Source organism: Gordonia sp. GN26, assembly GCF_054823965.1.
The window spans coordinates 114,971-165,881 of record NZ_JSYC01000017.1 but is presented as its reverse complement, the minus strand read 5'-3'; the positions used below and the strand labels follow the sequence as shown (position 1 = coordinate 165,881).

45 protein-coding genes (1 of these 45 only partly in view) are annotated in these 50,911 nt (G+C 68.7%); 18 read left to right on the top strand and 27 right to left on the bottom strand.

Annotated elements, in window-relative coordinates:
• Window positions 1-57: 57 nt before the first annotated feature.
• Window positions 58-1,221, bottom strand: coding sequence for an acyl-CoA dehydrogenase family protein (locus tag OK17_RS06850; protein WP_232715559.1), 1,164 nt, complete (start codon window positions 1,219-1,221; stop codon window positions 58-60).
• Window positions 1,222-1,293: 72 nt separating this feature from the next.
• On the opposite strand from OK17_RS06850, the gene OK17_RS06845 reads away from it, so the two are divergent.
• The gene (locus OK17_RS06845) at window positions 1,294-1,866 is read left to right on the top strand and encodes a TetR/AcrR family transcriptional regulator (protein ID WP_232715560.1); all 573 of its coding nucleotides are present in this window, start codon (window positions 1,294-1,296) and stop codon (window positions 1,864-1,866) included.
• Window positions 1,867-1,869: 3 nt separating this feature from the next.
• Here the strand turns inward: OK17_RS06845 and coaA are convergent, their stop codons facing one another.
• Window positions 1,870-2,811: a type I pantothenate kinase gene (coaA, locus tag OK17_RS06840; protein ID WP_006866043.1), complete on the bottom strand. Its 942-nt coding sequence runs from the start codon at window positions 2,809-2,811 to the stop codon at window positions 1,870-1,872.
• Between the two features lie 126 nt (window positions 2,812-2,937).
• On the opposite strand from coaA, the gene OK17_RS06835 reads away from it, so the two are divergent.
• The 5 genes from OK17_RS06835 to OK17_RS06815 all read left to right on the top strand — a co-directional run bounded on the left by OK17_RS06835 (window position 2,938) and on the right by OK17_RS06815 (window position 9,671).
• Entirely contained in the window at window positions 2,938-4,158 is a 1,221-nt protein-coding gene (locus OK17_RS06835) for a DUF2268 domain-containing protein (RefSeq protein ID WP_232715561.1), read from the top strand.
• 33 nt (window positions 4,159-4,191) lie between these two features.
• Window positions 4,192-5,499, top strand: a complete 1,308-nt coding sequence (gene glyA, locus OK17_RS06830) for a serine hydroxymethyltransferase (protein ID WP_035750511.1) — start codon at window positions 4,192-4,194, stop codon at window positions 5,497-5,499.
• Between the two features lie 68 nt (window positions 5,500-5,567).
• Window positions 5,568-6,440, top strand: coding sequence for an acyl-ACP desaturase (locus tag OK17_RS06825; RefSeq protein WP_232715562.1), 873 nt, complete (start codon window positions 5,568-5,570; stop codon window positions 6,438-6,440).
• Between the two features lie 344 nt (window positions 6,441-6,784).
• A complete protein-coding gene (locus OK17_RS06820; protein ID WP_005195763.1) occupies window positions 6,785-8,092 on the top strand; it encodes a PhoH family protein in 1,308 nt (435 codons plus the stop codon).
• A gap of 616 nt (window positions 8,093-8,708) precedes the next feature.
• Entirely contained in the window at window positions 8,709-9,671 is a 963-nt protein-coding gene (locus OK17_RS06815) for a L,D-transpeptidase family protein (RefSeq protein WP_461417004.1), read from the top strand.
• On the opposite strand, the gene OK17_RS06810 is transcribed toward OK17_RS06815, so the two are convergent.
• The 3 genes from OK17_RS06810 to OK17_RS06800 all read right to left on the bottom strand — a co-directional run bounded on the left by OK17_RS06810 (window position 9,658) and on the right by OK17_RS06800 (window position 11,716).
• A complete protein-coding gene (locus OK17_RS06810) occupies window positions 9,658-9,864 on the bottom strand; it encodes a hypothetical protein (protein WP_232715564.1) in 207 nt (68 codons plus the stop codon). The two genes, OK17_RS06815 and OK17_RS06810, sit on opposite strands and share 14 nt — an antisense overlap.
• A 144-nt stretch (window positions 9,865-10,008) precedes the next feature.
• Entirely contained in the window at window positions 10,009-10,884 is an 876-nt protein-coding gene (locus OK17_RS06805) for a universal stress protein (RefSeq protein WP_232715565.1), read from the bottom strand.
• A gap of 184 nt (window positions 10,885-11,068) precedes the next feature.
• Window positions 11,069-11,716, bottom strand: coding sequence for a response regulator (locus OK17_RS06800; protein WP_006357724.1), 648 nt, complete (start codon window positions 11,714-11,716; stop codon window positions 11,069-11,071).
• Between the two features lie 246 nt (window positions 11,717-11,962).
• Here OK17_RS06800 and OK17_RS06795 point away from each other — a divergent pair, with 246 nt between their 5' ends.
• A complete protein-coding gene (locus OK17_RS06795) occupies window positions 11,963-13,690 on the top strand; it encodes a GAF domain-containing sensor histidine kinase (protein ID WP_461417003.1) in 1,728 nt (575 codons plus the stop codon).
• Window positions 13,691-14,051: 361 nt separating this feature from the next.
• Here OK17_RS06795 and OK17_RS06790 read toward each other — a convergent pair whose 3' ends face one another.
• The 4 genes from OK17_RS06790 to glpX form a co-directional block, all read right to left on the bottom strand.
• Window positions 14,052-14,747, bottom strand: a complete 696-nt coding sequence (locus tag OK17_RS06790) for a PIG-L deacetylase family protein (protein WP_232715567.1) — start codon at window positions 14,745-14,747, stop codon at window positions 14,052-14,054.
• A 13-nt stretch (window positions 14,748-14,760) separates the two neighbouring features.
• The gene (locus OK17_RS06785; protein WP_232715568.1) at window positions 14,761-16,173 is read right to left on the bottom strand and encodes a class II fumarate hydratase; all 1,413 of its coding nucleotides are present in this window, start codon (window positions 16,171-16,173) and stop codon (window positions 14,761-14,763) included.
• A gap of 7 nt (window positions 16,174-16,180) precedes the next feature.
• The gene (locus tag OK17_RS06780) at window positions 16,181-17,878 is read right to left on the bottom strand and encodes a fumarate hydratase (protein WP_461417002.1); all 1,698 of its coding nucleotides are present in this window, start codon (window positions 17,876-17,878) and stop codon (window positions 16,181-16,183) included.
• Between the two features lie 108 nt (window positions 17,879-17,986).
• A complete protein-coding gene (gene glpX, locus OK17_RS06775) occupies window positions 17,987-18,982 on the bottom strand; it encodes a class II fructose-bisphosphatase (protein WP_232715570.1) in 996 nt (331 codons plus the stop codon).
• A 144-nt stretch (window positions 18,983-19,126) separates the two neighbouring features.
• Between glpX and OK17_RS06770 the strand changes: the two genes are divergently transcribed.
• The gene (locus OK17_RS06770) at window positions 19,127-19,702 is read left to right on the top strand and encodes a DUF4245 domain-containing protein (protein ID WP_461417001.1); all 576 of its coding nucleotides are present in this window, start codon (window positions 19,127-19,129) and stop codon (window positions 19,700-19,702) included.
• A gap of 27 nt (window positions 19,703-19,729) precedes the next feature.
• Here OK17_RS06770 and OK17_RS06765 read toward each other — a convergent pair whose 3' ends face one another.
• The 3 genes from OK17_RS06765 to OK17_RS06755 are packed head-to-tail and all read right to left on the bottom strand — an operon-like array spanning window position 19,730 to window position 22,046.
• Window positions 19,730-19,984 (bottom strand): exodeoxyribonuclease VII small subunit, encoded by a 255-nt coding sequence (locus tag OK17_RS06765; RefSeq protein ID WP_006866030.1) that lies wholly within the window; start codon window positions 19,982-19,984, stop codon window positions 19,730-19,732.
• Window positions 19,981-21,246 carry an exodeoxyribonuclease VII large subunit gene (gene xseA / locus OK17_RS06760; protein ID WP_461417000.1) on the bottom strand — a complete coding sequence of 422 codons (1,266 nt, stop codon included), beginning with the start codon at window positions 21,244-21,246 and terminating at the stop codon, window positions 19,981-19,983. The genes OK17_RS06765 and xseA overlap by 4 nt, the downstream gene beginning before the upstream one ends.
• Window positions 21,243-22,046 (bottom strand): lipid droplet-associated protein, encoded by an 804-nt coding sequence (locus OK17_RS06755; protein WP_461416999.1) that lies wholly within the window; start codon window positions 22,044-22,046, stop codon window positions 21,243-21,245. The genes xseA and OK17_RS06755 overlap by 4 nt, the downstream gene beginning before the upstream one ends.
• 53 nt (window positions 22,047-22,099) lie before the next feature.
• On the opposite strand from OK17_RS06755, the gene OK17_RS06750 reads away from it, so the two are divergent.
• Entirely contained in the window at window positions 22,100-23,053 is a 954-nt protein-coding gene (locus tag OK17_RS06750) for a 4-hydroxy-3-methylbut-2-enyl diphosphate reductase (RefSeq protein ID WP_461416998.1), read from the top strand.
• 15 nt (window positions 23,054-23,068) lie between these two features.
• On the opposite strand, the gene mycP is transcribed toward OK17_RS06750, so the two are convergent.
• The gene (mycP, locus tag OK17_RS06745) at window positions 23,069-24,466 is read right to left on the bottom strand and encodes a type VII secretion-associated serine protease mycosin (protein WP_461416997.1); all 1,398 of its coding nucleotides are present in this window, start codon (window positions 24,464-24,466) and stop codon (window positions 23,069-23,071) included.
• Window positions 24,466-26,019 carry a type VII secretion integral membrane protein EccD gene (eccD, locus tag OK17_RS06740; RefSeq protein ID WP_461416996.1) on the bottom strand — a complete coding sequence of 518 codons (1,554 nt, stop codon included), beginning with the start codon at window positions 26,017-26,019 and terminating at the stop codon, window positions 24,466-24,468. The genes mycP and eccD overlap by 1 nt, the downstream gene beginning before the upstream one ends.
• A 100-nt stretch (window positions 26,020-26,119) precedes the next feature.
• On the opposite strand from eccD, the gene eccCa reads away from it, so the two are divergent.
• The 6 genes from eccCa to OK17_RS06710 all read left to right on the top strand — a co-directional run bounded on the left by eccCa (window position 26,120) and on the right by OK17_RS06710 (window position 34,748).
• Window positions 26,120-30,214: a type VII secretion protein EccCa gene (gene eccCa, locus OK17_RS06735; protein ID WP_461416995.1), complete on the top strand. Its 4,095-nt coding sequence runs from the start codon at window positions 26,120-26,122 to the stop codon at window positions 30,212-30,214.
• 42 nt (window positions 30,215-30,256) lie between these two features.
• On the top strand, window positions 30,257-31,543 hold the full coding sequence (locus OK17_RS06730; RefSeq protein WP_461417008.1) for a type VII secretion-associated protein: 1,287 nt from the start codon (window positions 30,257-30,259) through the stop codon (window positions 31,541-31,543).
• Between the two features lie 178 nt (window positions 31,544-31,721).
• On the top strand, window positions 31,722-32,165 hold the full coding sequence (gene rplM, locus OK17_RS06725; RefSeq protein WP_005195808.1) for a 50S ribosomal protein L13: 444 nt from the start codon (window positions 31,722-31,724) through the stop codon (window positions 32,163-32,165).
• The gene (rpsI, locus tag OK17_RS06720; RefSeq protein WP_461416994.1) at window positions 32,162-32,683 is read left to right on the top strand and encodes a 30S ribosomal protein S9; all 522 of its coding nucleotides are present in this window, start codon (window positions 32,162-32,164) and stop codon (window positions 32,681-32,683) included. Before rplM ends, rpsI begins: the two co-directional genes overlap by 4 nt.
• Before the next feature lie 2 nt (window positions 32,684-32,685).
• Complete coding sequence (glmM, locus tag OK17_RS06715) at window positions 32,686-34,029, top strand: phosphoglucosamine mutase (protein ID WP_232715578.1); 1,344 nt, start codon at window positions 32,686-32,688, stop codon at window positions 34,027-34,029.
• Window positions 34,026-34,748: an HAD family hydrolase gene (locus OK17_RS06710; RefSeq protein WP_232715579.1), complete on the top strand. Its 723-nt coding sequence runs from the start codon at window positions 34,026-34,028 to the stop codon at window positions 34,746-34,748. Before glmM ends, OK17_RS06710 begins: the two co-directional genes overlap by 4 nt.
• A gap of 7 nt (window positions 34,749-34,755) precedes the next feature.
• Here the strand turns inward: OK17_RS06710 and OK17_RS06705 are convergent, their stop codons facing one another.
• From OK17_RS06705 to OK17_RS06645, 13 genes are all read right to left on the bottom strand, one after another.
• The gene (locus OK17_RS06705; RefSeq protein ID WP_232715580.1) at window positions 34,756-35,508 is read right to left on the bottom strand and encodes an SDR family NAD(P)-dependent oxidoreductase; all 753 of its coding nucleotides are present in this window, start codon (window positions 35,506-35,508) and stop codon (window positions 34,756-34,758) included.
• A gap of 40 nt (window positions 35,509-35,548) precedes the next feature.
• The gene (locus tag OK17_RS06700) at window positions 35,549-36,835 is read right to left on the bottom strand and encodes an acyl-CoA dehydrogenase family protein (RefSeq protein ID WP_232715581.1); all 1,287 of its coding nucleotides are present in this window, start codon (window positions 36,833-36,835) and stop codon (window positions 35,549-35,551) included.
• Window positions 36,836-36,906: 71 nt separating this feature from the next.
• The gene (locus OK17_RS06695) at window positions 36,907-37,995 is read right to left on the bottom strand and encodes a phosphotransferase family protein (protein WP_461416993.1); all 1,089 of its coding nucleotides are present in this window, start codon (window positions 37,993-37,995) and stop codon (window positions 36,907-36,909) included.
• 86 nt (window positions 37,996-38,081) lie between these two features.
• Window positions 38,082-39,938, bottom strand: a complete 1,857-nt coding sequence (locus OK17_RS06690; protein WP_461416992.1) for a GAF domain-containing protein — start codon at window positions 39,936-39,938, stop codon at window positions 38,082-38,084.
• Between the two features lie 64 nt (window positions 39,939-40,002).
• Window positions 40,003-41,343 (bottom strand): bifunctional 3,4-dihydroxy-2-butanone-4-phosphate synthase/GTP cyclohydrolase II, encoded by a 1,341-nt coding sequence (locus tag OK17_RS06685; protein WP_461416991.1) that lies wholly within the window; start codon window positions 41,341-41,343, stop codon window positions 40,003-40,005.
• The gene (locus tag OK17_RS06680; RefSeq protein ID WP_461416990.1) at window positions 41,340-41,840 is read right to left on the bottom strand and encodes a flavin reductase family protein; all 501 of its coding nucleotides are present in this window, start codon (window positions 41,838-41,840) and stop codon (window positions 41,340-41,342) included. Before OK17_RS06680 ends, OK17_RS06685 begins: the two co-directional genes overlap by 4 nt.
• Before the next feature lie 83 nt (window positions 41,841-41,923).
• Window positions 41,924-43,015, bottom strand: a complete 1,092-nt coding sequence (locus OK17_RS06675; protein ID WP_232715585.1) for an LLM class flavin-dependent oxidoreductase — start codon at window positions 43,013-43,015, stop codon at window positions 41,924-41,926.
• 72 nt (window positions 43,016-43,087) lie between these two features.
• A complete protein-coding gene (locus tag OK17_RS06670) occupies window positions 43,088-43,510 on the bottom strand; it encodes a nuclear transport factor 2 family protein (protein WP_006866013.1) in 423 nt (140 codons plus the stop codon).
• Window positions 43,511-43,659: 149 nt separating this feature from the next.
• Entirely contained in the window at window positions 43,660-44,391 is a 732-nt protein-coding gene (locus OK17_RS06665; RefSeq protein WP_232715586.1) for an SDR family oxidoreductase, read from the bottom strand.
• Window positions 44,388-45,188, bottom strand: coding sequence for an alpha/beta fold hydrolase (locus OK17_RS06660; protein ID WP_232715587.1), 801 nt, complete (start codon window positions 45,186-45,188; stop codon window positions 44,388-44,390). Before OK17_RS06660 ends, OK17_RS06665 begins: the two co-directional genes overlap by 4 nt.
• Window positions 45,169-46,344, bottom strand: coding sequence for an LLM class flavin-dependent oxidoreductase (locus OK17_RS06655; RefSeq protein WP_232715588.1), 1,176 nt, complete (start codon window positions 46,342-46,344; stop codon window positions 45,169-45,171). Before OK17_RS06655 ends, OK17_RS06660 begins: the two co-directional genes overlap by 20 nt.
• Before the next feature lie 10 nt (window positions 46,345-46,354).
• Window positions 46,355-48,001: a long-chain fatty acid--CoA ligase gene (locus OK17_RS06650; protein WP_461416989.1), complete on the bottom strand. Its 1,647-nt coding sequence runs from the start codon at window positions 47,999-48,001 to the stop codon at window positions 46,355-46,357.
• Window positions 47,998-49,032 (bottom strand): LLM class flavin-dependent oxidoreductase, encoded by a 1,035-nt coding sequence (locus tag OK17_RS06645; RefSeq protein WP_232715590.1) that lies wholly within the window; start codon window positions 49,030-49,032, stop codon window positions 47,998-48,000. Before OK17_RS06645 ends, OK17_RS06650 begins: the two co-directional genes overlap by 4 nt.
• 260 nt (window positions 49,033-49,292) lie before the next feature.
• Between OK17_RS06645 and OK17_RS06640 the strand changes: the two genes are divergently transcribed.
• The 3 genes in view from OK17_RS06640 to OK17_RS06630 are tightly spaced (each overlapping or abutting the next) and all read left to right on the top strand, a layout consistent with a single transcriptional unit that may run on beyond the window.
• Window positions 49,293-49,655 carry a hypothetical protein gene (locus OK17_RS06640; RefSeq protein ID WP_232715597.1) on the top strand — a complete coding sequence of 121 codons (363 nt, stop codon included), beginning with the start codon at window positions 49,293-49,295 and terminating at the stop codon, window positions 49,653-49,655.
• A complete protein-coding gene (locus OK17_RS06635; protein ID WP_232715591.1) occupies window positions 49,652-50,692 on the top strand; it encodes a hypothetical protein in 1,041 nt (346 codons plus the stop codon). The genes OK17_RS06640 and OK17_RS06635 overlap by 4 nt, the downstream gene beginning before the upstream one ends.
• Window positions 50,689-50,911 carry the 5' portion of a hypothetical protein gene (locus OK17_RS06630; protein ID WP_232715592.1) on the top strand. It continues 38 nt past the right edge of the window, so 223 of the gene's 261 nt are visible here — the first part of the coding sequence; the start codon lies at window positions 50,689-50,691; the stop codon falls past the right edge of the window. The genes OK17_RS06635 and OK17_RS06630 overlap by 4 nt, the downstream gene beginning before the upstream one ends.

Sequence of the window (50,911 nt, the reverse complement as noted above, 5' to 3'; positions counted from 1 at the left end):
CGCTCCTCGCACCTCAGGCAGCAAGGCCGGTAGAGGGGTGCCACGGGCATAGCCGCGCTACACCATGGCGAACGGGGAGATCTCCATGCCGATCTCGAGAGATCCGGCGATTTCCCTGATCTCGTCGTAGTCGAAGACCACGTGGCCGGACAGGACGTCGATGTCGCGGCGCGCACGCTGCACCGGATGGTCGAGGAAGTGCACACTGGCGCCCGACGCCTCGAGCAGCGTGCCGATCACGGCTCTCGACTCGTTCACGATGCGGGCCGCGGCAAGACGTGCCTGGGCCCGCGTACGGACGTCGACCGTCGCGCCGCCAGCCAGGCTCCCCTCGATGGTCGCCGTGGTCTCCGCGAGCAGACCGCGGAGAGCCTGGAGTCGTATTCGGGCGTCGCCCAATCGAATCCGCGCCGCGGGCTTGTCCTTCTGTTTGACCATCTGGTACGCCAGGACGCGTTCGGAGAGCCGTGCCGCGTACAGGTCGGCGACCCGCTCGGCCGTGCCCAGGGCGGGCATGGCGGCCAGCAGGGCAAGGGCGGGGACCATCGGCCAGCGATACGAGTGGTTGTCGTGCAACGCCGCGCCAGGTGTCCTGCCCGCGTAGAGATCTCGAACCCGGACCGTGCGGTGGGCCGGTACGAAGGCGTCCTCGATGACGACATCGTTGGATCCGGTCGCCCGCATGCCGTCGGTGTGCCAGACGTCCTCCACCCGCGCGTCGTCGATCGGCAGGAGCGCCAGGATGGCGTCGGGGCGATCGCCGGTGACGACGGCGCCCACCATCACCCAGTTGGCGGCCATGATGCCGGTCGCCCAGGACCAGCGACCGGACACGGCGAAACCGCCCTCGCGCGGCTCCGCGGTCCCGGTCGGTGCCAGGGGTGCCGGTGCGAGGTACGGACGATCCGCGAACGCTTCTTCCTGCGCCGCCTCGCTGAACAGTGCGGTGATCCAGCCGTGCAGGGTGTAGAAACCCAGCGTCCAGGCGCTCGACGTGCAGCCATGGGCCAGGCGTCGGACATGGTCGAGGATCTCGGGGAAGGGTGCTTCGAGTCCGCCGAACCTGCTGGGGATCAACAGATCCAGAAGACCTGAGTCGGTCGCGTCGCGGATGGTCTCGGCCGGCAGTTGCCGTAGTTCTTCTGCCCGGCCGGCGCGCTCGGCCAGGGCGGCGATGAATTCGTCGGTGATCTGCACCGTTCCGGATGTCGGGGTGTCCACGGATCGGAACGTAACATACAAAAAGGTATGGGATACCCGCTTCGAGCCGGAAAGCGCAGTTAGGGTGAGCGAATGGGGCGAGCGCAGCAGCGAGGTGGCGGCCATCTGTCGGCCGACGACTGGATCGAGCTCGGGTACGCGATCCTGGCCGAGGAGGGGTTCAAGCAGATCAAGATCGACACGGTCTGCAAGCGCATGGGCGTCACCAAGGGCAGTTTCTACTGGCACTTCACCGACATCGCGGCCTACCGCGCGGCGCTGGTCGCACGGTGGGGCGAGTGGAGCGACGAGGAGCACCAGAACTTCGCGGCGCTGGCCGACCTACCCCCACGCGATCGTCTGCTGGGTCTGATCGCCCAGCTCACGAGTCCGCGTCACTGGATGATCGAACGGGCGATGCGGGAATGGGCGCGCTCGGATCCGGATGCCGAGGCGAGCATCCGCACCTCGGATCGTCGTGCGCGAGAAGCGGTGCGCCGGTGTCTCCTCGACCACGGGCTGGATCCGGGGACCGCGTCCGTGCGGGCCAACTGGATCTTCGCGATGGGCATCGGGGCGCTGCACCTGTCCTACTCCGAGGAGGATCGGGCGGCGGCGGGCCGCCACAGCGCGGAACTGGTGGATCTGATGCTCACACCGGCGTGATGTTCAGAGCTTGCGCAGGCGCACCCGGTTGATGGCGTGGTCGACGTCCTTGCGGAGCACCAGCGAGGCGCGCGGGCGGGTGGGCAGGATGTTCTCGATGAGGTTCGGCCGGTTGATCGAGGTCCACAGGTCCCGGGCCGCAGCCGTGGCCTGTTCGTCGGTGAGCGAGGCGTACGCGTGGAAGTGGGAGTCCGGGTTGGCGAACGACGTGGTCCGCATCTGCAGGAAGCGCGAGATGTACCACTCCTCGATGTCCTCGATCTTGGCGTCGACGTAGATCGAGAAGTCGAAGAGATCCGACACCATCAGCGTCGGCCCGGTCTGCAAGACGTTCAAGCCCTCGAGGATGAGGATGTCGGGTTGCCGCACGTAGTGATAGACGTTCGGCACGATGTCGTAGGCGAGGTGTGAATAGACCGGCGCCGCGACCTCACGCGCACCCGACTTCACCTCGGTCACGAAGCGCAGCAGCGCGCGCCGGTCATACGATTCGGGAAAACCCTTGCGGTGCAAGATCCCCCGACGCTGCATCTCTGCTGTCGGCAGCAGGAATCCGTCGGTGGTGATCAGGTCGACCTTCGGGTGCGATTCCCACCGGGCGAGCAACGCCGCGAGCACGCGCGCCGTCGTCGACTTACCGACGGCCACACTGCCCGCGATGCCGATGACGAACGGGACCTGCCGATTGATCTGACGCTCGCCGAGGAAGGTCGAGGTGGCCGCGAACAGTCGTTGGCGCGCAGCGACTTGCAGATGGATCAGACGCGACAGGGGCAGGTAGACGTCGGCGACCTCCTCGAGGTCGATCTGCTCACCGAGGCCCACGAGCTCGGAGAGCTCGGACTCGTTCAGCACGAGGGGCATGGACTCACGCAGTTCACGCCACTGCCGGCGGTCGAGCTCCAGGTACAGACTGGGGTCCCGATCACTGGCATTGCGAGCCATCAGCGCAGCTCCGGGGTAGTGGTGAGCGCGGCTGCCCGGGTCATCATGCGTAACAGCTTAGGGCCCATCGCTCGCCGCGACGCGGTGGGCCCACGCGGCGCCTCCGCTCGCGGTAACGTGCCCGGTATGCCGGCCGACCACGCGACCCCCGACCTCGTCACCGACTACCTGCGGTTGGGGCTGGCGTTCGATCGGCTCGAAGAAGGATTCGTCGACGCGTTCACAGGCGACCCGGCACTGCGTGCCGAGATCGCAAACGGGCCCGCGCCCGATCCGGCGCAGCTGGCCGCACAGGCCCGGGCGTTGCGCGCCGACCTCCCCGGAGATCTGCCCGCCGACCGCGCGGAGTTCATCGGCTCCCATCTGCGGGCGCTCGAGTGCTCGGCCCGCAAATTCGCCGGCGACGAGATCTCCTTCGTCGACGAGGTCAGCGCCTACTTCGACGTCGACATCGCCCTCGCCGACGCCGACCGCTACCGGCAGGCCCACACCGACCTCGCGGAGGCGCTCGGCATCGCCGACGCCACCAGCGACGAACTGCGCGACGCGTACTCCGCACATCGTCGGGCCGACGAGATCCCCGCCGACAAGGTCGACGAGTGCGTTCGGGCGTTCAGCGGTGCCCTCCGCGAACGCGTCCGGGCGCAGTACCCGTTGCCGGACAACGAGATCGTCGACTTCGAGGTCGTCACCGACAAACCGTGGTCGGGGTTCAACTACTACCTCGGCGACTACCGGTCACGGGTCGCGATCAACGCCGACCTCACGCAGTACATGTCGTCGCTCCCGCACCTGATCGCCCACGAGGCCTACCCCGGCCACCACACCGAGCACTGCCGCAAGGAACAACTGCTCGTCGGCGCCGGCCAGCACGAGCAGTCGATCTTCCTCGTCAACACCCCGCAGTGCCTGATGGCCGAGGGGCTCGCCGACCACGCCCTGACCGCGATCATGGGCAAGGAGTGGGGCGTCTGGGCGCAGGAGGTCTACGCCGACCTCGGCCTGCGCTTCGACGCCGACCGGGCGATGCGCATCGGACGCGCGACCTCCGGACTGTTGACCGTCCGCCAGGACGCGGCCCTGATGCTGCACGACCAGCACGCCGATGCCGACACCGTCGCCGACTTCCTCCAGACCTGGTTGCTCGCGCCGCCCGAGCGTGCCCGGCAGATGCTGCGCTTCCTCACCTCACCGCTGTGGCGGGCCTACATCAGCACCTACGTCGAGGGTTACCAACTGCTCGAGAGGTGGCTCGATGCCGCCGACGACCGCGCCGCGGCCTTCGGACGGCTGCTCGACGAACCGCTCATCCCGGCGAGCCTGCGCCGTGAGCTGGTAGCGGGTTAGGGGATCGCGGCGCAGGTCCCTAGACTTGTCGCCATGACCGCGAACTCGTCATCCGTGAACTCGATGTCCCTGGCGGAGCTCGACCCCGACGTCGCCGCCGCCATGAACGGCGAACTCAGCCGTCAGCGGGACACTCTCGAGATGATCGCCTCGGAGAACTTCGTGCCGCGTGCGGTCCTGCAGGCGCAGGGCAGCGTGCTCACCAACAAGTACGCCGAGGGTTACCCGGGACGTCGTTACTACGGCGGCTGCGAATACGTCGACGTGGTCGAGGACATCGCCCGCAACCGCGCCAAGGAACTGTTCGGCGCCGACTTCGCCAACGTCCAGCCGCATTCGGGCGCGCAGGCCAACGCGGCCGTGCTGCAGGCCCTGATGGAGCCGGGGGAGACCATGCTCGGTCTCGACCTCGCCCACGGCGGTCACCTCACGCACGGCATGCGCCTCAACTTCTCCGGCAAGCTCTACGAGAACGCCTTCTACGGCGTGAGCAAGGAAGACTTCCGGATCGACATGGACGAGGTGCGCAAGATCGCCCTCGACGTGAAGCCCAAGGTCATCGTCGCCGGCTGGTCGGCTTACCCGCGCACGCTCGACTTCGAGGCGTTCCGCTCCATCGCCGACGAGGTGGGCGCCCACCTGTGGGTCGACATGGCGCACTTCGCCGGACTCGTCGCCGCCGGCCTGCACCCGTCGCCGGTGCCGCACGCCGATGTCGTCAGCTCGACCGTGCACAAGACCCTCGGCGGACCCCGCTCCGGCATCATCCTGGCCAAGCAGGAATGGGCCAAGAAGCTCAACTCGGCCGTGTTCCCCGGCCAGCAGGGCGGACCGCTCATGCACGCGATCGCCGGCAAGGCCGTCGCACTGAAGATCGCCGGCACCGAGGAGTTCGCCGAGCGTCAGCGCCGCACCCTGTCGGGCGCGAGCATCCTCGCCGAACGCCTCAACGGTGAGGATGTCGCCAAGGCCGGCGTCTCGGTCCTGACCGGCGGCACCGACGTCCACCTCGTGCTCGTCGACCTGCGCAACAGCGACCTCGACGGCCAGCAGGCCGAGGATCTGCTCCACCAGGTCGGGATCACGGTCAACCGCAACGCGGTGCCGTTCGACCCGCGCCCGCCGATGGTCACCTCGGGTCTGCGCATCGGCACCCCCGCGCTGGCCACCCGTGGCTTCGGCGACGAGGAGTTCACCGAGGTCGCCGACATCATCGCGACGGCGCTCGCCGCGGGCTCGTCGGCCGACGTCTCGGCCCTGCGCGGCCGGGTGTCCAAGCTCGCCCTCGACTTCCCGCTCTACGAGGGGCTCGAGGAGTGGGGACTGATGAGCCGCATCTGAGCCGCGGCCGGCCGCTCGGATGTGACCTGAATTGCCCCGCGCCGAGCGGCGTCCGTATCCTTGCAGCGATGAACGCACTCACTGAAGACGACCTGATCATCGCGCTCGAGAAGGCTCTTCCCGAGATCGCGGAAGACCACCAGTCGGCCGCCACTCCGTGGAACCCGCACGACTGGGTGCCGTGGGACGAGGGACGCAACTTCGCCTTCCTCGGCGGCGCCGACTTCGACCCGTCGCAGGCGACGCTGTCCGACGAGGCGCGTGCCGGTCTGCTGGCGCTGCTCCTCACCAAGGACAACCTGCCGTCGTACCACCGTGTGCTCGCGAAGCACTTCCCGGCCTTCTCCGAGTGGCGTCAGCTCATCGGTGTATGGACCGCGGAGGACAACCGGCACTCGATCGTCCTGCGCGACTACCTCGTCGTGCGTCGCGCCATCGATCCGGTGGACGCCGAGAACCGTCGACTCGTCCACGTCACCAAGGGCTACCGGCAGACCCCCGAGCAGGTCGACCAGCTCGGCCCGCTCGACGTGCTCGCGCTGATGGCCGTCCACGAGAACCAGTGCGTCAGCTTCATCAAGCGACTCGGTGCAATCGCCGCCGACGACGTCCTGGAACAGATCCTGACCAAGATCGCCGCCGACGACCAGCAGCAGGCGAACACCTTCGGTGCGTTCCTCAATGCCGGCATCATCGCCGACCAGGACGCCACGGTCATCGCGATCGACTCGGCCCTGGCGCTGGGCCGGGCCGAGGCCATCGGCCACGACATCGACGACTTCGATGCCGAGCGGGCTCTCCTGGCCGATTACGAGAACTCCGACACCTGGCGCGAGATCGCCGCGACCCTCGCCGACGCGGTCAAGCTCGACTCCATCGAGGGTCTGGGCGAAGAGGCCGAGGCCGCGCGTCAGCGCATCCTCTCCCGCGCCCGCGGTTAGAACACCGCCACCCCGTAAGACGCGCGCACGGCGCCATCAGGACGACGAACATCCTGGTGGCGCCGTTTGCGTCCCTGGGTCAGACGATACTGCGGTTAACGCGAAATTCACGCCGACACACCTGATTCCGGCGCGCCGCCCGCGGAGTCTGCGCGTACGTTGACGGTACGGATCGCGGGGAAGCGGTTCGTCCGGGAGGTTCGATTCGTGTATTGCAACAGCAGCGCGAGAGGGCCGGCCCCGGTCCTCGTCCACCTCGGCTGACGCCGAGGGCAACGGACTTCGACCGGCCGGTCACCTGAGAACTGGTTTGTGCGGGCGCCGCATGAACGTAGGAGCCCGACGTGACCACACGCACCTACGTCCTCGACACTTCCGTGCTGCTGTCCGACCCCTGGGCGGTCATGCGCTTCGCGGAGCACTCAGTGGTGTTGCCACTGGTGGTCATCAGCGAACTCGAGGGCAAACGTCACCATCACGAGCTCGGCTGGTTCGCGCGTGAGGCGTTGCGCATGCTCGACGACCTGCGGCTCGCGCACGGTCGGCTCGACCTTCCGATCGAGATCGGTGAGGAGGGCGGCACCCTCCAGGTGGAGCTCAACCACACCGATCCGTCCGTCCTGCCGGCCGGTTTCCGCACCGACAGCAACGATTCCCGGATTCTGGCCTGTGCGCTGAACCTGCGTGCCGAGGGCAAGGACGTGACCCTGGTGTCCAAGGACACCCCGCTGCGTGTGAAGGCCGGTGCGGTCGGTTTGGCCGCCGACGAGTACCACGCGCAGGACGTGGTGGTGTCCGGGTGGTCGGGGATGACCGAGCTCGATGTCGAGACGTCGATGATCGACGCACTGTTCGCCGACGGTGTCATCGACCTGGACGAGGCCAGGGAGCTGCCGTGTCACACCGGCATCCGCCTGCTCAGTCCGTCGTCGAGCGCCCTCGGTCGCGTCAACGCGGAGAAGCGCGTGCAGCTGGTGCGGGGGGACCGCGAGGCCTTCGGCCTGCACGGGCGTTCCGCGGAACAGCGGGTCGCTCTCGACCTGCTGCTCGACGACAGCGTCGGCATCGTCTCGCTGGGCGGCAAGGCGGGCACCGGTAAGTCGGCGCTGGCTCTGTGTGCGGGTCTCGAGGCGGTTCTGGAACGCCGGACCCAGCGCAAGGTCGTCGTGTTCCGGCCGCTGTACGCGGTCGGGGGTCAGCAGCTCGGCTACCTCCCCGGGGGCGAGGCCGAGAAGATGGGCCCGTGGGCACAAGCGGTGTTCGACACCCTCGAGGGGCTCGCCTCGCCGGAGGTCATCGAGGAGGTGCTGAGCCGCGGGATGCTCGAGGTGTTGCCGCTGACGCACATCCGTGGCCGGTCGCTGCACGACTCGTTCGTGATCGTCGACGAGGCGCAGTCGCTGGAACGCAACGTCCTGCTGACGGTGCTGTCGCGCCTCGGTTCGGGATCTCGTGTGGTGCTCACCCACGACGTCGCACAGCGCGACAACCTCCGCGTCGGCCGGCACGACGGTGTCGCCGCGGTCATCGAGAAGTTGAAGGGGCATCCGCTCTTCGCACACATCACGCTCACCCGCAGTGAGCGGTCGCCGATCGCGGCGTTGGTGACGGAGATGCTGGAGGAGTTCGGGCCTTCCGCGCCGGGAGCGTAGTGAGCGGGCGGGGTGTGACCGCGCCGGGAGCGTAACGGGCGGGCGTTTGGAGGGGAAGGCCGCGACGATTCGCTGAGGGGAGCGAACCGTCGCGGCCTTCCGTCACTGGGGCCCGCCGAGATTGTCGCTGTCGCAACGATTCCCGCGATGGTGGGCCCGACTCGGGGGAGGGGTCAGGCCGCGCTGCCGCCGAGGTCGCTGAGTGCGTTGAGGAGCTCGACGAATGCGGTGAGGGCTTCGATGTTCTCCAGGGAACCCAATTTCTCTCCTTTGTCGGTGAATTTCCGTCCGGCGAGGTCGCTGTGCGATCAACGCCGTTGCCGACGCTAACGATTATATTTAGTTCCCGCAAAGAAAAGGCCGACGAATTCTGCATGGCCTCGACGGGATGACTTCTTTCCGGCGCTTTGTCCTGCACGTCGAATAATGGATCATTTCCGATTTTCCATCGGCAATCGACCGCCGAGTCGACACCCGGTGGTTGATCCGGCGATCGAGGGCGGCCGAATCCGCCGGGGTGCTTGATCCGATCCTCACTGCACCGTGACCATCACGTGACTCATGGGGTCTTGCGCGCTGTCACACTGTTGTGGTGCTGAAGTTACTGATGAGGCGAATGAGACTGCTGGGACTATTGGTGATTGCGGTGTTGGCCGCGTGCGCCGGTGGTGCGGGTCAGGCTCTCGCCGATCCGGAAACGACGACACCGATCACGCCGACGACACCGACCACGCCGGGCGGCCCGTCGCTGCCGGGAATGGGCGAGGGCCTCGGTATCCCGATGCTCGACGAGGTGCTCAACCAACTGTCCGGCGGCAGCGGTTCCGACGAGGCGCCCGGTGGCCTCGAGGGGTCCGGGGGCCCGACCAGCCAGATGATCGTCGTGACCGCCCCCAAGGCGTCGGACACGACCGCCACACTCACCGCCTTCGAGAAGGGAACCGACGGCAGCTGGAAGCCGGTCCCCGGCCTCGGCCCGGCCAAGGCATACCTCGGCTCCCTGGGGATGGGCGAACCGCAGGACAACGTGCCGCGTACCCCGGAGGGGACGTTCCCGCTCGACCAGGCCTTCGGTCGTCAGGAGAATCCGGGCACCAAGATGCCCTACCTCAAGGTCGACACCCAGGACTGGTGGGATTCCGATCCCAAGTCGCCGACCTACAACACCCACGTACGTCAGCCCCAGAGTCCCGGTGGTGACAGTGAGAACCTGTACAACTCGGGTCCGGTCTACGACTACGCCGTCAACATCGCGCACAACCCGGAGCGCACCCCCGGCAAGGCGACGGCGATGTTCCTGCATGTGACCAACGACCAGCCGACGCTGGGCTGCGTCGCCGTCGAGCGTGAACTGATGAAGAAGATCCTCGTCTGGCTCGACCCCGCGAAGAGCCCGAAGATCACGATCGGCGTGAACAAGGGTGCGCCGACCGGCGAGGCGCCCGGAGCAACCCCTCAGACAACTCCGGGTGCCACGCCGTCGACTCCCGACGTGCCGGCCTCCGACATGCTGACCGGCCTGCTCTCGCAACTGGTCGGTGCGATTCCCGCCCTGTTCGGGCAGTTCACGGGTCGCTGATCTCGGAGCGTGCGTGCCGGCAGGCGGGGCAGAAGGTCTCCTCCACCCCGACGTGCCAGCCGTTGACCCTGGCCCAGCGATCCCGTTCGGGTTCGGCCAGTGGTCGTCGTGGGACGAAGCTGCGTCCGCAGCTGTCGCAGTACCGGTCGGCCGAACCCTCGGTTTCGGCGAACAACGGGGAAATGACTGTCATGGGTGGACCTCTGGTGCTGGCTGTGTCGAGTCGGTCCTGTCGGTTCGTCGACGGACTCGGACGATCGACCACCTCAGTTTCACCGGATGTGATGTAGGTCTCATAGGGCCGAATGGCACATGGTTCGGCGGATCGGGGCGCAGGTCAGCGGTCGTGGGGTACGACCATCACCGGGCCACGGGCCGACCGCAGGACCGAGAGGCTCGTCGAACCCAGTCGCATGGCCGCGAAACCGCCGCGACCGCGCGCACCCACGACTAGCAATTGCGCGGCCTGAGCGTGGTCGAGCAGGGCGCGGGCGGGTCGGTCTCTGGTCACGGCGTGGCGGACGGTGACGCGCGGGTACCGGCGTCGCACCTCGTCGAGTTCGGCCTCGAGCCAGGCGTCGGCGCGGCTGCGATGGCTCGGCCACTCGGACATCGTGCACGGCACGGCCATGTCGGCGACATCGGTGTCGCACCAGGCGTGGACGACCGTGACCGGGACGCCGCGTAGGTCGGCCGCTGCGAACGCGGCGTCGACGGCGGCTCGCCCGCCCGGGGAGCCGTCGGTGCCGACCACGATCCCCGCCTGGGACCAGTGGGACGTGGAGTCGCGGACGACCGTCAGCGGACACCTGCAGTGCTCGGCGAGTGCGGTGGTGACCGTCCCGAGCGCGACGCGATGACCGGCCATGTGCCCCCGGTTGCCGACGACGAGGAGACGGGCTCGATCGGATGCCTCGAGCAGGGCGGTGACGGGCGGTGAGTCGACGACCTGGGTCGTGATCTTCAGCGGGTCGGGCGAGTCGCCCGAGTCCTCGGCCGCGCGGCGGGCCTCGGCGAGGGCGCGTTCGCATCGGGCGCGCAGGGGTTCGAGGACGCGTGGATCGTCCGCCGCGAGATTCGCCGAGGCGATCAGCTCGAGCTCCGACCGGTGGAGAGCGGCGTCGCGCGCGGCCCAGCGGGCGGCGGCGCGGGCGGTGGCGGACCCGTCGACGCCGACGACGACAGGTCCGTTGGTGAATCCGGATGCGGTCACACGGCAGTCCCCCTGGAGGTCCACACACCGCGTGCCGGGGTGCCCGGCATCGCTTGTGTATCCAGTACATGCCCCCGGTGAGGGTCGAGTCACCGGGTAAAGAGTCCCGTTGGATGGGGACCAATGACACGTGTCGTGCTCTAACCCGCAGGATATGGTACGCGAATCGCTCGCGAGCCTCGACTCAGTGCGCGTGACCCCGTCGCGCCGCTTTGGTGGCGTACACCGCCGCCTGCGTACGGCGCTCCATGCCGAGTTTGCCCAGCAGCCGGGACACGTAGTTCTTCACGGTCTTCTCCGCGAGATGCATCCGGGCGGCGATCTGCCGATTGGTCAGGCCCTCGCCGAGGAGGGCGAGCAGGGTGCTCTCCTGCTCGCTCAATCCGTCGCCGGGCTTTTCCTCTTTCTCGCGTTGGGTGCGCAACCGGTCCATCAGGGCTGCGGCCGCGCGGTTGTCGAGCAACGACCGTCCGGCGCCGACATCGGTGATGGCGCGGGCGAGTTCCATGCCGGTGATGTCCTTGATGACGTACCCGCTGGCGCCGGCGAGGATCGCGTCCATCATGGCCTCGTCGTCGGTCATCGAGGTCAGGATCAGGCAGCGCAACCCGTCGACTCGGCTGAGCAAGTCGCGGCACAGTTCGATCCCGTTGCCGTCGGGTAGGCGGACGTCGAGGACCGCGACGTCCGGTTGCACGGTCGGTATGCGGGCGAGGGCCTGCGCGCAGGTCGCGGCCTCGCCGACGACCCGGACGTTGTCATCGTGGTCCAGGAGTTCGACGAGACCCCGCCGGACGATCTCGTGGTCATCGACGAGGAAAACCGAGAACATCGGCCACACCTCCCTCCGGCGCAGGTGCCGTGAGACGAATTGTAGGTCGACCCCCGACGTGTTTCACCCAGATTGCCCGGACTGGCGGATTTCCACCTATACCCGAAATGTCCGATTCAACGGGGAAAACGAGGTCACGGAAATCCGAATTGCTTTGCGGGGAGGATGATTCGAGGGCTTTCAGACTATCTGGCGAGAATTGGTCAACCCAATACTTAACGAAGCGGAGGGTATATCATTCGAAATATGGTCCGCGAATCCCGGGAACGCGGTGTGGGGTCTTTTGAGGTGCAGAATGAGTTGTCGCAGATGCGATTACGTGAGCTCCTCGATGAGGTCCGCGACCGGATAACGCAGATCGCCGATGTTCGTGACCGCATCGACGGTCTGCTCGAGGCCATGCTGATGGTCAGTTCCGATCTCGATCTGGAAACCACGCTCGAGGCCATCGTGTCTGCGGGCACACGATTGGTCGACGCCGAGTACGGGGCGGTCGGCGTCCTCGGCAGCGGACACGACCTGTCGGCCTTTCTGGCGCAGGGCATCGGCGAGGACGTCCGCGCCGAGATAGGGCACCTGCCGACAGGCCGCGGCGTGCTGGGGCAGCTCATCGACGCCCCCCGGGTGTTACGGCTCACCGACCTGTCCGAGCATCCCGCGTCGGTGGGATTCCCGCCGAACCACCCGCCGATGACGAGCTTCCTGGGCGCCCCGATCCGGGTGCGCGACGAGATCTTCGGAAACCTGTACCTCACGGAGAAGAAGAACGGTGCCCTGTTCACCGAGGACGACGAACTCGTCATCCAGGCACTGGCGTCGGCGGCAGGTATCGCGATCGAGAACGCCCGGCTGTACGAACAGGCGCAGACCCAGCTCGCCTGGATCGAGGCGAATCGCGACGTGATCGCGGAGCTGTTGACCGGGGCCGATCAGCAGGACGTCCTCGAATCGATCGCCCGCAAGGTCCTCACGCTGGCCGACGCCGACCTGGTCTGCATCGCTGAACCCCACGACCACGAGGTGCCGCCGGAATCGGTCGACGAACTCGTCGTCACGGTCGCCGAAGGGGTCGACGCCGAGTTCTTCCGCGGACGATCCGTGCCCATCAAGGGGTCGACCTCGGGTGACGCCTTCGTCCGACGGAGGCCGGTGCTCCGCGAGCAGCTCGAATACGACATCTCCGGGGATTCGTCCAGTCGCCACGGCCCGGTGATGGTGGCGCCGCTGCGGACGGCGGAATCGACCCGCGGCGTGCTGATCGCGGTGCGGTCCAAGGGTCGCGACGGGTTCGCGGAGGACCTGCTGAGCTTGAGCGCGAACTTCGCCGACCAGGGGGCCCTGGCGCTGCAATTGGCCGGCGCGACCATCCAGGCTCACGAGTTGCGGGTCCTGGAGGACCGAGAACGGATCGCACGCGATCTGCACGACCATGTGATCCAGCGGATCTTCGCCGAGGGACTCACCCTGCAGGCGACGCTGCAACGCACCCAGTCACCCGAGATCAGGGCGCGGCTGACCCGGTCCATCAACAACCTGCAGGACATCGTGCAGGACGTGCGGACGACGATCTTCGACCTGCAGGCAGACGATACCGAGACGACCCGACTCCGCCAGAGGGTGCAGGAGGCGATCGACGAGCAGGTCGACGACCTGCCTCTCCAGACCCATGTGCGGATGGCGGGCCCGCTGTCGATCGTCTCGCCGCGCCTCTCCGACCAGGTGGTCGCGGTGGTGCGCGAGGCCCTGAGCAACGCGGTCCGATACGCGGACGCGACGACGGTGACGGTGGCGATCTCGGTCGGCGATGAGCTGGCCGTGGAGGTCACCGACGACGGCATCGGTCTCCCCGAGGACGTGACGCCCAGCGGGCTGAAGAACCTACGAGACCGCGCGGAACGTCTGGGCGGGACCTTCGCGTTGAGCACGCCCGCCTCGGGCCGGGGACTGTCCGTGCGGTGGTCGGTGCCGCTCTAGCGGGACGCCGCGTCGAGATGGGACAGGTTCACCGACCGGTGTCGGGTTCGGCCGGCAGTCGCCAGGCCGAGGTCTGCTCGGTCACCCATGCCACGGCCTGCACTCCCGACAGGAGGCCGAAAAGCACGATGAGCCAGATGGACAGCCCGATGAGGGCGCAGACCGCGAAGGCTGCGAGGAATACGACGAGTACACCGGTGAGCGTGATGACCGGTCACCTCCCGACTTTCTCGGAGGGACTCTCCCGGGTGGTGCGAGAGACTGACCCCCACACCTTCTCGTGTCGAGAGCGTGTCCGGGAGGGGCCGAAGGTCACAAATCGACGGGGCCAACGTCGGGACCTCTCCGGTGTCGCGGCCGGTCAGCGAGTCCGTTTGAGCTCGAACCCGGCGACCCGCACGCCGTCGGCGCCGTCTCGAGGTGCGGTCGCCCGGTCGATCTGGGCGCGGGCCTGATCGAGGACGGGCGTGTCCGGGTCGAGGACCGACAGGTAGCGATCGTGCGCGGCGAGGGAGCGGACGGCCACCTCGAACTGTGCGTCGACGTCGACCGCGTGAGTGGCGGCGGGCCCGTTCTCGAACAGCCATGCCGGAACCTCGCCGGAACCCGACCGGGACAAGGCGTCATAGGCCTCGAGTACTGCGGCGGCGAACTCCATGTGGTCGCGTTGGTTCGGCTGGCCCGGCGCCCACTCAGGCCCGCCGTAGAGCGACAGGATGACCTGTGGCGCAATGCGTTCGACGGTTTCGGTGATCTTCGCGCGCAGTTCGGGGGTGTTGCGGATGTCGCTGTCTGGGAAGCCCCAGAACTCCACCTCGTCGACGCCGACGATCTTCGCCGAGGCGCGCTGTTCGGCCTCTCGGAGGGGACCGCACTCGGCCGGGGTCATGCCCTCGATCCCGCGTTCGCCGCTGGAGGCGAGCGCGTAGACGACACGCCTGCCCTCGCCGGTCCACCGCGCGACCGCGGCGGCCATGCCGTACTCCGGGTCGTCGGGATGGGCGACGAGGACGAGTGCTGTCTGCCAGTCCGTGGGGAAGGGCTCCAGTGAGGTCATGACCAGACGGTACTCAGCGTTCGCGGTCGAGGTTGGCCATCTTGAGCACATCGAGACGCGCGTCGAGCTCGTCCTCACTGAGCTTGTCGCCCACGAGGCCGCGATCGATGACCGTCTGCCGGATCGTCTTGCCCTCCTTGAGGGCCTGCTTGGCGACGGAGGCGGCCTCTTCATAACCGATCGCGCTGTTGAGCGGCGTGACGATCGACGGGGAGCTCTCGGCGAGGGTCCGCAGACGGTCGACGTTGGCCTGCAGGCCGGAGATGCAGCGGTCGGCGAACAGACGGGACACGTTGGCCAGCAACTTGAGTGACTCGAGCACGTTGCGGGCCATCATCGGGATGTAGACGTTGAGCTCGAAGGCGCCGTTGCCGCCGCCCCACGTGACCGCCGCATCGTTGCCGACGACCTGCGCGGCGACCTGCGTGACCGCTTCGGGCAGAACGGGATTGACCTTGCCCGGCATGATCGAGCTGCCCGGCTGGAGGTCGGGGAGCAGGATCTCGCCCAGGCCGGTCAGCGGTCCCGAACCCATCCACCGGACGTCGTTGGCGATCTTGGTGAGCGACACCGCGATCGTCTTCAGCTGCCCGGACAGTTCGACGAGGCCGTCGCGTGCGGCCTGCGCCTCGAAGTTGTCCTTGGCGAGGGAGAGTTCGTCGACGCCGGTGCGGCGCACCAGTTCGGCGACCACCTTGGTGCCGAACCCGTCGGGGGCGTTGAGCCCGGTGCCCACCGCGGTGCCGCCGATCGGCAGCTCGCCGACCCGCGGCAGGGTCGCGGTGACCCGCTCGATGCCCGCCTCGACCTGCCGTGCATACCCCGCGAATTCCTGGCCGAGGGTCACCGGCACCGCGTCCATCAGGTGCGTACGGCCGCTCTTGACGACCTCACGCCACTCGGTTGCCTTGTCCGCCAAGGCTTCCCGGAGATGGTCGAGAGCCGGGACCAGATCGGTGACGACTGCCTCCGTCGCCGCGACATGGGTGGCGGTGGGGAAGGTGTCGTTCGACGACTGCGACATGTTGACGTGGTCGTTGGGATGCACGTCGATGCCGTTGGCCTTGGCGATCGAGGCGATGACCTCGTTGGTGTTCATGTTCGAACTCGTGCCCGACCCGGTCTGGAAGACGTCGATCGGGAACTGGTCGTCGTGCTTGCCGTCGGCGATCTCGGTGGCCGCCGCGATGATCGCGTCGGCCCGCTCGGCGTCGAGGAGCCCCAGTTCCTTGTTGACCGTGGCACAGGCCGCCTTCAGCAGGCCCATCGCGCGGATCTGCGTCCGTTCCAGCGGGCGGTGGCTGATGGGGAAGTTCTCCACCGCTCGCTGGGTCTGGGCGCGCCACAGAGCATCGATGGGGACCTGCACCTCGCCCATCGTGTCGTGCTCGGTGCGGTATTCCTGCTTGCCCTGTGCCTGGGTCATAGGTGTACTACTCCTTCGATCGGATCCTTATGCCGCTCAGCGGGACGTTGACGGCCCCACTCGGGTCGGTGAAAAAGTCGTTGCCCTTGTCGTCAACAACGATGAAGGCCGGGAAATTCTCGACCTCGATCTTCCACACCGCTTCCATACCCAATTCGGGGTACTCGATAATCTCCTGGCTCTTGATGCAGTCGAGCGCGAGGCGGGCTGCCGGGCCGCCGATCGAGCCCAGGTAGAAGCCGCCGTGAGAGTTGCAGGCCTCGGTGACCTGCTTGGACCGGTTGCCCTTCGCGAGCATGACCATCGAGCCGCCCGCGGCCTGGAACTGCTCGACGTAGGAGTCCATGCGGCCCGCGGTGGTGGGACCGAACGAACCCGACGCCATGCCCTCCGGGGTCTTGGCCGGGCCGGCGTAATAGACCGGGTGATCGCGCAGGTAATCGGGCATCGGCTCGCCGGCGTCGAGGCGTTCCTTGATCTTGGCGTGCGCGATGTCGCGGGCCACCACCAACGGGCCGGTCAGCGACAGGCGAGTCTTCACGGGGTACTGCGACAGTTGGGCCAGGATCTCCGACATCGGGCGGTTGAGATCGACCTCGACCACCTCGCCGCCCGAGATGTCCTCGGCCACACCGGCTGCCGGCATGTACTTGGCCGGGTCGGTCTCGAGCTGCTCGAGGAACACGCCGTCGGCGGTGATCTTGCCGAGGGCCTGGCGATCGGCCGAACACGACACCGCGATGGCCACCGGGCACGACGCCCCGTGACGCGGCAGGCGGACGACGCGGACGTCGTGGCAGAAGTACTTGCCGCCGAACTGGGCACCGATACCGAACGATTGGGTCAGCTTGAAGACCTCGTCCTCGAGTTCGAGGTCGCGGAAACCGTGCGCCGACATCGAACCCTGCGTCGGCAGGTTGTCGAGGTAGTGCGCCGAGGCGTACTTCGCGGTCTTGAGGGCGAATTCGGCCGAGGTGCCACCGATCACGACGGCGAGGTGGTACGGCGGGCAGGCCGCGGTGCCGAGCGAGCGGATCTTCTCGTCGAGGAACTTGAGGATCGACTTCGGGTTCAGGATGGCCTTGGTCTCCTGGAACAGGAAGGACTTGTTGGCCGAACCGCCCCCCTTGGCCATGAACAGGAACTTGTACTCCGGGCCCTTGGGTCCCTGCTCGGTGGCGTAGATCTCCACCTGGGCCGGCAGATTGGAGCCGGTGTTCTTCTCGTCGTACGTCGTGAGCGGCGCGAGCTGCGAGTAGCGCAGGTTGAGCTGGGTGTAGGCGTCGTAGACACCCTTCGAGATCGCCTCGGCGTCGTCGGTGCCGGTCAGCACGCCCTCGCTCTTCTTGCCCATCACGATCGCGGTGCCGGTGTCCTGGCACATCGGCAGCACGCCGCCGGCGGAGATGTTGACGTTCTTGAGCAGGTCGAGTGCCACGAAGCGGTCGTTGCCCGACGCCTCCGGGTCGTCGATGATCTTGCGGAGCTGCGCGAGGTGGGCGGGGCGCAGGTAGTGGCTGATGTCGTGCATCGCCTCCGCGGTGAGCTTGCGGATCGCCTCCGGCTCCACCTTGAGGAAGGTCTGTCCGCCGGCTTCGAACGTCGAGACACCCTCGGTGGTGATCAGTCGGTACGGGGTCTCGTCGGCGCCGATGGGGAGCAGATCAGAGTAGAGAAACTCGGGGGCTGAGGCAGGTTTACTCACGCACCGGATCGTATCGCCCCAGCAGAACGGCCCCACGCCAGAGGTGACCGGACTCGTGAGGTGGATCACGGTCACGGTCCCGGCATGGGGCCGCGGTGCTCGGGTGGATCAGAGGTCGATGTTCGCGTACTCGCGGAGCTTGGCCGGCTTGTGGACGGCCTCGATGCGGCGGACGGTGCCCGACTTCGAACGCATCACCAGTGAGCGGGTCGTCGCGCCGTTGGGGCGGTAGGTGACGCCGCGCAGCATGTCGCCGTTGGTGACGCCGGTCGCGCAGAAGAAGGCGTTCTCGCCGCTGACCAGGATGTCGTTGGTGAGGACCCGGTCGAGGTCGTGACCGGCGTCGAGCGCCTTCTGACGCTCTTCCTCGTTGCGGGGCCACAGCTTGCCCTGGATCTCGCCGCCCATGCACTTCATCGCGACGGCGGTGATGATGCCCTCGGGGGTGCCACCGACACCCATCAGCATGTCGACGGTCGAGTAGTCGTCGGCGGCCGCCACGGCGCCGGCGACGTCGCCGTCGGAGATGAGGCGGATCTTGGCGCCGGCCTTGCGGATGTCGGCGATGAGGTCGGCGTGACGGGGCCGGTCGAGGACGATGACGGTCAGGTCGGCGACGTCGATGCCCTTGGCCTTGGCGACCGAGTTGATGTTCCACTCGACCGACTCGTTGATGTTGATGGCGCCCTTGGCATCGGGGCCGACGGCGATCTTGTCCATGTAGAACACGGCCGACGGGTCGTACATGGTGCCGCGCTCGCTGACCGCGATCACCGAGATCGAGTTGGGGCGGCCCTCGGCCATCAGGGTGGTGCCGTCGATGGGGTCGACCGCGACGTCGCAGTCGGGTCCCTGCCCGTTGCCGACCTCTTCGCCGTTGTACAGCATCGGGGCCTCGTCCTTCTCGCCCTCGCCGATGACGACGACGCCGCGCATCGACACCGTGGAGAGGAGCTGACGCATCGCGTCGACCGCCGCGCCGTCGCCGCCGTTCTTGTCGCCGCGCCCAACCCAGCGTCCGGCAGCGAGGGCAGCCGACTCGGTCACGCGGACCAGTTCCATCGCGAGGTTGCGATCGGGTGCTTGGTGGCTGCTGGCTGTCATCGTCTTCGGCTCCTCAGGTGTGGCCCGGAACCCGGTGGGTCGCAGCCCGTGGGATCCGTGGGTGTGGCGGTGATCTCAGGGACCATCCTTGCATGTCACACCGGCCGTTCGGTGACTGACCCTGGTGGTGGGATACTCGCCCTCATGGCAGACAAACCGCGCATTCTGATCAACGGCAAGGACATGTTCTGGTCGTTGGTGCCGCTGCTTGCGCTGATTGCGTTGGTGGCGATCGCGTCGGGGAATTGCTCGGTCGGACTGAATCAGGACCCGGCGGACAGCAAGGTGCCCGCGTTCGACGTGGTCACCGCATTGGACGCCGACGCCCGGCAGATGCCGTTCCCGATCCGCCGCCCGCCGACCCCGGAGGGATGGAAGCCGAACTCCGGCTCGTCGGACGCCATCGAGGGGCATCGGGTCAGCACCGTCGGCTGGCTCAGCGCGAGCGGCGCCTACGTGCAGCTGAGTCAGACCGACGCGTCGGAGGACCTGCTGGTCCCGTACCTCGGTGGCGGCGACACGAAGTACGGCGACATCGGCGCGACCGGTACCCGCGAGGCGGGCGGCCGGCAGTGGGTGACCTACGAGACCGCCGAGGGCAAGAAGTTCTGGATCACCGACTTCGGCAACGTGCGTGTGGGTGTGCTGTCGCGCGGACCCGACGCCGACATCGAGACGATCGCGGCGTCGGTGGCGAAGCAGCAGCCGCTCGACGCCTGAACGCTGGAAAGGGCCCTCGGGAAGCGGCTAGTCGTCGTCCTCGTCGGCCGAGTTCTTCTGCGCGATCACGGTCTCGATGCGTTCGCGCGCTCCGCGGAGGTGTTCCTCGCAGCGCGTCGCGAGTGCCTCGCCCCGCTCCCACAGGGCCAGCGAGGTGTCGAGATCGAGGCCGCCGTGCTCGAGCGTGCTGACGATGTCGGCGAGCTCGTCGCGCGCCTCCTCGTAGCCGAGTTCGGCAACCGGCGTGTACTCCTCGCCGGTGTCGTCACTGTCGGTGCTCACGAATCTCCTTCGTCCTCAGGGGAAGTGGTGGGTGCCTCGGTCGCGGTGACGGTGGCGCGCGCCGCGCCGTCGGCGACCCGGATACGTAGTTCGGCCCCCACGGGCAGGTCGTCGAGTGTGTTCACGACGTGGGTCACGTCGGTGTCGGTGCGTTGCACCACGGCGTAACCGCGCGCAAGGGTCTGGGCCGGGCCCAGCGTCGACAGCCGGGCCGCGAGATGCTCGTGACGGCGGTCCTCGGTGTCGACGTGGCGCCGGACGTCGCGCCGCAGCGCGCGCACCAGCTCGGCCACGTTCGCGGACTCCTGGTCGACGATCACACCGGGCCGGGCGAGGACCGGGCGTCGTCGCAGTCCTTCGATGACCCCGGTCTCGCGACGGACCCAGTTGCGCAATGCCTGTGCACTGCGCCGGCGGAGGTCGTCGATCCCGGCGAGTTCGGCCTCGACGTCGGGCACCACCCGTTTGGCGGCGTCGGTCGGGGTCGCCGCGCGCAGATCGGCGACGAGGTCGAGCAACGGGTTGTCGGGCTCGTGACCGATGGCGCTGACCACCGGTGTGCGACAACGGGACACCGCGCGCAACAACGCCTCGTCGGAGAACGGCAGCAGATCCTCGACGCTGCCTCCGCCGCGGGCGATGATGATCACCTCGACGTCGGGATGCGCGTCGAGGTCGGCGAGGTGGGTGAGGATGCGTGCCACCGCCGTGGGGCCCTGGACGGGGGCCTCTCGGACGTCGAAGCGGACCGCCGACCACCGATCGGTCGCGACGCTGACGACGTCGCGCTGCGCGGCGCTGGCCCGCCCGCTGATCAGCCCGATCGAGCGCGGCAGGAACGGCAGCGGACGTTTCAGCCGGGGGTCGAACAGTCCCTCGGCGGCGAGCAACTGCCGGAGGCGTTCGATCCGCAGCAGCAGTTCGCCGACGCCGACGGGCCGGATGTCGCTGACCCGCAACGACACCGTGCCCCGGCCGGTGAAGTAGCTCGGTCGGCCCAGGACGACGACCTGACTGCCGTCAGTCAGCGGAACCTCGGTGCGCGCCAACAGATCCGGGCTACACGTCACCGAGACGGAGATGTCGGCGGCCGGGTCCCGCAGGGTGAGGAACGCCGTGCGGGTACCGGGGCGCCGGTTGATCTGTGTGACCTGACCCTCCACCCAGATCTGACCCAACCGGTGAATCCAGTCGGCGATCTTGGTGTTGACCGTGCGTACCGGCCACGGATTCTCGGCCGAGTTCGGCGAGGTCCCGCTCACGCCTCGGTGGAGCGCTTGTTCTGCGAGGCGATCCGGTTCTCGAGCATCGTCACGAACGGTGCGCGGCCACGGTTGGCCTTCTCGTAGCCGACGAGGGTCTCGAGGTCCTCGGTGCCGACCGTCCGCAGACGCGCACGCAGTTGTGCCAGGGTCAGCGTGTCGTAGTCGATGAGAACGACGATCTCGGGGGTGGTCCCGTTCTTCGGCTTGGCCTTGGGTGCCGTCGGCTTCTTCTCCGCGGCGTCCACGACATCCTCGGGAGCGGAGCTGTACAGCGCGAAGCGGCCGGCGTCGGCGCGCGGCGGCGCGGCCAGGTCGGCGTCGGAGGCCTCCGCGTCGACCTCGGTGGCCCCGCTCGTCGCGGTCGACTTGGTGGCCCCGCTCGTCTTCGTGGCGTTGGTCACCTTCGCGGTCGTGGTGGACTTCACGGCCTCGCCGGGCTGGTCACCCGGATCGTTGCCGTCGGCGGCGGCCTCGACCTCGTCGACGATGCTGGTGGGCTTCTCGATCGGTACGTCACCGGCGTGGGCGTCGTAGCCGGGTTCCGGGGTCTCGTCGTCCTCGTCGAAGCGGGCCCATTCGGGCTGCTCGCTGGGCTTGTCGAAGAGCATCCCCAGGGCGGCGTCGCCCTTGATGGCGAGTTCGGCGATGTTCTGCTGCGCCCGCATGCCTGCCTGCAGGGTCTGGCTGACCGCTGTCATCGGGAGGGTGACGAGCAGCGCGGGAAGCTTGCGTGTCTCCTCGAGGGCGGTGACGATCAGACCTGCGGCGATACGGGCCGGGTAGGGTGCGCGATCCATGCCAACACTCTGCCATCAATGGGCACCCGTCTGTAACCCGTACCCTGGGAGACATGTCTGAGACGAAGCGTGTCCTGCTCGCCGAACCCCGCGGTTACTGCGCGGGTGTCGACCGCGCGGTGGAGACGGTCGAGCGCGCCCTCGACAAGCACGGCGCTCCCGTCTACGTCCGCAAGGAGATCGTGCACAACCGGCACGTGGTCGAGACCCTGGCCGATCGCGGCGCGATCTTCGTGGGGGAGACCGACGAGGTGCCCGAGGGTGCGATCGTCGTGTTCTCGGCCCATGGCGTGTCGCCGCAGGTCCACGCGTCCGCCGCGGAACGGAAGCTGCGGACCATCGACGCGACCTGCCCCCTGGTGACGAAGGTGCACCAGGAGGCCAAGCGGTTCGCGCGGGACGACTACGACATCCTGCTGATCGGTCACGAGGGCCACGAAGAGGTCGAGGGGACGGCCGGTGAGGCGCCTCGGCACATCCAGCTCGTCGACGGCCCGGACAGCGTCGACTCGGTGACCGTGCGTGACGAGTCCAAGCTGGTCTGGCTGTCGCAGACCACGCTGTCGGTCGACGAGACCATGGAGACGGTGCGTCGCCTGCGGGAGAAGTTCCCGCTGCTCAACGATCCGCCCAGCGACGACATCTGCTACGCCACCCAGAACCGTCAGGTCGCGGTCAAGGCGATGGCGCCCGAATGCGACCTCGTGATCGTGGTCGGCTCGCAGAACTCGTCGAACTCGGTGCGTCTGGTCGAGGTCGCCCTGCAGGCCGGCGCCAAGGCGGGTCATCTGGTCGACTACGCCCGCGAGATCGACGAGACCTGGCTCGAGGGTGTGAACACCGTCGGCGTCACCTCCGGCGCATCGGTGCCCGAGGTCCTCGTCCGCGGTGTGCTCGACTACCTCGCCGAGCGCGGCTACGGCACGGTGGAGACGGTCAACACCGCCAACGAGACCCTGACCTTCGCGCTGCCGCGCGAGCTGCGTCCCGCACGCTCCGGCAGCTGACCTGAACGCCGCTGCTCAGAACTCGTCGGGATCGAGTTTGCGGACCCGGCGGTGGGGCAGTGCGATGGCCAGGACCGCGGCGATGACCGCGGCGCTGATCCCTGCTCCGGCGATCGCCACGTTGCGTGCGGTGTGATCCGGCGGCGTCGGCGGTGCGGGTGCGGCGATCGGAGCCGATTGCGGCCGGGCCTTCTCCGCTGCGGGTAGCTCCGCGGTGAGTGCCGCGACCGGGTCGACGACGCCGTGGCCGATCCGCTGGTCGTGACCGGTCCCCGGGGCGTGGGCGGTCGCGACGATCCGATCCATCACCTCCCGGGCGCTCAGTTCGGGGAACCGTGCCCGGACGAGCGCTGCGGTGCCGGCGACGTAGGGCGCGGCGAAACTCGTCCCGATCAGCGGCAGTGGACCTTCCTCGCTGCGCTGTGCCGACACCAGTCGGCCCGATCCCTTGGCGCTGTCGAGACTCACGATGTCGGTTCCTGGCGCGGCGACCCCGACCCACGGCCCGTGCAGGCTGAAATCGCTCGGCGCGCCGCTCGCGGCGTCGACCGAGCCGACGGTGAGGACATAGGGGGAGTACCACGCGGGACTCGCGATGGTGGTGACCGAACCCCAGTCCGCGGGATCGCCCGCTGCCGGCGCCGGGTTCTGTGATCGGCAGGCGCCGTCCCGGGTGACGTTGCCGGCCGCCGCCACCACGACGACGTCGCGCTCGTAGGCGTACCGGATCGCGGCCCCGAGAGCGCGGTCGTCGACCTTGGCGGCCGACGACGCGCACGCGACCTCGGAGATGTTGATGACCGTGGCGCGCAGGTCGACCGCGCGGACGATCGCGTGTGCCAGTGTGCGAACGGATCCGAATCCGGAGCCCACGGACGGCGCGGAATCGTCATCGCGACGGTTGTTCTTCGCCTTGAATGCACTGCTGGACTGGCGGATTCCGATGATCGACGCCGCGGGTGCGACTCCGGCGAAGGCGTCGGTGCTGCTCGGGCGTGCGGCGATGATCCCGGCGACGAGCGTGCCGTGGGCGTCGCAGTCCTCGAGCCCGGTGCCGCCGGAGACATAGTCGCCGCCCGCGGTGACGCGGCCCAGTCGTGGGTGTGGCGTGACGCCGGTGTCGATGACGGCCACCCGCTGCCCGGCGCCGCGGCTGAAGCGCCAAGCCTCTTCGAGGTTCATCATCGATTGTGCGGCAGTGGGTTTCGCGGTGGTGCGGGTCAGGATTGCGGTATTGCAGAGATGGCTCTGCTCGGTCGGTTCCGGCGGTGCGACCGGCGCCGAACGGATCAGTGCCGAGGAGTCGACGCGCGGCGGGGTCACCGCGGCGGCGGGGGAGGAGGTCAGCCCGAGCAGGGTCGCGGTCAGCGTCAGCGCGATGGGCATCGCCACCCGGGGTGTGGCCCGGGACATCAAATGTCCCGGACGATCCGGTACAGATCGAGCAACCACAGCAGCAGCGGGACGATGAGCGCGACGAGGATGTACTCGCCGATCTCCGCCCAGCGGCGCATCACCGGGGAGAAGTCCTGATGTGGCGCAACGACTCCGAAGACGAGTGCGGCGACGAGGACGACGCCACCCAGCGCGAAGGAGATGATCGGCCACCGGCCGTCCCCGAACGCCAGGCCCACCAGCAGCGTGAGCACCACGAGCGAACCGCCGATGATGAGGATCGCCGCCTGGAAGAGGTCGCTGTGGGAGCGGCCGCGCAGGCAGAGGACCACGCCAATGATCGCGGCGTAGGCGGCGTTCTTCCACTCGAAGCCGGCGAGGGGAGCGGCGGTGAGCACCGCCGCGATCGCCACGACGGCGGTGAGGCCGCCGACGATGCCCGTCAGGTACGCGTTGGCGATGTACGAGCGTCGTTCCAGCGCATCGGCCTTCGGTAGTGCCGTGGCCCCGATCGCGCCGATGCCCTCGATGGACGGCTGCGGCTCGATGTCCTTGACGTCGATTGCCGCTCCGGCGGTGGGCACCGGCGGCAGCGGAAGTTTGGCGAGCAGGATCGTCAGTCGCGGGGAGAGGCCGATCAGCAGCAGTCCCACCGCCGCCACCACGGCCGCGACATCGGAGATGTCGGCGTCGAGGAGCAGACGCGCACCGCAGCCGAGCGCGCCGACGAGGGCGGCGCTGGTCACCGCGCTGTGGGCGGTCGCGCCGACCGCGGTCATCCGGTAGGTGATGACGGCGGTGACCAGGGTGAGGGCGAATCCGAGTGTCAGATGCGCCGCCCCGTAGGAACCGGGTGTGAGGAGCATGCCGGTCACGAACGCCAGCGGCGCCGCACAGACGGACAGGATCGTCGAGGTGAGTTGGTCGCGGTAGTAGCGCGCGACGATCGTCGCCGCGGTGACGAGTCCGATCACCGCGAGCCCGGACCCTCCCGCGAGCCACAGTGCGCCGCTGTCGATCCGGCTCGCGGCCAACCCCGCGCCGGCGGCGACCGCCGCGACGAGGGCCAGCGCGTAGCCCACGTATCGCGCCGAGGTCGCAGTCCAGCCCACGAACTGCGATTCGTTCAGCCGCGCAACGGCATCGACGACGTCGTCGAAGAGGACGGGTGACTCGCCGGTGCGGGTGGAGGTCAGGAGGAGGAGATCACCGTCACGGATGCCCGACTCCGACAGCGAACGGTGCAGGGGGAGCGGTTCCTGGCCGACCAGGGCCAGCGTCCAGCGGTTCTGCCGGTCGTGCGGACGGCCGCGGCCGCGGGAATCGGCGTCGGGATCGTCCGGGTCGTGTCGGTTGGGGTTGCGCGACTCGATCTGTGCGACGAGATCGCCGATGAGCCCGGCGATCGGGATGCCGGCGGGCAGGCCGACGTCGAGCTGGGTGTTGCCGCCCAGCACCGACACGCGTACGAGCTGTGGCTCGACCGAGATGTCCGAGCGCTGCCGGTCACCGCCGGTGCCGTCCGCGGTGGTCGTCGGGTGTCCCGGTGCGAATCCGTCCACAGGTGACATACAGGTCAATCCTCCCCCAGGGTTCAGCAGCTAACATAGCCAACTTCAGCGGGTTCGCCCGCGAGGGGATGCACAGCTCGAAGGTGTCAGGGGGGATCGAGTGGTCACGACCACCGAGGGGTTCGTGCGTCGTCCACGCATCACGCCGCCGCGCATGCCCGGGGGCGAGGTCAACATCCAGGCGCCGCCTGACGTGCCTCGCGTGGTGCCCGGCAATCTGCTCGTCAAGCTGCTGCCCGTGGTCATGATCGTCGCCGTCGTCGGCATGATCGCGCTGATGATGGTCACCGGCGGCCGCAACATCCTGACCAATCCGCTGTTCATGATGTTCCCGCTGATGATGCTCATGTCGATGTTCGGCATGTTTGCCGCCGGCGGACGCAGCGGCGGCAAGCGCGCCGCGGAACTCAACGAGGAGCGCAAGGACTACTTCCGTTACCTCGGTCAGCTGCGCGGCCAGGTCTTCGACACCGTCGAGAACCAGCGCGCCGCCCGCACCTGGAGCCATCCCGACCCGCACGCCCTGCTCGACGTCGTCGGCAGCCGGCGCATGTGGGAGCGGCGCCCCGCCGACAACGATTTCGCCCACGTGCGGGTGGGCGTCGGCGTCCAGCGCCTGGCCACCCGTCTGATGCCGCCGGAGACCGGCCCCCTCGAGGACATCGAACCGGTGTCGATGGTCGCGCTGCGCCGGTTCGTACGCACCCATTCCGCGGTCTACAGCCTGCCCCGGTCCATCTCGCTGCGCGGCTTCCCGGCGATCAACATCGAGGGCGCACGGCAGGAGACCCGCGAGCTCGTCCGCTCGATGATCCTCGAGCTGTGCGCCTTCCACGGTCCCGACCATCTCCACATCGGCATCGTCACCGGCGACCCGGCCGGCGAGGCCTGGGACTGGGCGAAATGGCTTCCGCACGTGGGGCATCCGACGCTGCGCGACGGGATCGGCCCGATGCGGATGATCTATCCGACGCTGGCCGATCTCGAGAACGCGCTGGCCGCAGACCTTCTCGAGCGCGGCCGGTTCAGCCGGTCCGCCCCGCCGAGCGGGAACCGTGCCCACCTGGTCGTGATCATCGACGACGGCTACGTGGCCGGCGACGAACGCGTCCTCAGCTCGGCCGGTATGGAGGGGGTCACGGTCCTCGACCTGACCGCACCGCCGGACGGCCTCGCGGTCCGGCGCGGCCTGCAGCTCGTGGTGCGCGGCGGCAAGGTGTCGGCGCGGAGTGCCGCGGGCGTCGAGGAGTTCGCCGACATGGACTCGCTGACCATCGCCGAGGCGGAGGCGATCGCCCGCCGCATGGCCCGGTACCGCCTGGCGACCGCGGCGACCCTGGCCAACCTGGAGTCCGAGGCGACGTCCACCGACCCGGGCCTGCCCGCACTCCTCGGCATCGACGACGCCGCCCGGTTCGACCCGGCCACCGCCTGGCGCGGACGCACCGGACGCGAACGGCTGCGGGTGCCGATCGGCTACACGCCGAGCGGTGCGCCCGTCGAACTCGACATCAAGGAGAGCGCGCACGGCGGCATGGGACCGCACGGTCTGTGTATCGGTGCGACCGGTTCGGGCAAGTCCGAGTTCCTGCGAACCCTCGTCCTCGCCATGCTGGCGACGCATTCGCCGACCGAGCTGAACCTGGTCCTCGTCGACTTCAAGGGTGGCGCGACGTTCCTCGGCCTCGAGTCCGCACCGCACGTCGCGGCGATCATCACCAACCTCGAGCAGGAACTGTCGATGGTCGACCGCATGAAGGATGCGCTGTCGGGTGAGATGAACCGTCGCCAGGAGGTCCTGCGGGCGGCGGGCAACTACGCCAACGTTGCCGACTACGAGCGTGCCCGGGCCTCGGGTGTGCGTCTCGAGCCGCTGCCCGCGCTGTTCATCGTCGTCGACGAGTTCTCCGAACTCCTGTCGCAGAAGCCGGATTTCGCCGAGCTGTTCGTGGCGATCGGCCGTCTGGGCCGTTCGTTGCACATCCACCTGTTGCTGGCCTCGCAGCGTCTGGAGGAGGGCAAGCTCCGCGGCCTCGACTCCCATCTGTCGTATCGCATCGGTCTGAAGACCTTCTCCGCCAACGAGTCCCGGTCGGTGCTCGGTGTCCCCGACGCCTACCACCTGCCCAGCGTGCCCGGCTCGGCGTACCTGAAGTGTGACTCGGATGATCCGGTCCGCTTCAACACCTCCTACGTCTCCGGCCCGTACTACTCGCCGACCGTGGCCGAGGACGCCGCGGATTCCGTGGCGCCGGGCTCCCCGCGACTGGGAAACCTCAAGGTCTTCACCGCACTTCCGGTTCCGCTCGACGAGGGTTCGCCGCGGTCGCTGTTGGATCAGGCGGCGAGCCTGCTCGACGAGGAGCCCCCGGCGCTCGACGCGGCGGCCCCCGACGACCCGGCCGACTTCGAACCGACCTCGGTGTCGGTGCCGACGCTGATGCAGACCATCATCGGCCGCATGGAGGACGCCGGTCCGCCGGCGCACCGGGTGTGGCTGGACCCGCTGGAGGATTCGCCGACGGTGGAAACGCTGGTCGGTGCGCGTGACTGGACCAAGCCGGCGGTCCCCGGCAACCTCGTGTTGCCGATCGGCTGGGTGGACCGTCCCTACGACCAGCGGCGCGACCCGCTCGTCATCGACCTGTCCGGCGCGGCCGGCAGCGTCGCCGTGGTCGGCGGACCTCAGTCGGGTAAGTCGACGACCCTGCGCACGATCATCATGACCGCGGCCGCCACGCACACCCCGGAACAGGTGCAGTTCTACTGCCTGGACTTCGGTGGCGGCAGCCTCGCCGGTCTCGCCGGACTCCCGCACGTGGGTTCGGTGGCATCCCGCGGCGACATGGACGCCGTCCGTCGCACCGTGGCCGAGGTCGGGGCGATCATCCGGGCGCGCGAGCTGTTGTTCGCCCGCCTGGGCGTCGAGTCGATGCGCGACTACCGGGCCCGGCGGGCGGCCTGGTTCGCCACCGGGACCGTCGCGCCCGACGATCCGCTGGCCGGCGACCGCTTCGGCGACGTCTTCTTCGTGCTCGACGGGATCGGTGTGCTGCGTTCCGAACTGGAGTCGCTGGAGGAGCAGATCACCACGATCGTCTCCCAGGGTCTGTCCTTCGGCGTCCACGTCATCGTCAGTGCGTCGCGGTGGGCCGAGATCCGTCCGGCGGTCCGCGACCTTCTGGGCACGCGCATCGAACTGCGCCTCGGCGACCCGACGGATTCGGAGATGGGCCGTCGCGCCGCTGCGGGTGTCCCGCAGAACCGCCCCGGCCGCGGTCTCACCGCGGAGGAACTGCACATGCTCATCGCGCTGCCGCGGCTGGACGCGGTCAGCAGCGCGGAGTCGTTGCCCGCCGGCGTCGCGGCCTCGGCGGAGAAGCTGGCCGCCGCGTACCGGGGCCGATCGGCGATGCCGGTGCGCAAGCTCAGCACCGAGATCGAGATGGCGGCGGTCCGGAACGGGCTCGCCGCGGCCGGGGTCTCGTTGTCGCTCAACCAGGTCGCGATCGGTGTCGGCGAACTCGAGCTGGCACCGGTGGTCCTCGATTTCAACGCCCAGCCGCACTTCATGGTCTTCGCCGACGTCGAACACGGCAAGACCAACGTGCTTCGTGCGATCGTTCGTGGACTCGTCGCCGGCGGCACCCCGGAGCAGGTGAAGATCGCCTTCATCGACTACCGCCGCACGATGCTCGGCATCGTCGACGGCGATCACCTCGCGGGCTACGCGAGTTCGCACGACAACGCGATGACACTGATGAACCAGCTGGCGGTGTACCTGAAGGACTGCATGCCCCCGGACGACGTGACCGTCCAGCAGCTGCGGGAGCGGTCGTGGCTGGAGGGCAAACCGGAGGTCTACCTCGTCGTCGACGACTACGACATGGTGTCCACCTCGGCGGGCAATCCGCTGCTGCCGGTCATCGAGTACGCGTCGCATGCGCGGGACATCGGGTTCCACATCATCCTGGCCCGCCGCTCCGGCGGCCTCGGCCGGGCGATGTTCGATCCGGTGATCGCACGGCTGAAGGACCTGTCGTCGGACATGCTGCTCATGAGCGGCGACCGGGACGAGGGCTTCATCACCGGGCGCAGCCGCATGCAGCGGCTCGTCCCCGGTCGCGGTGAGCTGGTCTCCCGGGTGCGTCCGCAGGAGATGATCCAGGTCGCGCTCGTGCCGGCCGAGGACTGACGACGAGCTGGGCCGGATGAGGCAGGTGCGGGCGTGAGCGGGATGAGCCGGGGCCGTCCCGTGGTCGTCGACCTCGCGTACGGCCGACCCCGGATCTTCGAACCCGCGACCGGCGCACGGGAGTCCGGACTCGACCTGCGCCCGCTCCTCGACGCCGTCGACGTGATGACGGCCGTGGCCGACGGCCGCCGGCTCCACCTGCGGCAGGCTTGGCGGACGGCCTTCGCCGACCTGGGGATCGCGCCCGACCCCGAAAATCCGCTCGTCGTCGGTCATCCGAGCACCTGGGGGCCGCGGCGCGCGTCGTCGTTGGCCGACGTGGGAGGCGGTGCCCCGCTCACGCTCCTCCCGCGCGCGGTCCTCGTCGCGCGCAGCCACGCCGACATCACGGTGCAGCGCTGTGCCGTCGTGGAGACCACCCACATCCCGACCCCGCCCGCCGATCCGGCCCGTCCGCGACCGGCGGCGTGGGACGTCCAGATCGTGCGGCGGCACCCCGAGGGTTGGCTCCTCGAACGTTCCGGGCTGATCGAGCCGGCGGAGCAGGGGGCCGTGGGCCTCTCGATCATCGACGACGCGGTCGAGGCGGTCTTCGTCGACGGCGACGACCCCGCGGAGGTGTCGGCGGCGGTCGACCTGATCGCCGAGCACGCGATCGCCGGCCGCGTCGTGCCGGTGGACCGCGACCTCGTCGTCCGCCTGGGCCGGCGGACCGGAGGTGCTGCCGACGAACCCGTGCCGGTGGCCGGCGACCCCGCGGAGCCGGCGACGGACATGTCGATCCGACGCAGTCGCCGGGTGCTGGCCGGTGCGGCGGCCGCGGCGGTGATGGTTGTCGCCGGCGCGTTCGCGGTCGGCTGGTGGCAGCGGGACGACCCGGCCCCGGTGACCTCCGAGGTCGCGGTCGGGCGCGCCACGCTGTCGGTCCCCGGGGACTGGCGGCAGAGCGGACAGGACACACCCGGGGACACCACCGACGACCCGACCACGCGGCGCGCGGTGTTCGTCTCCGAGGCCGACGGCCGCCGGATCATCGCGGTGCTGACCGAACTGCGCGACGGCTCGACCCCGCAGTCGGTCGCCACCAGTCTCCGCAACCGGATCGAGCAGCGGGGCGACGACGTCGTCACGGAGTTCTCCGCCGACACCCGGTACGCCGGCCGCGACGTCATCAGCTACCGGGAGGCGCCGGCCTCGGGCAGCCCCATCCGCTGGTATGTCATCGTCGACGACGGGCTGCAGGTGTCCATCGGCTGTCAGGCGGGGACGGCCGCCGAGTCGCTCGACGACGAATGCGCCCGGGCCGTCCGCTCGGTCCGGGTGGAGTGAGCTCCGTGGGCGTTTTGACCCTGACCTGCACGGTCGCGTAACCTGGATCGCTGGTGCTCGGCGCCTGTCGCACACGCGTGTGTACAGGCAGAAGAGGCCCGGGTCCCCACTGGTCGCCGGGAACATCCTCCGCCGCGCACCCGACCAGCACCCTAAAGACAAGAGTTGAGGACCAACTGTGCCTACCTACACCCCGAAGGCCGGTGACATCACGCGTACGTGGCACGTCATCGACGCCACCGACGTGGTGCTCGGCCGGCTGGCCGTGCAGACCGCGAACCTGCTCCGCGGCAAGCACAAGCCGACCTACGCCCCGCACATGGACGGTGGTGACTTCGTCATCATCATCAACGCGGAGAAGGTTGCGCTGACCAGCAACAAGGCCGAGCGCAAGCTGAACTACACCCACTCGGGGCATCCCGGTGGCCTGAAGTCCCGCACCACCGCCGAGCTGCTCGAGACCTTCCCCGAGCGCGTCATCGAAAAGGCCGTCAAGGGCATGCTGCCCTCGAACAAGCTCGGTCGCGCCATGGCCTCGAAGCTGAAGGTCTACGCAGGCCCGAATCATCCGCACGCGGCCCAGCGCCCCGTCCCCTTCGAGATCAAGCAGGTGGCCCAGTGACCAACGAGAACATCAACGAGGCCGTCGAAGAAGCTGTCGAGGTCGTCGAGGCCGTGGAAGCCGTCGAGGCTGCTGCTGATGACTACGACGCCGCTCCGGCCGTCGAGGAGACCCGCGAGCCGATCGTGATCGACCGCCCGATCCAGACCGTCGGCCGCCGCAAGGAAGCCGTCGTCCGCGTTCGCCTGATGCCGGGCACCGGTGAGTTCAAGCTCAACGGCCGCTCCTTGGAGGAGTACTTCCCCAACAAGGTGCACCAGCAGCTGATCAAGGCTCCGCTGGTTCTCGTCGAGCGCACCGAGTCGTTCGACATCTTCGCCAAGCTCGTCGGTGGCGGCCCCTCGGGCCAGGCCGGCGCGCTGCGTCTCGCCATCGCCCGTGCCCTCATCGAGGTCACCCCGGAGGATCGTCCCGCCCTCAAGAAGGCCGGCTACCTCACCCGTGACCCGCGTGCGGTCGAGCGCAAGAAGTACGGCCTGAAGAAGGCCCGCAAGGCGTCGCAGTACTCCAAGCGCTGATCTTGGCACGCCTTTTCGGTACCGACGGCGTCCGAGGCCTGGCCAACGCCGAGCTCACTCCCGAGCTCGCGTTGCGCCTGGCCTCGGCCGCCGCGGTCGTTTTCGAAGAAATTTCCGACGATTCGACCCGCCGTCCGCGCGCGGTGGTCGGTCGTGATCCGCGTGCTTCCGGCGAGATGCTGGAAGCCGCCGTGTGCGCGGGACTCGCCGCGACCGGCGTCGACGCCATCCGGGTCGGCACCGTGCCCACCCCGGCGGTCGCGTTCCTGACCGCGGACTACCGCGCCGACTTCGGCGTGATGATCTCCGCGTCGCACAATCCCATGCCCGACAACGGCATCAAGTTCTTCTCCGCCGGCGGGCACAAGCTCGACGACGAGATCGAGGACCGCATCGAAGCGGCGATGGGCGAGGAGTTCATCCGGCCCATCGGTGCCGCGGTCGGTCGTGTCCTCGACGCACCGGACGCCGGGGACCGCTACCGCCGTCATCTGGCGCAGGCCATCGACGAGCGTCTCGACGGTCTGACGGTCGTCGTCGACTGCGCACACGGTGCCGCGTCGGAGCTCGCGCCGCTGGCCTACGCCGACGCCGGTGCCACCGTCATCACGATCCACGCCGATCCCGACGGCCTGAACATCAACGCCGACTGCGGTTCGACCCACATGGACAAGCTGCAGGCGGCCGTTCTCGAGCACGGCGCCGATCTCGGGCTCGCCCACGACGGCGACGCCGACCGTTGTCTGGCAGTGGATTCCACTGGTGAGATCGTCGACGGCGACGCCATCATGGCGATCCTGGCGACGTCGCTCGCCGACAAGGGCCGTCTGCACGAGAACGTCCTGGTTGCCACCGTCATGAGCAACCTCGGTCTGCACATCGCGATGCGCGAGGCGGGGATCACGGTGCGCACCACCGCAGTCGGCGACCGCTACGTGGTCGAGGAGTTGCGTCGCGGTGGGTACTCCCTCGGCGGCGAGCAATCCGGTCACATCGTGGTCCCGGGTTCGGGAACCACCGGTGACGGCATCCTCACCGGCCTGATGATCATGGCCCGCATGGCGGCCACCTCGGCGCGGCTGGCCGACCTGGCCGGCATCGTGACGGTGCTGCCGCAGGAACTCATCAACGTCCGCGTCGCCGACAAGCATGCGGTCGCGGAGTCGCCGGCGGTCAAGCAGGCCGTGGCCGACGCCGAGGCCGAACTGGGTGACTCCGGTCGAGTTCTGTTGCGCCCCTCCGGAACCGAGCAACTCGTGCGCGTCATGGTGGAGGCCGGCACGGCGGATCAGGCGGGCTCGGTCGCCCGCGGTCTCGCCGACGTCGTCGCGGCTGCCGGCGCATGACCGCGGGTCAGGCGAACACGGCGAACGCGGCGCGGGCGGTCCTCTTCGACTTCTCCGGCACGTTGTTCCGCTTCGAGGCGCGCGACGACTGGTTCGTCGATCTCCTCGACGACGCGGGCGAGTCGTTCACCCCGGCACGTCAGGCGGACATCATCCGCCGCATGGTCGCGCCGGTCGGTCTGCCCGACGGGATCGAGGGTGACGACCGGACTGCTTGGGAGCGAAGGGATCTCGATCCGGAACTGCATCGGGTCGGGTATCTCGCGCTGCTGCGTACGGTCGGCTTGAGCGATGCCGGTCACGCCAACGCGCTCTACGACCGGGTCCTCGACCCGGACTCGTGGGTGCCGTTCGCCGACACCGTCGAGGTGCTGACGCGTCTGGCCGACGCCGGGGTGCCGATCGGCATCGTCAGCAACATCGCCTTCGACCTGCGCAAAGTCCTTGCCCTGCACGGCGTCGACCACGTCGTCGACGCCTATGCACTTTCCTATGAGGTCGGCGCCATCAAACCCGACCCGCGCATCTTCCGCGCCGCACTCGGCCCGATCGGCGTGCCGGCCGGCGACGTGCTCATGGTCGGGGACAGCGAGAAGGCCGACGGCGGTGCACGCGCGCTCGGATGTTCCTTTGCGCTGGTGCACGATGTGCCGCCGGCCGATCGCCCGACCGCGCTGCTCGACGCCGTGACGGCTCACGGCATCGAACTGCGCGCCTGAGCTCCTCTCAGAAGTTGCCCTTGGCGGCCCAGCCGCCGTCGACCGGGTAGATCTCGCCGGTCAGGAAGTCGCCCTCACGCATGAGGTAGGCGACCATCGAGGCGATCTCCGACGGACGCCCGAGCCGACGCACGATGTGCGCGTTGGCATTCGCCTGCCGCATCTCCTCGGTGATGTCGGCCAGGATCGGGGTGTCGATGGTGCCCGGTGCGATGGCGTTGATGAGGATGTTCTGCGGTCCGTACTCGTAGGCCGCCTGCTTCGTCAGACCCACGACGCCGCCCTTGGCCGCCGAGTACGACGCCAGGTTCGGCAGACCCCGCAGCGCGGCCATCGACGAGATGTTCACGATGCGGCCGCCGCCGTTCTCGATCATGCCCGGGATGACCGCCCGCATGCCGAGCCACACACCCTTGAGGTCGGTGCCGACGACGAGGTCCCACGCTTCCTCGGTGAGACCGACGACGGTGTCCTCGCTGATCATGTTGACCACGCCGGCCACGTTGGCCAGGCAGTCGATCGAGCCGCGGGAGGCGGTGATCTGCTCCACCGCCGCCGACCAGTCGTCGGCGACGCGGACGTCGAGACGGACCGCTTCCGCGGAGCCGCCCGCCTCGGCGATTTCCTTGAGGGTGACCTCGCAGTCCTGGATGTCGGCGGCGACGACATGGGCGCCGTCGGCGGCGAGACGGATCGCCGTGGCCTGACCGATGCCTTGTGCCGCGCCGGTGACGATCGCTGTTTTTCCGTTGAGTGACATACGTGTTCGCTTTCTGGTCGGGGTCAGTGCAGGGGTGGGGTCAGGGTTGTTCGGCGAGCAGGTCGGCGAAGCGGCGCTGGGCGGCCTCGCGGCGGGTGGGGATGTGCTCGGTCGGACGGTCGTCGGCCGGACGGGTGTAACCCTTCAGGTACTGGCGGGCGACGCTGTCGCGGTGCACCTCGTCGGGGCCGTCGTAGAGGCGGGCGGCGCGGGCTGCCCGGTACATCGACTCCAGCGGCAGGTCCGCGCTGTAACCGAGTGAGCCGTGCACCTGGAGGGCGCGGTCGATGACGTCGTGCAGGATCTTGGCGCCGAAGAACTTGATGAGCGCGATGTCCTTGCGGGCGGCGGCCGTGCCCTCCTCGTCGATGCGCCACGCCGCGTGCAGCGTCATGAGGCGCAGGGCCTGGATCTCGGCGGCGGAGTCGGCGATGAAGTTGCGGACCGTCTGCTTGTCGGCGAGGACCGATCCGTGGGCGTACCGGTAGGTGGCGCGTTCACACATCATGTCGAAGGCGCGGCTCGCCTGGCCGATCCAGCGCATGCAGTGATGGATTCGGCCTGGGCCCAGGCGCTTCTGGGCGATGAGGAAGCCGTCGCCGCGGTTGCCGAGCAGGGCCGAGTCGTCGACGCGGACGTCGCGCAGCACGACCTCGCAGTGCGAGCCGTAGGTGTACGGCCGCGGCCGGGGGTTCTCCACCGAGCCGATGTCGCGGACCACGTCGAGACCCGGGGCGTCGATGGGGATGATGAACTGGGACGTCCGACGGTGGCGTTCGGCGTCGGGATCGGTGACGGCGACGACGATCATGAAGTCGGCGGTGGCCGCGTTGCTGATGAACCATTTGTGGCCGTTGAGAACCCACTGGTCCCCGTCCCGGACCGCGGTGGTCGTGAGGTTGGTCGGATCGGCGCCGGCGTTGTCGGGTTCGGTCAGCGCGAACGACGAGTAGTACTCACCGGCGAGCAGCGGCTCGAGCCACCGCTTCTTCTGCTCCTCGGTGCCGACCGCGGCGAGGATCTCACAGTTCCCGGAATCCGGTGCCTGGCAACCGAACACGAGCGGACCGAACGGAGTGGAACCCAGGATCTCCTGCATCAGGCCGAGTTTCACCTGGCCGTAACCCTGTCCGCCGAGCTCGGGGTCGAGGTGGGCGGCCCACAGATCGTTGGCCTTGACCTCTTCCTGCAGCGGGGCGATCGCCTTACGCAACTGATCCCAGTCGAGGTCGAGGGTCTCGAGCGGGAAGACCTCGGTGCGGACGAAATCCCGCATCCAGTCGAGCTTCTTCTGGAAGTCGGGTTCCGTGGAGAAATCCCAGGCCATGGTGGTGTGCTCCGTTTCTGTGGGGGTCGTACGAGGTGGGGATCGCGGTTCGATCCGAAGGAGAGGCGGTGTCAGGGGCCGGCGATGATCTCGCGGGCGCGGACGAAGAGGCCGTCGGCGTAGCGGTGCAGTCGTTCGCCGACCTTTCGGGGTGCCTTGCCGTCGCAGGAGCGGGCGTAGGTGCCCTCGAGGATGATGCCGAGCTTGAAGCTCGCGAGAACGGTGTACCAGTCCAGGGCGTCGAGGTTCCTCTCGGAGCGCTCGGCGTAGCGGGCGATGATCGCGGATCGGTTCGGCAGGTCGCCGGCCTGGCCGAGCGCGCTCTCGTAGAGATCCGGCTGCCGCGGGTCGTCGGGCAAGATGGCCAGCAGCACACCGAGATCGAGCAGGGGGTCACCGACCGTGGCCATTTCCCAGTCGACGATGGCCGCGACCTCGGGGGTGCGGTGGTCGTAGAGGACGTTGGCCACGTGGTAGTCGCCGTGCAGCAGGCCGGGCCGGAACCCGTCGGGGCGGTTGTCGTCGAGCCAGCCGGCGATCCGGTCGAGGTCGGGGAACGTCCCGCCCGGGTATCCCGGTGTGCCCGCGTACCGTTCGTGTTCGGCGAGCCACCGCGGCACCTGCCGTTCGAGGAACCCGTCCGGTTTGCCGAAACCGTCGAGGCCGATCGCGGAGTGGTCGACGGCCGCCAGACCCGCGAGCGCGTCGACGAGTGCGTACCCCATCGCCTCGCGTCCCTCGGCGGTGGCGGCGTACGCGGCCGGGAGGCTGTCGGCCGCGTTGAACCCCTCCACGGGCTCCATCAGGAAGAAGGTGGCCCCGAGGACGTCGGTGTCGGTGGTGCCGGCGACGAACCTGGGGTGCGCGACATCGGTGGAGCTCAGCGCGGACAGCAGCGTCATCTCACGTGCGATGGCCGCGTTCGACTGCGGGCGCAGGTGCCGGGGACCGCGGCGGAGCACGTAGTCCCGTCCGCCGCGGCTGACGATCACCATGATGTTCTGGGTTCCGCCGTGCAATGGCCGGAGGTCGAGGTCCCCGCCTGGCAGGCCCGTCTCGTCCATCCACGCCGCGAGTGCGGCGGTGTCCACCGGGATCTCGTCGGAGTCGACCCGGATCTGATCGGGGGCGGAACGGTCGGGGATCGTGCTGCGGGCCATGGAATGAACCTATGGCGTATCCGCCCCGGGGAGAACCATCGTCCTGCGGGCCTGTTGGAGGAATCTCCAATGGGTGTCGTCGCAGGTCATTGGCCTGCGAGGTCGAGGACCTGGAAGGCCATCTTCGCCGACAGCAGGCAGTCCAGCGACGTCGGATCGCGTCGTGCGATCTCCTTGATCCGACCGAGGCGGTACCGGATGGTGTTCTCGTGGACGTCCAGTGCCGTCGCGGTGGCCTGGACCTTGCCGTCGGCGGCCACGAAGGCCCGCCAGGTGGCGAGGAGCGTGCCGTCGTCGTGCTGTCGGACGGGTGCGACGAAGGAGTGCGCGAAGTGCAGGGCCTCCTTCACGTGACCGCTGGACACGATCACCCGGAACAGGCCGAGTTCGTCGAGCGTCATCACCCGCTCGTCCCAACCGAACGACTTTGCCACCGAACCCATCTCGCGTAGGTCGCGGTGGGCGTGCGGATAGTCGACGGGGGTACGGCAGATGCCGGAGATGAGGGTCGCGCCGAGTGAGAGATCGCCGGACAGGCGCTCGCGGATCGTCGACACGTGGTCGCGGACCCGCCCGACCTCGTCGAGGTCGTCGGACTCCAGACGGACCATGACGATGACCGCGCCGGGCAGCCGGACGGCCGGCGGCGGGGAGATGGACATCACCGAGGCGAAGGTGCGGGTGACCAGCGACTGGATCGCCGACGCCGTCAGCCGGTCGGTCGCATCGTCGACGGTGAAGCGAACCAGCACATGGGGATTGGTGAGGTCGATGCCGAACTGCGGGCCGCGCCGGACCAGATGTTCCTTGTCGCGGCTGTTGCGCAGCAGGTCCGACAGGTAGTCGTCGCGCGCCTGACCCTCGGTCTCGATCTGCCGCCGCTCGGAGAGCATCTGCAGCGCCAGGACGGTGGCGCCGCGTTCGGCGATGTTCGCGTCGAGGGCCTCGAGGCTGCGGCCCACCTCGACGATGCCGAGGAAACCGGTCTGCCTGCCCTCGATCACCAAGCGGCACATCAGATGTCGCCGGCCGAGCCCGACCGCGAGCTGCGCCGGGACGATGGCCGACGGCGTGCTGACCGACAGTTCGGCGAGAGCCTGCCGCACCGAGGCGGTGGCCCGCACCTTCTCGCTCATCACCGGGGGAGCGGTCAGCTTCAGCGCCTCCGGTGCGGCCCAGGCGAGCACGTCGAACGAGTTGTTGTAGAGAACCACAGGCTTGGCCGACAGCTCCGACAGGAGTTCGACGACGCGGTGGATGTTGGCGCCCTCGAGCACCGCGCTGGTCAGGCGGTGGTGGACGTCGGCGAGGTAGGCCAGGGTGGCGTTGTTCCGCGCGATCTCGGCGGCCTGACCGCGCAGGCGGGTGTTGAGCATCGCCTGGCTGATGAACAGGGCGGACAGGCGCGCGAACAGTTCGGCGACCTCGATGTCCTCGGGGGTGAACTCGTGCTCGCGGCCGCGGCTGTCGACGAAGATCAGGCCGATCACCGCGTCGTCGAAGGTGAGCGGGACGCCGAGCATCGCGCGGACGTCCCAGTGGGTCATCGTCCGGCGGTGGGGGCGCGGGTCGTTGAGGGCGTCGGCGATGACGACGGGCGCGCGGGTGTTGATGACCTCTTGGCTGAACAGGTCGCCGTCGAAGCCGGAGACCTGTCGCTTCACGGCCTCGGTGATGTCGCCGGCGTCCTCGCAGAAGCCCGCGGCTCCGCGATAGCTGCCGTTGGCGTGCCGCAGGTAGACCGAGCAACGGGTGACGCCGAGGAGTGCGCAGAGCTTCTGGCCGACCAGGCTGAGGAGGTCCTCGAGCTTGGTGTCGGTGATGGCCTCGGTGGTGATCTCGGCGAAGGCCGCGATGACGTCGCGTTCGCGGCCGGTGGCACGTGCCGACCCGCCCTCGGAGTCGATACCGGTATCGACTCCGCGCTCCGCGATGGACGTCATCCGCACGGCCTCCTCACCGACAGCTCATGATGAACCTCACAGTAGCAACGTCGTGTGAGTCGGTTCATGCACCCGTCGTCCCGGTCATGGCCTCTCCGAGACGGACCTCACCGGCGCCGGCCTCCCCGAACGCGGGGTCACCGGACAGGACATGGCCCATCCGCTCCTTCTTGGTGCGGAGGTACCGGACGTTGTGCGGGGTGGAGACGGTCGGCAGGCCGACGCGCCCGACGATGTCGAGGTCGTGGCCGCCGAGTCCGCCGTATTTCGCGGGGTTGTTGGTGATCAGGCGGACACGGCGGATGCCCAGGTCTTTCAGGATCGCCGCGCCGGTGCCGTAGGTGCGCGAATCCACCGGGAGCCCGAGTGCGGTGTTGGCGTCGACGGTGTCGAGGCCCTGCTCCTGCAGGGCATACGCACGGATCTTGTGGCCGAGTCCGATACCTCGGCCCTCGTGTCCGCGCAGGTAGACGACCGCTCCGCAGCCCTCCGCCGCGATGGCCGACAGCGCCTGCTCGAGCTGCGCACCGCAGTCGCAACGAAGTGAGCCGACGATGTCGCCGGTCAGGCATTCGCTGTGCACCCGCACCAGCGCACCCTCGGCGGTGGCGCCGGCGGCGGCCACGTCGCCCATGACGAGGGCCAGGTGTTCGGTGTCGTCGATGTCCGAGCGGTAGGCGACCGCGCGGAAGTCGCCGAAGAGGGTCGGCATCGCCGCGGTGGCCATCTGGTGGACGAACGAACCGGCGGCGGTCCGGTGGGCCACGAGGTCGGCGATGCGCAGCACCGGCAGGCCGTGATGGTCGGCGAACTCGAGGAGGTCGTCGCCGCGCCGCATCGTCCCGTCGTCGGCGATGATCTCGCCGATGACCCCGACCTCGCCGGCCCCGGCCATGGTGACCAGGTCGACGGCGGCCTCGGTGTGTCCGGCGCGGGTGAGGACACCGCCGTCACGGGCCTGCAGCGGGAAGACGTGTCCGGGGCGGCGCAGTTCGCCGGCCGCAGTGCTGTCGGAGGCGAGCGCCCGGACGGTCAGGGCGCGGTCGTGCGCCGAGACCCCGGTGCCGGCGTCCTTGTGGTCCACGGTGACGGTGAAGGCGGTGCCGTGCGCGTCCCGGTTGTCCTCGACCATCTGCGGCAGTTCGAGCCGGCGGGCACGGTCGGCGGTCATCGGGGCACAGATGATGCCGGTGGTGTGGCGGATCAGGAACGCCATCTGCTCGTCGCTGATCGACGACGCCGAGCAGATGAGGTCGCCCTCGTTCTCACGGTCGTCGTCGTCGACCACAACGACGAAACCGCCTGCCGCCACGGCCGCGACCGCGCGGGCGACGGCCTGGGTCGACGCCTCGGTCGCGATGGGGGTCGGGGCGTCGGGGTCCTGGGGGAGGGTGGTCGTGTTCATCGGGCGACCTCGAATGCTCGGTGGGTGCCGAACACCCGGTCGTGGTAGGTGAGGGGGGCGGTGGAGGTGACGCCGGTCTCGACGATGTTGCCCAGTGCGACAACATGATCGCCGCCGTCGACCAGGGATGCGGTGGTACAGCCCAGCCAGCCGGCGGCACCGTCGAGGCGGGGGAGTTCCGCGGAGTCCGACCAGTCGACACCGTCGAACTTGTCGGCGCCCTTGCGGGCGAACCGCATCGCGACGTCGACCTGGTCGTGGGCGAGCACGTTGACGCCGAATCGTCCGGTGCGGCGGATGATCGCGAGGAGGTCGGAGCCGCGGTCGAGGGAGACCAGGATCATCGGCGGGCCCATCGACAGCGACGTGAACGCGCTGACCGTGGTGCCGTGCGGCCGCCGGTCGTCGAAGGCCGTGATGACCGCGACGGGCGTGCAGACCTTGGCCATGACCTCTCGGAACCCGAGGGCCACCTGGTCGAGAACGGTTTCGTTCACCGATCCTCCTGCGTGATGTGAGGGTTGGAGTCGCTGCGGCGCCGGGGAAGGGGCCGGCGCCGCAGCGATGTTCGGTCGGCGGGTCAGACCGCCGCGGGTGTCTTGGCCTTCATCTTGTGGACCTCGGGGACGACCTTCTCGCCGAAGAGCTTCAGGCTCTTCTCGGCCTCGTCGAAGGGCAGACCGCCGAAGGCGAAGGCCGCGTTGGGGAGGAAGTCACCGATGAGCTCGTGGCGGTAGGCGTACTTCTCGACACACTGTTCGGGCGTGCCGTAGATGTTCGCCTCGACGTAGGCGTCGGCCGCGGCCTCCATGCCGGCCTCACGGATCATGTCCGCACCCGCCTGGTAGGTCTCGTAGCCCTTGGTCTCACGCCAGTGCTTCCCGGCGAAGTCGTAGTGCTTGATGACCGACAGGAAGTAGCGGTTGATGTGCTCGTAGGCCAGTCGGCGGGCTTCCTCTTCGTCCTCGTGGCAGATGACGAAGTCCTGGATGACCGGCGGGCCGGGCTCGACGCCCTGGGCGTCGCGGAACATCTGCTTCCAGCCGTTGATGGCCTCGGCATGCTTCTCGAACGGGAACTGCATGAAGGTCATCATCTGGACGCCGAGGTCGGCGACCACCGGAACCGAGTCGGGCGACATCGCCGCGGCGAAAAGACGTCCGTCCCAAGAGGTGTTCGGATTCGGGGCCGGCCGCAGCGCGATCTCCTTCTGCGGGTACATCGGGCCGTCGCCGGAGACGACGCCCGTGCGGAGTCCGCGCAGCACCATCTCGGCGGCCTCGTTGAAGCGGGCGCGGGCCTCGTCCATCGGGATGCCGAAGGCCTCGTACTCCATCTTCGCCAGGCCGCGACCCATGCCGAGAAGCACACGGCCACCGGACATCTGGTCCAGCATGATGGCCTTCTCCACCACGCGCAGCGGATCGTTCCACGGCAGGATGGTCGCACCGATGCCGAGCTTGACCTTCGAGGTGCGGCCGGCGAGGTAGGACAGGATCGCGAAGTTGTCCGGGCACATCGAGTAGTCGTCGAAGTGGTGCTCCGCCGACCAGACCGAGTCGAAACCGGCCTTCTCCGCCAGTACGCCGAGCTCGAGGTCGCGCAGGAAGACCTCTTCGTCGCTCACGTTCTCGTGGTAGTTCTGGAAGACGAGAAGTACGCCGACATCCATTGCATTGACTCCTTGGTTCAAAAGGGTTGGAGAATCTGGGGGTTGGGGTGTTGCGAATGCGGAGGGGAGTTCTCAGCCGAGGAAGACCGCGCGGGTGTGCTCGGTGTCCAGGAACTCCTTGACCTCGTGGATCTTTCCGTCGCGGACCACGAAGACGAAGTGGTAGAGGTTGTTGTAGACCTTGCCGTTGTTCATCTCCGAGTACGACTCGGTCTCGACCGCCACGCGTTCTCCCTCGGCGGTGAAGGCGAGCGGGGTGAGGGCGATGGCGCCGGTCTTGGTGGTGGCGGAGAGGCCGGCCAGCATTGCGCCGAATTCCTCTTTGTTCTTGGTTCCGGAGATGCCGTCGATCTCCCCGCCCACCCACCAGGTGGCCGTCGGCGCCAGGTAGGACAGGATGGCGTCCACGTCGCCGCGGGAGAACACCTCCATGAATTCCGCGACCAGAGCCTTGTTCTGCTGCTCCGTGCTGACGCTTGCTGTACTGGTTGACACCGATTGGCCTCCTTTTGACCGTCACCCTCCGGGGAAGGCGAGAAACTGTGTGCAACAACGACGTTATGAGTCGATGTGGCCTGAGTCACCCTCGTGTTTCGCGCCTCTTGTGGGTTGTCACAACCGGGCCGAGGCGGCCCGACCCCGTGTCATCGGCCACCGCCGCTGAAGGTGTTCATCAATCCGCCGTCGACGGGCACGATGGCGCCGTACATGTAGGTGGACAGCGCGACATCGACGATGACCTGCGCGATCTCCTCCGGGCGGCCGGTACGACCGGCGGGGATGGACGAGACGATGCGTGCCCGTGCCCGATCGCTGAGTCCGGAGGTCATGTCGGTATCCACAAAACCCGGGATGACCAGGTTGACGCGGATGTCGCGCGGGGCGAGCTCCGCGGCGAGGACCTGGGTCAGGCCGCTGAGACCGGCCTTCGCCGAGCCGTAGGCGACATCGCCCGGGAATCCCCGGAAGCCCACCACCGCACCGACATTCACGATCGACGAACCGGGTTCGAGAATCGGGACCGTGGCCTTGCACATCTCGAAGGCGCCGGTGAGGTTGGTGGTCAACACAAGATCCCAGTCCTCCCGACTCAGGTCGTCGACCCGTCCACCGCGGTGCACGCCGGCGACGTTGATCAGGCCGTGGGCGCCGCCGTGCTCCTCCTTGACGGTGGCCAATGCGCGGGCCACCGACGAGGAATCGGTGATGTCGGTCTTCAGCTCCAGGACCTGCGCCGGCCTGGTGAACGGTGTGGTCGCCACGCCGCGCGCCAGGGAAACAACGTAATCGCCTCGGGTCGTGAGGTTCTCGACGACCGCCCGGCCGATGCCGCGCGACCCGCCGGTGACGATCCAGACCCGGGAACCGGCGCTCATGACTTCAGGAAACCGGTCAGTTCGGCGAGGTAGCGGTCCCGGTCCTCGAGGAACGGGGCGTGACCGCAGGCGTCGAACGGGACGAGCCGAGCACGGGAGTTGAGCTCGAGGACGGCCTCGGCACCGGCGAAGGGGACGAAGGCGTCGTCCCGGCCGTGCAGGAGCAGGATCGGGATGTCGAGCCCGCCGAGCTCCTTGCGCAGGTCGGTGCGGGCGAGGTCGCGAAGCGAGTCGTCCCCGGCCGGGCCCATCTCCAGGAACATTCCCCAGATCCAGTCCAGGACATCGGAACTCGGGGGAGTCGCGCACACCGCGCCGGCCACACCGCGGAAGGTGTCGGCGCGGTTGGCGGCGGCACCTGCCAGGACTCCCTCGACGTCCTCGGTGGAGCCGCCGTAGGGCCAGTCGTCGGTCGCGGTGTAGCGCGGCGACGCACCGCCGGTGAGGACCAGGCCGCCGGCTCGCGAGCCGAGAGCGGCCGCGGCGGCGGTCGCGACGGCCCCGCCGAGAGACCAGCCGTTGATGACGGGGGAATCCAGGCCGAGATGGTCGACCACCTTCACCACATCGTCGGCCATGGTCGCGATCGAGACATCCTCGAAGTCCTTGTCGGAGCGTCCACATGCCCGCAGATCGACGAGCACGACCTCGTGACCCGCGGCCTTGAGCGCGGGGGCGGTGGTGTCCCAGCAGCGGGTGTTGGCGCCCCAGCCGTGGATCAACACGATGGGACGTGCGTCCCCACGGTGGTGCTCGAAGTAGATCCGGCGATCGTTCTCAACCGCGAGATAGCTCATGGACTTCTCCTTCATCGTCGAACTCGATTTCGAAAAACTTGTCGGTCTTGGTGGGTTCCTCGTGCCGCAGAGCACGGGGGACGAGTGGCGGGGCGTCGGCGAAATGGGGGATGACGTGCTCGGCGAGGAGCTCCATCGACCGCACGACGTCGTCGTGGGGCATACCGCCGAACCGCATCCAGCAGATGAGATGGTCGAGACCTGTTTCCTCGCGCAGGATCTCGATCTCGCGGATGAGCCCGTCGGGGTCGCCGACGTAGCAGATGCCGCCTTCGCGCAGGCCGGTCAACGACATCGCGCCCTCCGCCGCGGCCTCCGCCAGGGCCGCGTAGCGTTCGTAGCCCGCCGGCGTCGCGGCACCCTGCGGCACCGCGGACATGACGTTGTCGAAGTACCACTCGAGACTCGGCCGGGCCCGGCGGACGGCCTCCTCGTCGTTCTCGGCGAGGTGGATCTGCCAGTTCATCGGGAAGTCGAGGGACAGCGGGTCGCGACCGCGGTGCATCAGTGTGCGTTTGGCGTTGACGACGAACCCGTTCAGCTCGGGCAGGGTCATCAGGGTCGGCGTCACGAGCATGTTGTGTCCGTGGTCGGCGACCAGGTCGAAGGTCTCGGGACTGATCGACGCCACGTAGATCGGAGGCGTCGGCTGCTGGAGGGGTGCGGGCCGGCAGTCCACGGCGTCGATGTGGAAGTGCTTGCCGTGGAACGTGTACGGCTCGCCGACCGCCTTGGTCCACAGTCCGGTGACGATCTGGAACGCCTCGTCGAAGACCTCCCGGCTGACGTCCTGTTTGTCGGCGACCCCCATCGCACGGAACTCGTGGGGCTGGTAGCCGCGTCCGACGCCGAAGTCGAGCCGGCCGCCGGAGATGACGTCGACCATCGCGAAGTCCTCGGCGATGCGGACCGGCCAGGCGAGTGTCAGGTTGCTGACCGCGATACCGATGCGCATCCGGGAGGTGCGGGCGGCGATGGCCGCCGCCGCGACCTGCGGCGACGGCATCGACCCGTAGGCGCTGCCGTGGTGTTCGGCGAGCCAGACCCCGTCGAATCCGAGGCGCTCGGCGATCTCGACCTGCGAGAGCATCTCCTCGTAGGCCCGCCGAAAGTCCCGGTCCGGACTCTCCAACACGTAGAACAGGCTGAACTTCACACTGTTGACGTTAGGAATCGGCGTGCGTCACGGGAACGGGAGAATCCGCGGCGGTTGTGGGTTCCCACAAGTCGGGGGTCCCGGCCGCCTGTTCGCGGAGTCGCCGTTTGTCGAGTTTTCCGACACTGGTCCGCGGGAGGGCGTCGACGGCGACGATCCGTTCGGGCACCCACCAGCGCGGGACACGCTCGGCGAGCTCGGCCCCCACCGCCTCCACGTCGATACCCTCGTCGCCGACCACATAGGCGACGGGACGCTCCTGCCAGCGCGGATGCGGAACGGAGACCACCGCAGCCTCGTGGACGGCCGGGTGTTCGATCAGGGCCTCCTCCAGCGCGACGGAGCTGATCCACTCGCCGCCGCTCTTGATGAGGTCCTTGGTGCGATCGACGATCGTGAGGTAGCCGTCTTCGTCGATGACACCGATGTCGCCCGTGCGCAACCAGCCGTCGTCGAACTTGTCCGGATGATCGGCACCGTAGTAACCGGTGGCGACCCACGGTCCGCGGATCAGGATCTCCCCGCGGCTGATCCCGTCGTGGGGCATGACCCGGCCGTCGTCGTCGACGAGTTTCCACTGGAGCCCCGGGAGGAGCCGTCCCTGTTTCCGGATGTACGCCCAGCGGCGTTCCGGGTCGTCGTCGGTGGATGCCGGCGGACGGGAGAACGTCGCCATCGGCGAGATCTCGGTCATGCCCCAGCCCTGGAACACCGGGATGCCGAGTGCCTCGAGGTCGCGGATGAGGCCCAGGGTCGGCGTCGAGCCGCCCAGGACCAGCGCGCGGAGGCTGCTCAGGTCGGTTCCCGCGGCCTGCGCATGGGCGAGCAGGTCCACCGCGACTGTCGGCACCATCCCGGTGTAGGTCACCCGCTCGGCGGCGATGATGCCGGCGATGTGTGCGGGTGTGGGATGGGGTCCGGGCAGGATCTGCGACGCCCCGGACATCAGCGCCGCGAACGGGACTCCCCACGCGTTGGCGTGGAACATCGGGACCACCAGCAGGACGCGGTCGCGTTCGGAGATCGCATGTCCGTCGGCCAGGCAGGCCGCCATCGTGTGCAGATACAGGGACTTGTGGGAATATCCAACACCCTTCGGCGCCCCGGTCGTACCCGATGTGTAGCAGAGCACGGCCAGCTCGTCGTCCGCGCGGGCGACGGGTGCCGCGATCGGTTCCGCGGAAGCGACCATCGAGTCCAGAGTCGTTCCCGCCGAGACTCTCTCGTCGTCGGCGTCGATCGGGATCACCGGCATGTCCGGACGCCGTTCGCGAGCGACGGAGAGCAGGTGGTCCAGCGACGGATCGGCGAAGACCATCGCATCGTCGGCATGGTCGACGATGTAGGCGATCTCGTCGGGGGAGAGCCGGATGTTGATGGTGTGCAACACGGCCCCGGCGAGCGGGACCGCGAGGTACAGCTCCAGGTGCCGCCGGTGGTTCCAGGCCAGCGTGCCGACCCGGTCGCCCGGCCGCACACCGCTCGCGACGAGGGCCGACGCGAGCCGCAGGACCCGGTCGGCATAGTCCCGATACGTGTACCGGAAGACCTCGGCGCCGTAGACGTGATCGACGATCTCCTTGTCGCCGAACATGTCTCGTGCCCGGTACAGGAAGTCGGTGATCAACAGCGGGTGCGCCGCCGGAGAGTGGTTCATGCAGGGACCTCCACCGACGATCGTGCGGCCAGGCGGGCCCGGACCTCGGGAACGACCTTGCCGGCCAGTAGTTCGATGCGGGCGCTGCCGCTGTCGATCGACTCGCCGGGCAGCTGCGCCCAGAAGTGCACGTCCTCGATCTGCGGGGTGGCGGTCAGCAACGCGGTGAGCTCGTCGACCGCGGTGGCCGGATCCCAGAGGGTGAACGAGCCCGCGTCGACGAGCTGTCCGGGGTCGGTGAACTGCGGGATGGGACCGAAGGCGCCCATCTCGATGTACTTGTTGATCTGGTAGAGCGCGTGGGTGCCGATGCGCGACCACTCCCGCTCGGGATCGTCGGCGATGATCGTCCACTGACCGGCGAAGATCCGACCCTCGTCACGGGACCGGCCGAGTCGCTCGAGTGCATCCAGGTACGACGCATGATGGACGTTCTGGGTGCTGAGGAATCCGTCGCCGATGCGGGCGGCCCGCTCGATCGCCGGATCGGCCATCGCACCGACCAGGAGATCGGGCGTCGTCTCGGGGGTGGGCGTGACGGGCAGGGCGGGCTTGCGCAGACGTTTGCCGTCGAACGGTTCGGCCGATCCGGACCAGCAGCGGCGCACGATCTCCACGCCTTCCTCGAGCAGGCTCGGGCGGTTGATCAGGCGCCGGTCGAAGGCCTCGAACTCCGGTTCCCAGTAACCCTGTCCGACGCCGAGCGAGAACCGTCCGCCGGTCAGCAGGGACAGCGTGGCCGAGTCCTCGGCGAGTCGGATCGGGTTGTGCAGCGGCGACACGACGAGGTTGGTGCCGATCTTCATCGTCGTCGTCCGGTCGCCGATCGCGGAGGCGAGCAGGAACGGCGACGGGGTGTAACCATCCTCCATGAAGTGGTGCTCGGTCAGCCAGACCGAGTCGATCCCGATCGACTCCGCCCAGGTGATCTGGTCGAGCGTCGCGCGGTAGAAGTCACCGAAACCGCGCGAGTTCCCGGGCGGATTGCGGAAGTCGTACCAGAGTCCGAAGTTGACGTCCGACGTACTCATTGCATGGTCCTTTCACCGACGGTGTGGTCGGTGTCACTCTCGGTCAAGAATGTGACGACGGGAAGGTACCGGGAAGTCGGTCGTTGTCGGAAATCCCAAGGACCCCGCTGCCTGTTCGCGGACGGATGGAACCGAGTGCCGCTCGTGCGCGTCCAAGTTGGCAGGTCGCCGGGCCCGACGGCGGCGTCCGAGGTGGGTACGATCACCGCATCGTCCGCGACCGGGAGGATCGTGGGCGGGAGATGGACGGGGGTGAGCAGATGGGCGGTATCGAGCCGAACCGCATCGCGATGGACGTCGAGCAGGTATCTGCGGTCGCGGCCTACTACCGGCGTTCGTCGCTGGTGCTCGATGCCGTCGCCGACGACCTCGCCGCTCACGACTTCGGCCGGTGGGCGCGCACCGATGCCGGTCCCGACGCGGCGTCGTCGATCAGGCCGTCCGCCGCGACCTACGCCGAGCTGAGCGCGTCGCTGTCGGCCCGTCTCCGCTCGCAGTCACGGGCCGCGGCCGTGCTCGCACAGAACCTGCGCGACTCCGCGAACGGCATGGCCGACGGTGATGCGCAGGCGGCTGAGGAGATCGCACGTGCGACACCGGGGTCCGGGGCGGGCGCGCAGTGAGGCGGGGCCAGGACTCCCTGACCGCCCTGCGGACGGACGCGCAGGACGGCGTCGCCGCACTCACCGAGCTGCTGGCAGCCGGGCGGCTGATGGGCGTACCCGTCCCCGACGACGCCTCGGTCCGGGCCGGCCTCCGGGCGGTCGACGACTTCGACATCACCGCGCTGTCGGCGGACAGCCGGGTTCTGATCTCGGCTCACCGGGCCGTCGCCGAACAGCTGCACCACCTGCCCGAACAGCGGGTGCGGCTCGACGGTTGGCACGGCAGGTCCGCGTCACTCGCGATCGACGCGGCCGTCGACCACCAGCGGCGTGCGGAATCCGACCTCTACCTGCTGCACACGATCACCGACGCCACCTCGGCGGCCGCATCGGGGATCGACCGGTTGCTCCGTACCTTCTACCTGGCGGTCGCCCGGCTGACGGCGCCGAGCACTGCGGCGACACCACCGGCCGAGCTACCTCAGGCCGTGGTGACCGGACGCGTCCCGCTCGACGTCGCGGTCGAGGACATCCGGTCACGGGTCGAGCTGTTCACGACCTCGGTCGACGCCACGCTGCGCGGGATCGCCGGCATCCTCGACATCCTCAACCGGTCCCTCGACGGGATGGACGACGATCCCTACCCCGTCGAGTCCGAGACCGGGCAGCCGAAAGACGGTGACTCCGTCACCCCACCCGGGGCGCAGCCGGTCGAATCGGTCCGTCCGCAACCGGTTCCGGCCGAGCCGCCGGTCGCGCCGACCGAGACGGTGGGTGCGGCGCGGGAGTCCGACGAGCACCGGGAAGGCCAGGACATCCCGTTCCGGCTGAGCGGCGCGCCGTCCGCGGAACCCGATGTCGCGCACACTGTTCCGGGAGTGGAGGCGGCCGGTGCCGTCGAGGGTAGACCGGCGGCCGGTCCCGACGGGGGATCGCCGACGCCGACCCACGTCGTCGTCGACACCCGCGAGGGTGACACCCCATCGACCGATCCCGACACCGACACGACGCCCGAGCGGTCCGCGGGCGACCTGGCCCTGGCCGGTGACCAGTGAGCCTCGCCGACCAGATCGAGGCCCTCGCGCGCTCGGCCACCGCGGAGGTGGCAGACGCCGCGCACCGTTTCTCCGCTGCTCAGCGAGATCTCGACCGTTCGATGGCCGAACACCGGCGCACCGCCGCCGCATCGGAGACCGAACGGTTGCGGGCCGAACTCGAGCACGAGGCCGACGCCGCCGACGCGCTGCCCGGCATCATGCTGCCCGCCGACAAGG

Excerpts from the sequence above, each read along its gene's own strand:
- OK17_RS06845 (WP_232715560.1), top strand. The coding sequence starts at position 1,294 with ATGGGGCGAGCGCAGCAGCGAGGTGGCGGCCATCTGTCGGCCGACGAC.
- coaA (WP_006866043.1), bottom strand. The coding sequence starts at position 2,811 with ATGGCTCGCAATGCCAGTGATCGGGACCCCAGTCTGTACCTGGAGCTC.
- OK17_RS06835 (WP_232715561.1), top strand. The coding sequence starts at position 2,938 with ATGCCGGCCGACCACGCGACCCCCGACCTCGTCACCGACTACCTGCGG.
- glyA (WP_035750511.1), top strand. The coding sequence starts at position 4,192 with ATGACCGCGAACTCGTCATCCGTGAACTCGATGTCCCTGGCGGAGCTC.
- OK17_RS06825 (WP_232715562.1), top strand. The coding sequence starts at position 5,568 with ATGAACGCACTCACTGAAGACGACCTGATCATCGCGCTCGAGAAGGCT.
- OK17_RS06815 (WP_461417004.1), top strand. The coding sequence starts at position 8,709 with ATGAGACTGCTGGGACTATTGGTGATTGCGGTGTTGGCCGCGTGCGCC.
- OK17_RS06810 (WP_232715564.1), bottom strand. The coding sequence starts at position 9,864 with ATGACAGTCATTTCCCCGTTGTTCGCCGAAACCGAGGGTTCGGCCGAC.
- OK17_RS06800 (WP_006357724.1), bottom strand. The coding sequence starts at position 11,716 with ATGTTCTCGGTTTTCCTCGTCGATGACCACGAGATCGTCCGGCGGGGT.
- OK17_RS06795 (WP_461417003.1), top strand. The coding sequence starts at position 11,963 with ATGGTCCGCGAATCCCGGGAACGCGGTGTGGGGTCTTTTGAGGTGCAG.
- OK17_RS06790 (WP_232715567.1), bottom strand. The coding sequence starts at position 14,747 with ATGACCTCACTGGAGCCCTTCCCCACGGACTGGCAGACAGCACTCGTC.
- OK17_RS06785 (WP_232715568.1), bottom strand. The coding sequence starts at position 16,173 with ATGACCCAGGCACAGGGCAAGCAGGAATACCGCACCGAGCACGACACG.
- glpX (WP_232715570.1), bottom strand. The coding sequence starts at position 18,982 with ATGACAGCCAGCAGCCACCAAGCACCCGATCGCAACCTCGCGATGGAA.
- OK17_RS06770 (WP_461417001.1), top strand. The coding sequence starts at position 19,127 with ATGGCAGACAAACCGCGCATTCTGATCAACGGCAAGGACATGTTCTGG.
- OK17_RS06755 (WP_461416999.1), bottom strand. The coding sequence starts at position 22,046 with ATGGATCGCGCACCCTACCCGGCCCGTATCGCCGCAGGTCTGATCGTC.
- OK17_RS06750 (WP_461416998.1), top strand. The coding sequence starts at position 22,100 with ATGTCTGAGACGAAGCGTGTCCTGCTCGCCGAACCCCGCGGTTACTGC.
- mycP (WP_461416997.1), bottom strand. The coding sequence starts at position 24,466 with ATGTCCCGGGCCACACCCCGGGTGGCGATGCCCATCGCGCTGACGCTG.
- eccD (WP_461416996.1), bottom strand. The coding sequence starts at position 26,019 with ATGTCACCTGTGGACGGATTCGCACCGGGACACCCGACGACCACCGCG.
- OK17_RS06730 (WP_461417008.1), top strand. The coding sequence starts at position 30,257 with ATGAGCCGGGGCCGTCCCGTGGTCGTCGACCTCGCGTACGGCCGACCC.
- OK17_RS06710 (WP_232715579.1), top strand. The coding sequence starts at position 34,026 with ATGACCGCGGGTCAGGCGAACACGGCGAACGCGGCGCGGGCGGTCCTC.
- OK17_RS06705 (WP_232715580.1), bottom strand. The coding sequence starts at position 35,508 with ATGTCACTCAACGGAAAAACAGCGATCGTCACCGGCGCGGCACAAGGC.
- OK17_RS06700 (WP_232715581.1), bottom strand. The coding sequence starts at position 36,835 with ATGGCCTGGGATTTCTCCACGGAACCCGACTTCCAGAAGAAGCTCGAC.
- OK17_RS06695 (WP_461416993.1), bottom strand. The coding sequence starts at position 37,995 with ATGGCCCGCAGCACGATCCCCGACCGTTCCGCCCCCGATCAGATCCGG.
- OK17_RS06690 (WP_461416992.1), bottom strand. The coding sequence starts at position 39,938 with ATGACGTCCATCGCGGAGCGCGGAGTCGATACCGGTATCGACTCCGAG.
- OK17_RS06685 (WP_461416991.1), bottom strand. The coding sequence starts at position 41,343 with ATGAACACGACCACCCTCCCCCAGGACCCCGACGCCCCGACCCCCATC.
- OK17_RS06675 (WP_232715585.1), bottom strand. The coding sequence starts at position 43,015 with ATGGATGTCGGCGTACTTCTCGTCTTCCAGAACTACCACGAGAACGTG.
- OK17_RS06665 (WP_232715586.1), bottom strand. The coding sequence starts at position 44,391 with ATGAGCGCCGGTTCCCGGGTCTGGATCGTCACCGGCGGGTCGCGCGGC.
- OK17_RS06660 (WP_232715587.1), bottom strand. The coding sequence starts at position 45,188 with ATGAGCTATCTCGCGGTTGAGAACGATCGCCGGATCTACTTCGAGCAC.
- OK17_RS06650 (WP_461416989.1), bottom strand. The coding sequence starts at position 48,001 with ATGAACCACTCTCCGGCGGCGCACCCGCTGTTGATCACCGACTTCCTG.
- OK17_RS06645 (WP_232715590.1), bottom strand. The coding sequence starts at position 49,032 with ATGAGTACGTCGGACGTCAACTTCGGACTCTGGTACGACTTCCGCAAT.
- OK17_RS06640 (WP_232715597.1), top strand. The coding sequence starts at position 49,293 with ATGGGCGGTATCGAGCCGAACCGCATCGCGATGGACGTCGAGCAGGTA.